We start from the raw sequence: 57,671 nt of genomic DNA, 5'->3' as shown, positions 1-57,671 counted from the left end.
CACAGTATTTTAATTGAAGAGATGTCAGAAGAGTTTGAAGTGACAGCTCGTTCGACAGATGACCAAGCCATTATGGGGATTCAACACAAAACCTTGCCGATTTATGGCTTGCAGTATCATCCAGAAAGTATTGGAACGCCAGATGGCCTATCTTCTATTCAGAATTTTATCGAGAAAGTTGTAAAGTGAGGGAAAAAAGATGAAAGAAATTATTGAGAAATTAGCAAACTTTGAAGATTTATCAAGTGTTGAAATAACAGACGTGATTGAACGCATCGTAACAGGGCGAGTGACAGAAGCGCAAATCGCTTCTCTACTGTTAGCCCTTAAGATGAAGGGAGAAACACCTGAAGAAAGAACAGCCCTCGCTCAAGTTATGAGAGGACATGCTCAACACATTCCAACCAACATTCAAGATGCTATGGATAACTGCGGTACAGGTGGAGATAAGTCATTTAGCTTCAACATTTCTACAACTGCAGCCTTTGTCTTGGCAGGTGGTGGCATCCACATGGCTAAACATGGTAATCGTTCAATTTCCTCTAAATCTGGTTCAGCAGATGTCTTGCAAGCTTTGGGGATCAATATTGACCTCAAGCCAGCACAATTGGGTAAGGTATTTGATCAAACAGGAATCGTCTTTCTCTTTGCAAAAAACATGCACCCAGCCATGAAATACATTATGCCAGCTCGTTTGGAGTTGGGAATTCCAACTATCATGAATTTGACAGGTCCACTCATTCACCCAATGGTCTTGGAAACACAGCTTCTAGGAATCAGTCGTCCTGAACTTCTGGAAAGTACTGCTCAGGTTTTGAAAAACATGGGTCGCAAACGTGCTATCGTAGTAGCTGGTCCAGAAGGATTGGATGAAGCTGGTTTGAATGGAACTACCAGCATTGCCCTTCTTGAAAATGGAGAAATCACTTTGTCAACCTTTACTCCTGAAGATTTGGGAATGGAACGCATTGCTATTGAGGACATTCGTGGTGGTAACGCTCATGAGAATGCAGCCATCCTTGTCAGCGTTCTTAATAACGAACCAAGTCCATTCTTGGAAACAACAGTCTTAAATGCTGGCCTTGGTTTTTATGCCAATGGTAAAGCAGACAGTATCAAGGACGGAGTTGAATTGGCACGTCAAGTGATTGCCAGTGGTAAGGCACTTGAAAAACTCAGACTATTACAGGAGTACCAAAGATGAGTCAGGAATTTTTGTCACGTATCTTAGAGCAGAAGGCACGTGAAGTTGAAAAGATGGAACGAGAGGAACTTCAGCCCTTGCGTGAAAGCTATAGCTTAGCTGAATATTTGAAAAACCATCAGGACCGCTTGCAAATCATTGCAGAGGTCAAGAAGGCGAGTCCAAGTATGGGTGATATCAATCTGGATGTGGATATTGTGCAACAGGCCCAGACTTATGAAGCGAATGGCGCGGTTATGATTTCTGTTCTAACAGACGAAGTTTTCTTCAAGGGTCATTTGGATTATCTTCGTGAGATTTCCAGTCAGGTACAGATTCCAACTTTAAACAAGGATTTTATTATTGATGAAAAGCAAATCATCCGTGCTCGCAATGCAGGTGCGACAGTTATCTTGCTCATCGTAGCGGCCTTATCAGAAGAATGCCTCAAGGAACTGTATGACTATGCGACAGAGCTTGGACTAGAAGTGTTAGTGGAAACTCATAATCTAGCTGAACTAGAAGTTGCCCACCGTCTTGGCGCTCAAATTATTGGTGTGAATAATCGTAATTTGACTACCTTTGAAGTTGACTTGCAGACTAGTGTAGACTTGGCCCAATACTTTAAGGACGATTGCTTGTACATTTCTGAATCTGCTATTTTTACAGAAGCAGATGCGAAGCGAGTTGCACCCTACTTTAACGGAATTTTGGTAGGAACAGCTCTGATGCAAGCGGAAGATGTCGCCCAGGGAATCAAGGAGTTGCAGATTGACAAAGGTTAAGATTTGTGGACTATCGACTAAAGGAGCGGTAGAAACAGCTGTGTCGGCTGGAGCAGACTATATTGGTTTTGTATTTGCTCCTAGCAAAAGACAAGTGACCTTGGAACAAGCAGCAGAGCTAGCTGAGATTATTCCTACAAATGTAAAAAAGGTTGGCGTATTTGTTTCACCAAGTCGGGAAGAATTACTAGAAGCGATTGAAAAGGTTGGTTTGGACTTGGTTCAAATTCATGGTCAGGTGACAGATGATTTATTTGTGAAATTACCTTGTGCCAACATTCAGGCTGTGCAGGTGGATGGAGACGGTCACGTGCCAAGTTCTCAGGCAGATTATCTCCTCTTTGATGCACCTGTGGCAGGAAGTGGTCAAACCTTTGATTGGGGGCAACTGGATACGACAGAACTATCTCAGCCTTTCTTCATCGCAGGTGGGCTCAATGAGGATAATGTAGAAGAAGCTATTCAACACTTTACCCCCTTTGCAGTAGATGTATCAAGTGGTGTAGAGACAGACGGACAAAAAGATCATGAAAAGATTAGAAGATTTATAGAGAGGGTAAAACATGGCATATCAAGAACCAAATAAAGAAGGATTTTACGGAAAATTCGGTGGACGTTTTGTCCCAGAAACATTGATGACAGCAGTATTGGAGTTGGAAGAAGCTTGTCGTGAAAGTCAGTCAGATCCAAGTTTCCAAGAAGAGTTAAACCAACTTTTGCGCCAGTATGTAGGACGTGAAACACCTCTTTACTACGCAAAAAACTTGACCCAGCATATCGGCGGAGCCAAGATTTACCTTAAACGTGAAGACCTCAACCATACAGGTGCACACAAGATTAACAATGCCTTGGGACAAGTTCTTCTCGCTAAACGCATGGGCAAAAAGAAAATTATCGCTGAAACTGGTGCCGGTCAGCACGGTGTAGCAACTGCAACTGCTGCAGCCCTTTTCAACATGGAATGTACTATCTATATGGGTGAGGAAGATGTTAAACGCCAAGCCCTCAATGTCTTTCGTATGGAACTTTTGGGTGCCAAGGTAGAAGCTGTGACAGATGGTTCTCGAGTGCTCAAGGATGCAGTCAATGCAGCCCTTCGTTCATGGGTGGCAAATATCGACGATACCCACTATATCCTTGGTTCTGCCTTGGGACCTCATCCTTTCCCAGAAATCGTTCGTGACTTCCAAAGTGTCATTGGTCGAGAAGCTAAACAACAGTACCGTGATTTGACAGGCGAAAATCTACCAGATGCGCTAGTTGCCTGTGTTGGTGGTGGTTCCAATGCTATTGGGCTTTTCCATCCATTTGTGGAAGATGAGTCAGTGGCTATGTATGGAGCTGAAGCAGCAGGACTAGGTGTGGATACAGAGCATCATGCAGCAACCTTGACCAAGGGTAGACCAGGTGTTCTCCACGGTTCGCTCATGGATGTGCTCCAAGATGCTCATGGACAAATCTTAGAAGCCTTTTCTATCTCGGCAGGTTTAGACTACCCAGGTATCGGTCCAGAACATTCTCATTACCACGATATCAAGCGTGCGACCTATGTTCCTGTGACAGATGAGGAAGCCTTGGAAGGATTCCAACTCTTGTCTCGTGTGGAAGGGATTATCCCAGCTTTGGAGTCTAGTCACGCTATCGCCTTTGCGGTGAAATTAGCCAAAGAACTTGGTCCAGACAAGTCTATGATTGTCTGTCTATCAGGTCGCGGGGACAAGGATGTAGTTCAAGTCAAAGACCGTTTGGAAGCAGACGCAGCAAAGAAGGGAGAAGCTCATGCCTAAGACACTAACAGAAAAACTGAACGCTATCAAAGCAACTGGAAAGGGAATTTTTGTCCCCTATATTATGGCTGGAGATCACGAAAAAGGATTAGATGGTCTCGGTGAAACAATTCACTTTTTAGAAGATTTGGGTGTGTCTGCCATTGAGGTAGGAGTTCCTTTCTCGGATCCGGTTGCAGATGGTCCTGTTATCGAAGAAGCAGGCTTGCGCAGTCTAGCTCTCGGAACCTCTACCCATGCCTTGGTTGAAACCTTGAAAACCATTGAAACAGAAATTCCACTTGTCATCATGACATACTTTAATCCCCTCTTTCAGTACGGTGTTGAGAAATTGGTTAAAGATCTTGCTGATACAGCAGTCAAGGGCTTGATTATTCCAGATCTCCCTCATGAACATGCTAATTTTGTAGAGCCGTATTTGGCAGATACAGACATTGCCTTGATTCCACTTGTCAGCTTGACGACAGGAATTGACCGTCAAAAGGAACTCATTGAAGGGGCAGAAGGATTTGTCTATGCTGTTGCTATCAATGGGGTAACAGGAAAATCAGGGAATTACCGAGACGATTTGGACAAGCACTTGGCTCAACTTCATCAAGTGGCTGACATTCCAGTTTTGACAGGATTTGGTGTATCCACTCAGGCTGATGTGGAACGCTTCAATGCTGTATCAGACGGTGTTATCGTCGGTTCCAAGATTGTTAAGGCTCTGCATGAAGGACAAGTAGCAGAAATCGCTGACTTTATCCGAGAAGCAGTAGCTTACCCAAAATAATCACACAAGTAGCTAGCAAGAGGAAAGGCACAAAAGGAAGTCTTTCCTTTTTCTTTAGCAGGAGAAAGGCTAGAATGCCGGTTGTAGAAGCAAATTGAATTAAAATCAGCATTTCAGTTAGGCTAAAAATAAGGGCACAAGAAGTCAGAAAGAGAAAATCACCTGCCCCAATGCGAATATCAATAACATGGGCAATGATTCCAAGAATCAAGAAGAAAGCCATGATTAGATTCCAACCACAGCATACCATGAGGACTAGGTGGAAAGTCAGCCAGACTAGCAAGGGATATTCTTGATGACGAAGGTCATAGATGCTCAAAGTCAAGCCAGCAGTGACTAGGATGACTTGACTTAGAGTTAGAAATCCCAAAGACCCAGCTAGAAAGAGCAGTCCTAAGCACAACTCAAAGAGGGCATACCAAACAGGATAGCGAGCCTTGCAATAGCGACAGAGAAAGCGATTGAATATCTGGGACACAATCGGAATCAAATCTAGTGGTCTCAAGCGAGTCTGACAAGAATCACAGTGACTTGCAGGAAAGACGATGGATTGTTCAGGGAAGCGATCGATGACTAAGCCTAGAAAGGAAGCAAGAATTGTTCCAACAAGAAAAAAATAAAGATGAATCATACTTATTTATTCGGAAAAAATAAGAGAAAGAGTATAATAGTTGGATATAGGAGAAGTTTTAGGAACAAATATGAAAATTCACTTTGAAAAAGGACTTCAGTTAGAAAATGCCCAACTCATTTGTCAGTGGTCTAATGCTTTGGGAGAAAGTTTTCAGAAGCAATGGATGGGACCAAAGATTTCTTATCCCTTGATTGCCCAATCCTTGCAAAAGATGGAAGGGATTTTTTCCATTTTTGCTGGAGAAGAGTTTGTAGGCATCATCCAGAAAATCAAACTAGAAGATAAAAATCTTCATATCGGAAGATTTCTCATAGCTCCACAGAAGCAGGGAAAAGGAATAGGTAGAAAAGCTTTTCAATACTTTCTTCAAGAAATGTTTGAAAATGAAGAAATAGAGAGTATTTCCCTAACGGTTTTTGAGTCAAATCAAATAGCTAGAGACCTCTACCAAAAAGAGGGATTTGAAATCGTTCAAACCATTGAAGTTCCAGAACGTAAATACAGAATGAGAAGATCTAGGTAAGAACTAAATTACACTAGAAATTGTCCCCTTACAATTTTTAATTCTCAAACTTGTTGCAGAGAAATTTTCTTGATAAAATAGATACATGACTAGATATAAAGCTGTAATTTCCTATGATGGCTACGCTTTTGCTGGTTTTCAGCGACAACCTCACGCGCGTAGTGTTCAAGAGGAAATTGAAAAAACTTTAACCAAATTAAATAAGGGACAAGCCATTACCATTCATGGCGCTGGTCGAACGGACAGTGGCGTTCATGCTTTAGGACAGGTTATCCACTTTGATCTTCCCTATCAGATGGATGAGGAAAAACTTCGCTTTGCTCTTGATACCCAAAGTCCTGAAGATATCGATGTGATTTCGATTGAGATAGTGGCTGACGATTTTCATTGCCGTTATGCCAAGCATAGCAAGACCTACGAGTTTATCGTGGATAGAGGACGTCCTAAAAATCCTATGCGCCGCCATTATGCGACGCATTATCCCTATCCGCTAGATGTGGAGCGGATACAGCTTGCTGTAAAAAAACTAGAGGGAACACATGACTTTACTGGTTTTACAGCCTCAGGAACTAGTGTGGAAGACAAGGTAAGAACGATCACGGAAGCTAGTCTTAGGGTTGATGAAACAGGGCAGTTTTTGACCTTTACCTTCTCAGGCAATGGTTTCCTCTATAAGCAGATTCGAAATATGGTTGGAACCCTGTTGAAAATTGGCAACAACCGTATGCCGATTGAACAGATTGACCTCATCTTGGAGAAAAAAGATAGACAGTTGGCAGGTCCAACTGCAGCGCCTAATGGTTTGTATTTGAAGGAGATTCGTTATGAAGAATAATCGTATTTTAGCACTTTCAGGAAATGATATTTTTAGTGGTGGTGGATTGGCAGCTGACCTTGCCACCTATACTTTGAATGGCTTGCATGGATTTGTAGCCATGACCTGCTTGACTGCTTTGACAGAAAATGGTTTTGAAGTCTTCCCAACAGATGAGACTATTTTCCAACAACAGTTGGATAGCCTCAAGAGCGTAGACTTTGGAGGGATTAAGATTGGTCTATTACCAACGGTTGGTGTTGCTGAAAAAGCTTTGAATTTCATTAAGGAAAGATCAGGAGTTCCTGTCGTCTTGGACCCTGTATTGGTTTGTAAGGAAACGCACGATGTTGCAGTTAGTGAGCTCTGTCAAGAGTTGATTCGCTTTTTCCCTTATGTATCAGTGATTACTCCGAATCTTCCTGAGGCAGAGTTGCTTGCAGACCAAAAGATTGAAAGTCTGAAAGATATGAAGGCTGCAGCGCAGAAATTACATGACTTGGGTGCACCAGCAGTGATTATCAAGGGTGGGAATCGCCTCAGTCAGGATAAGGCTGTGGATGTCTTTTATGATGGGGAGAATTTCACTATTCTTGGAAATCCAGTCATCCAAGGGCAAAATGCTGGTGCAGGATGTACCTTTGCATCTAGTATTGCCAGTCAGTTAGTCAAGGGAGAGGAACTATTACCAGCAATTGAAACTTCCAAAGCCTTTGTTTACCGTGCTATTGCACAAGCAGATCAATATGGAGTGAGACAGTATGAAGCAAACCAAAACAACTAAAATTGCCCTAGTATCTATCTTGGCAGCTAGTTCTGTCGTATTGGGGTATTTTATAAAAATCCCAACACCAACTGGATTTCTAACACTTTTGGACGTTGGAGTCTTCTTCACAGCCTTTTACTTTGGCAGTCGTGAAGGGGCAGTTGTTGGAGGTTTAGCAGGATTTCTTATTGACCTCATTTCAGGCTACCCTCAGTGGATGATTTTTAGCTTAATTAACCATGGTTTCCAAGGTTATTTCGCAGGCTTTAAAGGGAAATGGCAATGGCTAGGCTTAGTCTTAGCGACTTTATTCATGGTATCTGGTTATGCCTTGGCATCAGCTTGGATGAATGGTTGGGGTGCAGCTATTCCAGAAATCATTCCAAATCTCATGCAAAATATCGTTGGAATGACTTTAGGATTTCTTCTTTGTCATAGTGTAAAGAAATTCAGATAATCGTGAAAAAAGGAAACCTACCCCGAATTATTAGGGAACTATTGAAAAAACTCTGATTATTTGCTAAAATGAAAGCTATGAAAACACTCTATGATGTGCAACAATTTCTCAAACAGTTTGGTATCATTGTCTATATGGGAAAACGTCTCTATGACATTGAACTGATGAAGATCGAGCTATCTCGAATCTATGATGCAGGCTTGATGGACAAGCTAGATTATTTAGAAGCGGAAGCTGTTCTGCGCAGAGAGCACAAACTAGAATTAGACTATTTAGAAAAAAATGGAGATTAGGTAATATGGTAACTTGGGTATTATGGGGACTTATTATAGCGATGTTGGCTTGGATGGGATACAACTATCTTCGTATTCGCCGTGCAGCGAAAATTGTAGACAATGCAGAGTTTGAGTCTTTGATTCGTACAGGTCAGTTGATTGATTTGCGTGATCCAGCTGATTTTCATAGAAAACATATCCTCGGAGCTCGTAATATTCCTTCAAGTCAATTGAAGACAAGTCTGGCAGCTCTTCGCAAGGATAAACCTGTCCTTCTCTATGAAAACCAACGTGCGCAACGTGTCACAAATGCAGCACTTTTCTTGAAAAAACAAGGTTTCTCAGAAATCTATATCCTCTCTTACGGATTGGATTCTTGGACAGGGAAGGTGAAATCTAATTAACAATGTGAAAAAACTTGTCACATATGTTTAATATAAAGTTCCAGCTTTTTATGGTATAATTGTTAGTATAAAATTTAAGGAGTTTTTTGAAGATGAAAGAAAAGAAAAAACCATCACTTGTTTTAGGTGTCCTATCTATCGTCCTTGGTTTGCTATCTCCAATCGTAGGTCTCGTTTTGGGGATCATTGGTCTAGTCTTGGCTAATTCACATCAAAAAGAATCTGAGCTTGATTACAAAACAGAACGAATTCTTAATATCGTAGGGATTGTAATTTCTGTAGTTAACTGGGTTGCAGGGCTCATCTTAATGATGCACTAATCAGGATTCTAACAAAAAAAGCTTTATCTTTAAAAGCTTTTTTTGTTTTATCCAATTGATAAAGCTAATTTTTATAGTATTATTCATTTGTATGAGTTTAAGGAGTTTTTAGAATATGCAAGAAAAGAAAAAAGCATCACTTGTTTTAGGGAGCTTGTCTATCATTCTTGGTTTGCTTTCGCCAGTGGTAAGTTTGATTTTGGGTATTATTGGTCTAGTCTTAGCTAACTCACATCAAAAAGAATCTGGGCTTGACTATAAGATAGAAAAAAATCTGTCCATCCTAGGGATTGTAATTTCTGCACTTCACTTTATTTTAGGTGTCATGGTATTTATACGCTAAAGAAGATTTTAAAAAAGCTTTATTTGTTTAAAGCTTTTTTTGTTTTATCCACTGTTTTCTAAGTAATTTTTAATAACCTGTAATTCTTCTTTATTTAGAAGTCGGAAATCACCTTCTGCTAGGTCAGAGTCTAACATAAAATCTCCAAATTGAGCTCGTTTGAGAGCAGTGACCTTGACACCGACTGAGAGGAACATTTTTTTGACCTGATGAAATTTCCCCTCAGAGATGGTGATAGTGGCTTGGCTGAGACTAGGACTTGAGGATAAAATCTCAAGTTGAGCAGGTTTACAGATAGTTCCATCGAGAAAGACAATCCCATCTTTAAACTCTTGAATATGGTCGGGAGTTAGTGGCCCATTGACCTCTACTTGGTAAGTTTTATCGACATGATATTGAGGATGGAGGAGCTGAAAGCCTAGGGGACCATTATCCGTTAAGAGGAGGAGTCCAGTCGTATCCCGATCCAGACGGCCGATGGCGTAGAGTTGGTCAGACTGGAGATGCTGAGGAAGGAGGTCCATGACCGTTGGGAGTTTCTTATCCTTGCTTGCAGTCACGACTCCATTTGGCTTATGGAGCATGAGGTAGGTGTGTTCATATCCTTGGATTTTTCTATCTTTGAAAATCAGCTCTTGCAACCCTGTATCAACATTCTGTGCAAGGGAACTTGCAAGGAGTCCATCTACAAAGATTTCTTTTTTCAAAAGAGCTTGTTTCATGGCCTTACGGCTGATTTTTTCCTGGGCTAATAATTTATCTAAACGCATACCAGCCTATCTTATCACAAGTCGGGATTTTTGAAAAGAAAAGAGAAGGAATGAATTTTCTTTTGAAAACATTTACACTTACTTGAATTAAGTCATTTGCTTAAAATTGTGGTATAATCGTTCAGTTAGAAAATAAATTTTTGAATACAATAGAGGAAATCATGACAAAATTAAGAGAAGATATCCGTAATATCGCGATTATCGCCCACGTCGACCACGGTAAAACGACCCTCGTTGACGAATTATTGAAACAATCTGAAACTCTTGACGCGCGTACAGAATTAGCTGAGCGTGCAATGGACTCAAACGATATCGAAAAAGAGCGTGGAATCACTATCCTTGCGAAAAATACAGCCGTTGCCTACAACGGGACTCGTATCAACATCATGGACACACCAGGACACGCGGACTTCGGTGGAGAAGTTGAGCGTATCATGAAAATGGTTGACGGTGTTGTTTTGGTCGTAGATGCCTACGAAGGAACTATGCCACAGACTCGTTTCGTATTGAAAAAAGCCTTGGAACAAGACCTTGTGCCGATTGTTGTAGTTAACAAAATCGATAAGCCTTCAGCTCGTCCAGCAGAAGTAGTGGATGAAGTCTTGGAACTTTTCATCGAGCTTGGTGCGGATGATGACCAGCTTGACTTCCCAGTCGTTTATGCGTCAGCGATCAACGGAACATCTTCATTGTCAGATGATCCAGCAGATCAAGAAAAGACTATGGCGCCAATCTTTGATACGATTATCGATCACATTCCAGCTCCGGTTGATAACTCTGATGAGCCTCTTCAATTCCAAGTGTCACTTCTTGACTACAATGACTTCGTAGGACGTATCGGTATCGGACGTATCTTCCGTGGTAGTGTGAAAGTTGGGGACCAAGTTACCCTTTCTAAATTGGATGGTACAACTAAGAACTTCCGTGTCACAAAACTCTTTGGTTTCTTTGGTTTGGAACGTCGTGAAATCCAAGAAGCCAAAGCTGGTGACTTGATTGCGGTTTCTGGTATGGAAGATATCTTCGTCGGAGAAACCATTACTCCAACAGATGCAGTTGAAGCTCTTCCAGTTCTTCACATCGATGAGCCAACACTTCAAATGACCTTCTTGGTCAACAACTCACCATTTGCTGGTAAGGAAGGTAAATGGGTCACTTCTCGTAAGGTAGAAGAGCGCCTTCAAGCAGAATTGCAAACAGACGTTTCCCTTCGTGTTGACCCAACTGATTCACCAGATAAATGGACGGTTTCAGGACGTGGGGAATTGCACTTGTCAATCCTTATCGAAACAATGCGTCGTGAGGGTTATGAGCTTCAAGTATCTCGTCCAGAAGTTATCGTAAAAGAAATCGATGGTGTTAAATGTGAGCCATTTGAACGTGTTCAAATCGACACTCCAGAAGAGTACCAAGGATCTGTTATCCAAAGTCTTTCTGAACGTAAAGGTGAAATGTTGGATATGATTTCAACTGGTAATGGTCAAACTCGTTTGGTCTTCCTTGTTCCTGCGCGTGGTTTGATTGGATACTCAACTGAGTTCTTGTCAATGACTCGTGGTTACGGTATCATGAACCATACCTTCGACCAATACTTGCCATTGATTCCAGGTGAAATCGGTGGACGTCACCGTGGTGCCCTTGTTTCTATCGATACTGGTAAGGCAACAACATACTCTATCATGTCTATCGAAGAACGTGGAACAATCTTTGTTAACCCAGGTACTGAGGTTTACGAAGGCATGATTATCGGTGAAAACTCTCGTGAAAATGACTTGACTGTTAATATTACGAAAGCGAAACAAATGACCAACGTTCGTTCAGCAACTAAGGACCAAACAGCGGTTATTAAGACTCCTCGTATCTTGACTCTTGAAGAATCACTTGAGTTCTTGAACGACGATGAATACATGGAAGTAACGCCTGAATCTATTCGTTTGCGTAAACAAATCCTTAACAAGGCAGAGCGTGAGAAAGCAAACAAAAAGAAAAAATCAGCTGAATAAGAGCTAGAAAGAGCAGAAAATGGTCTATTTAATCATAGGGATTTTATTACTCTTACTTTATATATTTGCGACACCTCAAAGTATCAAGGGAACGGTTAATATTGTAATTCTTGTTTTTGGTCTCGTTTCCCTCGTGATTTTGCTTATGTTGTCCATCCTGCAAATCTTTCAGCTACCAACAGAATTTTTTATCACAGTAGCCATGCTGGTTCTCACGTACTTTAGTTTACGAGATATCTCCCTAATGTCGGTGAAAAAGAGATAGGTATGTGGCTTTGGAGTTCTATTAGGATTCGGTAAATATTTTGATAAAACATAACTACCACAAGTGAAGTCAGTAAAACTGAGTTTACTTGTGGTTTTTGCTTTGTATAATCTAGAAATTTAGGCTCTTTAAGCTTCATCGGCCTCCTACTTTCATTCACTAGATTTTTATTAAGTAGCAGATAATAGAAGAACTTCTGGGAGGAAATTACGTTCTTACTGTGAATGTTTACAAAGAATAAGGATGCTTTTCTTTCAAAAATGGATAAAGAAGCTAGATATGGCAATTTTATTATTCAAATCTTTTGTAGGCGTTTACTATTTTTGATATACTGGGAGAAGGAATAGATACGAAATTGGAGTTTATCATGAAACAACATCATTTTAAAGCAAAACAACGCTTTTCTTTGAGAAAGTATGCAGTAGGAACTTGTTCCGTCTTATTGGGAACGAGTTTGTTTTTTGTAGGTACAAGTGGAAATGCTGTGCTTGCAGAGGAAAGGATTCCTCAGCTAGTGTCACACTATGTGGAGGATAAAGACTTGCCTGAATCTTTGAAGGCTGAACTACGTTGGTTTGAAGAAAATGCTATCCAAGTGGAGGAAGGTAAGGATTATTACTTCGTCTACCGTAAGTCTACTACTAAGTTACCTGATACTGGCTTGTTTTCAAATGCTATCCTACCTGTCTTAGGTACAGGTATCTTGTTAGTTTCGCTCACTCTCATTAAAAAGAGAAAAGGCGCCTCTCTCTTTTTAGTGACAGTTTTGGCTGTGGGTGGTACTGCACTATCAGTTTCTGCCTTGGAGAACTTAGTAGAGCTTCGTCCAGCTCTTGTCAAAACAGTTGCAGGAGAATTTTTGCCTAGTCCAGAAAAGATTGAGGGTTATGAATTTACAGGCTATTATTTTGTAAGGGGAAATGGAGAATTTTCTAGAAATGAAAATACAAAACCTAATTCTCCACAAGCAGATAAGGTAGAATTCACCCCAATTCCAAGCGAAGGTACTCCAAGCTTGGTAGAGGTGAAGCCAGAACTTGAGGTTACAACAGAGGCTCTTGCTTATGATACTATTTATCAGGACGATCCAGACTTGCTTAAGGGTCAAACCCGTGTCATTCGAGCAGGCGTAGCAGGTGAGCGCACTATTTTAACCGAGGTGAGGACTGTAGATGGCAAGGAAGACCGCCAAGTTAAATCCAATACTGTAACCTTGGAGCCAATTTCCGAAATCATAGCAGTAGGCACTAAGGTAGAATCTACTTCAATTCCAAGTGAAGGTGCTCCAAGCTTGGTCGAGATGAAACCAGAGCTAGAGGTCACGACAGAAGCGGTTGCTTACGATACTATTCATCAGGACGATCCAGACTTGCTTAAGGGTGAAACTCGCCTTATTCGAGCAGGCGTAGCAGGTGAGCGCACTATCTTAACGGAAGTGACGACTGTAGATGGTAAGGAAGACCGCCAGGTCAAATCCAATACTGTAACTTTAGAGCCAGTTTCCGAAATCATAGCAGTAGGCACTAAGGTAGAATCCACCTCAATTCCAAGCGAAGGTACTCCAAGCTTGGTAGAGGTGAAGCCAGAACTTGAAGTAACGACAGAAGCCGTTGCTTATGATACTATTCATCAGGACGATCCAGACTTGCTTAAGGGTGAAACTCGTGTCATTCAAGCAGGCGTAGCAGGTGAGCGTACTATTTTAACGGAAGTGACGACTGTAGATGGCAAGGAAGTCCGCCAAGTCAAATCCAACACTGTAACTGTGGATCCAATTTCCGAAATTATCGCAGTAGGTACTAAGGTAGAATCCACTTCAATTCCAAGCGAAGGTACACCAAGCTTGGTCGAGGTGAAACCAGAGCTTGAAGTAACGACAGAAGCCGTTGCTTATGACACAATTCATCAGGACGATCCGGACTTGCTTAAGGGTCAAACTCGTGTCATCAGAGCAGGCGTAGCAGGTGAGCGTACTATTTTAACGGAAGTGACGACAGTCGATGGCAAGGAAGACCGCCAAGTCAAATCCAATACTGTAACTGTGGAGCCAGTTACCGAAATCATCGCAGTAGGCACTAAGGTAGAGTCCACCTCAACTCCAAGTGAAGGCACTCCAAGCTTGGTAGAGGTGAAGCCAGAACTTGAGGTTACGACAGAAGTCGTTGCCTATGATACTGTTTATCAGGACGATCCAGACCTACTTAAGGGTCAAACTCGCATTATCCGAGCAGGTGTTGCAGGTGAGCGCACTATCTTAACAGAAGTGACGACTGTAGATGGCAAGGAAGTCCGCCAAGTCAAATCCAACACTGTAACCTTGGCGCCAGTTACCGAAATCATCGTAGTAGGCACCAAGGTAGGGTCCACTTCTATTCCAAGCGAAGGCACTCCAAGCTTGGTCGAGGTGAAACCAGAACTTGAAGTGACGACAGAAGCTATTGCTTATGACACAATTCATCAGGAAAATCCAGACTTGCTTAAGGGTGAAACCCGCCTTGTCCGAGCAGGGGTTGTAGGCGAGCGCACTATTTTAACGGAAGTCACGACTGTAGATGGTAAGGAAGATCGTCAGGTCAAATCCAATACTGTAACCTTAGAACCAGTTACCGAAATTATCGCAGTAGGTACTAAGGTAGAATCCACCTCAATTCCAAGTGAAGGTGCTCCGAGCTTGGTCGAGGAGAAACCAGAGCTTGAAGTGACGACAGAAGCCGTTGCTTATGATACTATTCATCAGGACGATCCGGACTTGCTTAAGGGTGAAACCCGCCTTATCCGAGCAGGTGTTGCAGGTGAGCGCACTATTTTAACCGAGGTGAGGACTGTAGATGGCAAGGAAGACCGCCAAGTTAAATCCAATACTGTAACCTTGGAGTCAATTTCCGAAATCATAGCAGTAGGCACTAAGGTAGAGTCGGCCCCAGTTCCAGAACCTAAGATTGAAACCCAAACAATCCCATATAAAACAATCTATCAAGCAGATGACAGCCAAGAAGTCGGTTCTAGAAAAACGAAAACACATGGGGTCAATGGACAAGTAGAAACCACTACCCGATATACAAGAGATCAAACCAGTGGTCAGATTACAGAGTCTAGTACATCAAAAACTCTGGTGGAAAAGGTAGATGAAGTTGTTCTAGTTGGGACCAAACCAAGTGTAGAAACAAAGGTCATCGCAAATAATACGATATATGAAGCGGGCCCTTCACTTCCTTATCAAACAGAAAAAGTTGCTGTTCCAGGTAAGGAAGGAAGCGAAAAAACGACGACTACCTACCAAGTAGATACTCAGACAGGTCAGGTTACAGAAAGAGATCACCAAAAGGAAGTAACAGCTCCAATTGATAAGGTAGTGAAGGTCGGAAATGTCCAAACCATCGTGACACCAATTCCAATCAAGGAGGAACGTCGTCAGGAACCAACACTTGAGAAGGATCTTGAAAAAGTAGAAAGTCAGGGCGAGCCTGGCGAGACAACCACTACCAGAGTTTATGAAGTAAATTCTCAAACAGGTGAAATGCTATCACACACGGAAACAAGTGCTGTGACAAAAGCAATGAAGCCAAAGGTCATCTTGGTGGGAACCAAAGAAAACAAACCTCATCTTCTTCCAGTGAATACGGAGTTAGAAAATGCTATCGATGTACGACCTGCTAGCCAAGGAATGAAGGTTGTGGATTTACTTTCCAATGCTTACGTGACAAATGCCCTCAGGCCAAATATTCTGGGGCGAGATGTGATTAGTAAGAAGATTGAACTTAAAAAGACAAATCCTGCTATTACAGATGAAGAGGTTAAAGAAGTCCTTCGCAAAGAATATCTAGAAAGATTATCTATTAAAGACACACTTGAAGAAACGAAAAAGACTCTAGATACAGACCTTAAAAAAGTTGTAGCCCATACCTTGAGTGTGCTTGGGAACACAGCGGAAAGCAGAGCTAAGGTTCAAGCAGATTTAGAAGCTAATAAGGAAAAGATTCTCCTAGGTTTAACCTATATCAATCGTTTCTATAACATTGATTTTGGTAAGACCAACATCCGTGATATTCTTGCCTACAATCCAAGCTCTTTTGGCAAGAAGGTTACGTCATTAGAATGGCTAACATCTCTAGGTTCAATGAGCTATGATGAGATGAAGCTGGTCAATAGCCCACGAACATTTGAAACATACTTTGGAAAAGTAACCGATAAGTCAACCCTATTAGACTTCCTTGACTATAACCGAACTACCTTTACAAACATGGATGGTGATACTTGGTTGAAGGATGCTACAAAAGCCATCGTTGTTGAGAAAAAATCTAAAGAAAAAACAGATGAAAATGTCAGTCTCTACACGAAGTTGACCTCTGATCCTGCCAAGTACGGGGCAGAACCTCAACAGATTGATAATCGCAAACAATATAACATGGCTACCCTTCTAGGCCTAGTAAACATCAAGGAACCGAGCATCTATGCTATTACTAATATGGCAACTGTTTCCTACGGAAATATAGGAACTTATATGGATACCTCACTGGCTCAAAGCAATCCTGCTCAATATAAGGCTGAATTGGAAAAAGTGAAGGCTCTGGTTGAATTAACGGCTGAGCGTCAGGCTGCTTATGTTGATACGCTTTATAGAATCACTAAAAAAGACAATCAATCAAAATTAGTAACCAACCGTTTGATTGTGGATACTATGAAAAAGTATACTAGCAAGCAAAATGCAGGCATCAAGGAAACCTGGTCTAAGGAGTTTGGTTCAGAGGCGGATAAGGGAGTCAAGGACTTCATGTCTCCGCTAGGCATGTATTCTCCGCCTCAATCAGTAGGTGCTGAGGCTAATGGGGCTGGTGTGCGCTACTTTATTGATAGAGTTTTGGACGATCGAGGGTCAGCAACCTATTCTCATGAAATGACTCACTTGTTGGATCGTACAGTTCTCTTTAACAATTATGGTCGACGGGATGGTACAGGAGCAGAATTCTATGCACGTGGAATCTTTGAAAACTCCTACACTCCGGAAACGGATAGCTACTTTAACTTGAACTTTGTCTATGTCGAGAGTGACAAAGACAGTTTCTACAACAAGACACCTGAGCGCTTTAAATCAGCTACAGATTTGAAAGAATATATGCACGGTAGTTTCGATGTTCTCTATACTTTAGATTATCTAGAAGCTGAGGCAAGTCGAGGATTGTCAGCTGCGGATAAGGCAGTCTACTTCAAGCAACTCTTACCAAGTGCGACAAGTGGTTCAAGAACACCTGTTCCTTATCCAAATCCATCGGTCAAACCAAGCCACCAGAGTGAGGAAATCAAGGCCTTGACCGAGGCAGATGCTAGCAAGCTAGGAGATGTTCATAGTTTGATTGACAATCATATCGTGGTAAATCGTTATATCATTAAAGGATTCACGGCTACAGGGAAAGTAGATGCCAATGGTTATTATACCGTTGATATGTTTGATACGATTTATGGTGTCAACGAAAATGATAAGGGAATGAGTGGGGATATCAGCTTTAGAAAACAAGCCTTTGAACTCATGGCAGGTCTTGGCTATTACGAAGGTTTCGTTCCTTATGTCTCTAATCAGTACAAGCAAGATGCTGAAAAAGAGAATCGTCCCTTGTCAGACCAATACATCTTTGAAAAGATCTTAGCTGGTAAGACCTATGCTCAATTCAAGAAGGAACAGATGGATGAACGGATCGCGAATATCAGTAAATTAAAACCGATTACCATTGACTATAAAGGTAAGCAAGAAGTGATTTCAAGTCCTGAACGAATGAAGCAATTGATGGAAGAAGCGGTAAAAGAAGAACTTGCTCAGATTAAAGCAGGAAATATCAGCCAAAAACAATACCGTTTCATTGAAACTCCTGTTCAGAAGTTGAAAAAAGCTATATATAAAGCCTACCTCAAAGAATCAAATGAGTTTAGAAATTCTATTTATTCTGATTAAGAGCAAGATCAGTCTATCAATGTGAGTTTCATAGGAGTTTATGCTGATTTTCTTACTCAGTAAGATTTACTAGTTAGCTAGGTTCGAGACAGAAAAAGACCTTTTGAATTGCAAGTTTTCGCAGTTCAAAAGGTATTTTGTTTATGATGATAGATTGCTTTTTTGGCTCTATAATATTTGTAGTGGGTAGATCCCCTATAGATATTATGGAGCCTATTTTGTGTAGAAAAAAAGTCCCATAAGATCTATAATGAAAAGCGACCAAACCATCATTAGAAAGAATCATATGGAACAATTACATTTTATCACAAAACTCCTTGATATCAAAGACCCAAACATAAAAATTGTAGATGTCATCAATAGGGATACACACAAGGAAATCCTAGCTAAACTAGACTACGATGCCCCATCTTGTCCTGAGTGCAGAAATCAAATGAAGAAATATGACTTTCAAAAACCGTCTAAGATTCCTTACCTTGAGACGACTGGTATGCCTACTAGAATCCTCCTTAGAAAGCGTCGATTTAAGTGCTATCATTGCTCGAAAATGATGGTCGCTGAGACTTCTATCGTCAAGAAAAATCATCAAATCCCTCGTATTATCAACCAAAAGATTGCGCAAAAGTTGATTGAGAAGACTTCTATGACCGATATTGCTCATCAGCTGGCCATTTCAACTTCAACTGTCATTCGCAAGTTAAATGACTTTCACTTTAAGCATGACTTTAGCCGACTTCCTGAGATTATGTCTTGGGACAAGTATTCTTTTACCAAGGGAAAGATGAGTTTCATTGCACAAGATTTTGACAATCTCAACATTATCACCGTGCTTGAAGGTAGAATCCAGACTATCATCCGAAATCACTTTCTGCGCTACGATAGAGCCGTTCGCTGTCAGGTGAAAATCATTACTATGGATATGTTTAGTCCTTACTATAACTTGGCTAAACAGCTTTTTCCTTATGCTAAAATCGTTCTAGATCGTTTTCACATTGTGCAACATCTTAGCCGTGCCATGAGTCGTGTCCGTGTTCAAATCATGAATCAATTTGATAGAAAATCCCATGAATACAAGGCCATCAAGCGCTATTGGAAACTAATCCAACAAGATAGTCGTAAACTCAGCGATAAACGATTTTATCGCCCTACTTTTCGCATGCACTTGACGAATAAAGAGATTCTAGACAAGCTTTTAAGCTATTCCGAAGATTTGAAACACCACTATGATCTCTATCACCTATTGCTTTTTCACTTTCAGAATAAAGAGCCCGAGAAATTTTTCGGACTTATTGAAGACAATCTAAAAAAGGTTCATCCTCTTTTTCAGACTGTCATTAAGACATTTCTCAAGGACAAAGAGAAAATTGTCAACGCCCTTCAATTACCTTATTCCAACTCCAAATTGGAAGCAACCAATAATCTCATTAAACTCATCAAACGAAATGCCTTTGGTTTTAGGAACTTTGACAACTTTAAGAAAAGAATTTTCAGCGCTCTGAATATAAAACTGGAGAGGACAATCGTTGTCCTCTCCAGATGTTAGCTTTTTATTCAACCCACTACAGTTGACAAAGAGCCGCTTTTTTCTTCAGAATAGCGTTGATAGAAGTCAACTTTCAGTTGAATAAAGTTTTCCAATTCGCGCAGGAGTTGAAGTAAGGTTGCGCGCGTTTCAAATTCTTCCCTTGTTTTAGGGAGATTGCGATTGCGAAATACTTGCAGGTAGCTTTCAATATCATTTAATAAATCGTTGGCAGGATTGGTCTGACTGAGTTGATCCGCAATTTTAGCAAATAGCTGGGCAAGGATTAGGCTTTCGCTTGCGGCTAGATTACAGGTGTTGATTTGCTGGGCCATATTACGAAGAATGCGACTCTGTCTCTGTCTCATTTCGAAATAGTGGATATGATAGTCGGTCTGATGAAAGAGGTGGTCAGAGTGATCAAGATAGACCAGTTTGAGAGCTTCTTCAAGAAGCTGATCCAATTCTTCAACGAGTTGAGCACGGTTACGACCATCGCCCTTTCCAAGATAATATTCAAAACGTTGTAAAATGTGTTTGAGTTTTTCTTCTACCTTGAGATGATAGAGATGGATTTCTTCTTGCCGAGAAGGCATGTAAAGATTGACAGTCAAGGCGAATCCCGTACCGATCAGAAATAGGAGGAGTTCATTCACTAGCAGATCAGGTGATGTAGACTTCTGAACCAAGAGATGACTGACTAGGACACTACTCGGGGTAATGCCAATCTCCCAGCCCAGTTTGTAGGCAAGGGGAACATAGAGGGCCAAATAGAGACCAAAACTCCAGATGTGATAGCCAGTCAGGTGAAAGGAAAGGACACCAATGAAAAGAGCAAGAAGGGTTGAAAATAAACGATTGCGAGCTAGCTTAATGGTGCTTCTACGGGTATCCGATAAGCTCAATAGGGCAATGATACCAGCGGACACTGCTGAAGATAAATCTAGAAAGTAGGCTAGAACACAGGCCAAACAGGTCGCCAGAACGAGTTTAAAAGTACGTTGGGTGATAGACATGAGACATTTCCTATAATGAATGATAGAAGCCAGACAAAACAAGCCCTAAAAAGGCTTGTCTAGATTATTTTTTGTGAGCAGAGGAAAATTCTGCTACTGCTGTAAAGAGGACATCTGTTGAAGAGTTGAGGGCTGTTTCGCAAGAGTCTTGAATAACACCAATAACGAAACCAACACCCACAACCTGCATAGCAATATCGTTGGTAATCCCAAAGAGACTGCAGGCAACTGGGATAAGTAGGAGTGAACCTCCGGCGATTCCTGAAGCACCGCAGGCAGAGATGGCTGCAACGATACTGAGTACAAAGGCTGTTGCAAAATCAACTGAGATTCCTAGAGTATTGACAGCTGCTAGGGTTAAGATGTTGATGGTAACAGCAGCTCCAGCCATATTGATGGTTGATCCCAAGGGGATTGAGACAGAATAGGTATCTGGATTAAGACCTAGATCCTCACAGAGTTTCATATTAACAGGGATATTAGCAGCGGAACTTCGGGTGAAAAAGGCTGTAACGCCACTGATACGCAAGCATTTCCACACCAAGGGATATGGATTTTTCTTGATAAAGAGAAAAGCAATCAGAGGATTGATCACTAGGGCAACGAAAACCATAGTGGCAATCAAAAGTCCGAGTAGGATTCCGTAATTTGCTAAACTAGCGATACCTTGGTCTGAGATGGTTTTGAAGACCAAGCCCAGGATACCAAAGGGCGCAAGGTTGATGATCCATTCGACGATTTTTGAAGTCACACTGGCCATTGTTTTGAGTAGTTCCTTGCTATTTTTGCTAGCTTCTCGCATGGCAACTCCAAAGACGATAGCCCAAGACAAAATTCCGATATAGTTAGCTTCGATGATGGCGTTGACAGGATTATCTACTATTTTTAGTAGGAGATTACTGAGTACTTGTCCGATGCCGTCTGGCGGAGTAACTTCTGTGCTAGCGCTACTCAAGACCATCTGAACAGGGAAAAGAAAGCTAGCCAAAACTGCTACAAGAGCCGCAGCAAAAGTCCCCAGCAAATAGAGGAAAATGACTTTTTTCATATTGCTATCTTGGCCTTTCTGGTGTTGGGAAAGGGCATTAGCGACTAAAGCAAAAACCAGGATAGGAGCGATGGCCTTTAGTCCTCCTACAAATAAATCTCCCAATAAACCGATGCCAGTTAAATTAGGAACGAGTAGACCTAGAATTGCTCCCAGGGTCATTCCGATCCCAATACGTTTGATAAGATTTGTTTTGTTCCAAGCACGAATAATTCTTTTCATAGAGGTCTCCTTTTTGTGTATTGTTTATGATTATAGTATAAATATACTCGAAAAGCAAGTGAGTTATAAGTTTCGTTGGAATTAATGAATATTTATGAAAAGGATGGCGAGGAAGGATTTATGGTATAATGAATAGAAAAGGAGTTTTATATGCAAGAATTTTTTCAACGTTACCTAGATAAATTAGATGTAACAACTGTTTTAGAGAATCTATTAACCAAGGTGATTTCCCTTTTGCTACTGATTCTTATCTTTTATATTGCCAAAAAGTTTCTCCATGCTGCTGTAAGAAAGATTGTTAAACCTTCACTTAAGTTTTCAAATCGAGATGCTGGTAGACAAAAGACCATTTCTCGTTTGCTTGAGAATATTTTTAACTATATCCTTTATTTCTTCTTGATTTACTGTATCTTGTCTATCTTAGGTTTGCCTGTTTCTAGCTTGCTTGCAGGTGCGGGGATTGCTGGGGTGGCTATCGGTATGGGAGCACAAGGTTTTCTATCAGATGTCATCAATGGCTTCTTTATTCTCTTTGAGCGCCAGTTGGACGTTGGAGATGAGGTTGTCTTGACTAACGGCCCAATTACTGTATCGGGGAAAGTCGTTAGTGTAGGAATTCGGACAACTCAACTGCGAAGTGATGACCAAGCTCTTCATTTTGTTCCTAATCGGAATATCACCGTCGTTAGCAATTTTTCAAGAAAAGAAGAGAACTGAAATTTTACTTGATTTATGGTACAATAGAAAGAGTTTGGTAAAGGAGAAACGATGTTTTTAGATAAGCAGTTAGGAAATGGTTGTACCTGGATTAATCTAGATGTGGAAATCATTAAAAATCTCGAAGACCTATCAGAAATCTATGGATTGGATAAAGAAACCATCGAGTATGCGCTGGATAGAAACGAACGAGCCCACATGGATTATAACCGTGAAAACGGGACAGTCACCTTTATCTATAACGTTCTTGACTTAGAAAGGGACAAGGAATACTATGAAGCCATTCCTATGACCTTTATCGTGGAAAAGCAACGAATGATTACCATCAGTAACCATAAGAATGCTTATGTCATTGATCAGATGCTAGGCTATCTTGAAAATCATGAAATCATTTCAATCTACAAGTTTCTATTTGCCGGTTTAGAGCTTATCAGCAATGCTTATTATCCTGTCATTGAACAGATGGATAAAAGTAAGGATGAAATCAGTGCCTTGTTGCGTCAAACAACCACTAAAAAAAATCTCTTTGCCCTCTCTGACTTGGAAACTGGTATGGTTTACTTGACAGCTGCGGCTAAACAAAATCGCCTCCTCTTGGAGCATATCCAGGGACATGCGCTTTATCGGAACTTTAACGAAGTGGAAAGAGAGCAGTTTGATGATGCTATGATTGAAGCTCATCAGTTGGTGTCCATGACAGATTTGATTTCCCAGGTTTTACAACAACTCTCAGGATCTTACAATAATATCCTAAACAACAATCTGAATGATAATTTGACAACCTTGACCATTATCTCAGTTTTGCTAGCCATTCTTGCAGTCATTACAGGATTTTTCGGAATGAATGTCCCTCTGCCATTTACAGAAGAGCCTAATGCCTGGATATATATTTTGATTGCTAGTTTAATTTTATGGGCAATCTTGGCTCAGTATCTAAAGAAAATTGCTAGAAACTAAAAAATAGAAAGAAAAGGAGCCAGAATGGCGATTGAAAATTACATGCCAGATTTTGCTGTGGAAGCAGTTTATGATCTGACAGTCCAAAGCCTGGAGGAGCAGGGGATCAAGGCTGTTTTGGTTGATTTGGATAATACCCTGATTGCTTGGAATAATCCAGATGGAACAGCAGAGATGAAGCAATGGTTACATGATCTGCGCGATGCTGGGATACGTATCATTGTGGTATCTAACAATACTCCCAAACGTGTCAAACGAGCAGTTGAAAAATTTGATATTGACTATGTTTATTGGGCGCTGAAGCCCTTTACTTTAGGAATTAACCGTGCCATGAAACATTTCCACTATGAAAAAGACCAAGTGGTCATGGTTGGCGACCAGCTTATGACGGATATTCGAGCAGCCCATCGAGCAGGTATTCGTTCGATTTTGGTTAAACCCTTGGTTCAACACGACTCTATTAAGACTCAGATTAACCGAGCGCGTGAGCGTCGTGTGATGAGAAAAATCGCTGAAAAGTACGGACCGATTACATATAAAAAAGGAATCTAATTATGGAAGAAATTCTCTGTATTGGTTGTGGAGCAATCATTCAGACGGAAGATAAGACTGGGCTTGGTTTTACGCCTCAGTCAGCACTTGAAAAAGGTTTGGAAACTGGAGAAGTTTATTGCCAGCGTTGTTTCCGTCTTCGTCACTACAATGAAATCACTGATGTTCAGTTAACGGATGATGATTTCCTCAAACTCTTGCACGAGGTTGGAGATAGCGATGCCTTGGTAGTAAATGTCATTGATATCTTTGACTTCAATGGTTCTGTCATCCCAGGTTTGCCACGTTTTGTGTCAGGTAATGACGTGCTCTTGGTTGGAAATAAAAAAGACATCCTTCCTAAGTCTGTTAAGCCTGGTAAAATTAGCCAATGGCTCATGGAACGTGCCCATGAGGAGGGGCTTCGTCCAGTCGATGTCGTCCTAACTTCTGCACAAAATAAGCATGCCATTAAGGAAGTCATTGACAAGATTGAGCACTACCGTAAGGGACGTGATGTTTACGTAGTTGGTGTGACAAATGTCGGGAAATCAACCCTTATCAATGCCATCATCCAGGAAATCACGGGTGACCAGAATGTCATCACAACTTCACGCTTCCCAGGAACAACCTTGGATAAGATTGAAATTCCGCTCGATGATGGTTCTTATATCTACGATACGCCTGGAATTATCCATCGTCATCAAATGGCCCACTACTTGACGGCTAAAAATCTCAAGTATGTCAGTCCTAAAAAGGAAATCAAGCCTAAAACCTACCAGCTCAATCCAGAGCAAACTCTATTTTTAGGTGGCTTGGGACGCTTTGATTTCATTGCAGGAGAAAAGCAAGGATTTACAGCTTTCTTTGACAATGAACTCAAACTTCATCGTACCAAGCTAGAAGGGGCTAGCGCTTTTTACGATAAGCACCTTGGAACTCTTCTGACGCCACCAAATACCAAGGAAAAAGAAGACTTTCCAAAACTAGTCCAACATGTATTTACCATCAAGGATAAGACAGACCTAGTCATCTCAGGATTAGGCTGGATCCGCGTAACAGGAATCGCCAAAGTCGCAGTCTGGGCACCAGAAGGCGTCGCCGTCGTCACACGAAAAGCAATTATTTAAACTAAAATCACTGAGCGAACAAAGTGAGCTCATAAAAAGATAGTTATTGCCGTGGTGTGATTGCCAATCTATAGATTGGCAAGGGGCACAATTGAGACCTAGGCTCAATTGTGAGGTCAGGAAATCCGTTTTTCAAAGATGAAATCTTTGGGAAATTAGTTCCGACCGTCCCCCACCACCTAAAATAACTATCAAAAAAGGAAGAAAGAATATGTCATTAACATCAAAACAACGTGCCTTCCTCAACAGCCAGGCACACACCCTCAAACCCATCATCCAAATCGGAAAAAACGGACTCAACGACCAAATCAAAACCAGCGTCCGTCAGGCACTGGATGCCCGCGAATTGATCAAGGTTACACTCTTGCAAAATACAGATGAAAACATCCACGAAGTAGCTGAAATCTTGGAAGAAGAAATTGGTGTGGATACAGTCCAAAAAATCGGACGTATCTTGATTTTGTATAAGCAATCAAGCAAGAAAGAAAATCGTAAGATTTCAAAAAAAGTCAAAGAAATCTAAGCACGATACTCCCAAAACTGTTTTTACAGAAGACTAAAGGAGATTAGCCTATGGCAATCGAACTATTAACTCCCTTTACAAAAGTGGAGTTAGAGCCAGAAATAAAGGATAAAAAACGCAAACAAGTCGGTATCTTGGGTGGAAATTTTAATCCTGTTCACAATGCCCACCTGATCGTGGCAGACCAAGTGCGCCAGCAGTTGGGATTGGATCAAGTTCTGCTCATGCCTGAATATCAACCACCTCACGTAGATAAAAAGGAAACCATTCCTGAACACCATCGCCTCAAGATGCTTGAATTGGCTATCGAAGGAATCGAAGGTCTAGCTATTGAAACCATCGAGCTAGAGCGTAAGGGTATTTCTTACACCTACGACACCATGAAGCTTCTAACAGAGAAGAATCCAGATACAGATTATTATTTCATTATCGGAGCCGACATGGTGGACTATCTGCCTAAGTGGTACCGAATTGATGAGCTGGTTGACATGGTTCAGTTTGTGGGGGTTCAGCGCCCACGTTACAAGGCTGGGACTTCTTATCCAGTCATCTGGGTGGATGTGCCCCTCATGGATATTTCATCCAGTATGGTACGTGATTTCATCGCCCAAGGTCGCACACCTAACTTTCTCCTACCAAAACCAGTGCTAGACTATATCGAGAAAGAAGGGTTTTACTGATGGCATACCAAGACTATATCAACTGTTCCCGTGAAGAATTGTTGGAAAAAATGGCAGAGCTTCTACCTGAGAAACGCTTAACCCATTGTCTAGGTGTGGAGCGTGCAGCTATTGAATTGGCTCAGCGCTTTGGTGTAGATGTTGAGAAGGCTGGTCTAGCAGGTCTCCTTCATGACTATGCTAAAAAACTGTCCGATCAAGAGTTTCTAGACTTGATTGATCGATATCAACTAGATCCAGACCTCAAAAATTGGGGCAATAATGTCTGGCATGGCATGGTTGGCATCTACAAGATTCAGGAAGATTTAGATTTGAAAGATCCTGAAATTTTGCGTGCAATAGAAATTCATACAGTCGGAGCTGGCCAAATGACCGACCTAGACAAGGTCATTTATGTCGCAGACTATATCGAGCACAATCGTGCCTTTCCAGGTGTGGATGAGGCTCGTGAGATTGCAAGTTTGTCACTCAATAAGGCAGTAGCCTTTGAAACAGCTCGTACTGTAGAGCATTTGGCTCATCAGGGATTCCCTATCTATCCCCAAACCCTTGAAACCTATAACACCTATGTGCACTATTTGAAAGAGGATTAAATGAAGACGGTTTTTATCATTATTGATGTACAAAATATTTTAGTGGAAACAGGTTTTAAGACAGAAAGTCTATTGGAAAAAATTTCTTATTTACAAGATCAGGCTAGAAGTAAGAATATCGAAATTATCTATGTTCAACATATTGAGAGTCCAGAAGCTCAAACATCGAAAGATTGGCAACTATCTGCGCTTTTAAATCGAAAACCTGATGAAAAGGTCTTTCAGAAGAAGTATAATAGTATTTTCAAAGAAACTGGCTTAAAAGAATACTTGGATAAACAGGGGATTAAAAAATTAGTTTTATGTGGTATGCAGACAGAATATTGTGTGGATACCTCTGTCAAGGTTGCTTTTGAATATGGCTATAAGCTTATTATTCCAGAAGGAACTTGCACAACGTTTGATGGGGATGACATTCCAGCTGAAACGATAAATGAATTTTATGAGGACATTTGGGAGGAGCGCTTTGCAGATGTCCTAGATTACAAACATATTTTCTAGAAAGAGGATTAAATGAACGAAAAAGAATTACTAGAACTAGTCGTGAAAGCGGCTGATGAGAAACGTGCAGAGGATATCCTCGCACTTGATGTACAAGATTTGACTAGTGTGACTGACTATTTTGTCATCACTAGTTCTATGAATAGTCGTCAGTTGGATGCTATCGCTGATAATATCCGTGAAAAAGTAGCTGAAGCTGGCTTTAAAGGTAGCCATGTTGAAGGCGATGCAGCTGGAGGCTGGGTCCTATTAGACCTCGGTGGTGTCGTAGTGCATATCTTCTCAGAAGAAATGCGTGCCCACTATAACCTCGAAAAACTATGGCATGAGGCAAATTCTGTAGACATTTCAGAAGCCTTAGCATAGAAGATGAACTCAGTTGTAATCAACTGGGTTTTATTTGCTTATGTTAGAAGAAAATTGTTAGAAAGGTAAGGGCTAGTGGTGTTTACCATGGGGCTCTTGGTATCATGATTATGGCAACTTATGAAACTTTTGCGGCGGTCTATGATGCGGTTATGGATGATAGTTTATACGACAAATGGACGGATTTTTCGCTACGTCATTTGCCAAAGACTAAGGAGAGAAAGAAACTCTTGGAGCTGGCTTGTGGTACAGGAATCCAGTCCGTTCGCTTTTCTCAAGCTGGATTTAATGTGACTGGGCTTGATTTAAGCGCGGATATGTTGAAAATTGCCGAAAAGAGAGCTACTTCAGCCAAGCAAAAGATTGATTTTATGGAAGGCAATATGCTGGATTTGTCCAAGGCTGGTAAATACGACTTTGTGACCTGCTATTCCGATTCTATCTGCTACATGCAGGATGAGGTGGAAGTCGGGGATGTCTTTAAAGAAGTCTATAATGCTCTCAATGAGGACGGGGTCTTTATCTTTGATGTGCATTCGACATACCAGACAGATGAGGTCTTCCCAGGCTATTCCTACCATGAAAACGCCGAAGACTTTGCCATGCTTTGGGATACCTATGAGGACGATGCTCCTCATTCCGTCGTGCATGAACTGACCTTCTTTATCAAGGAGGCAGATGGTTCCTTTAGCCGTCATGATGAGGTACATGAGGAACGGACTTACGAGGTCTTGACCTATGATATCTTGCTGGAACAGGCTGGTTTCAAATCCTTCAAACTCTTTGCGGACTTTGAAGACAAGGAGCCAACAGAAACCAGTACCCGTTGGTTTTTCGTCGCTCAGAAGTAGGAGATTTCCATGACCATTACAGGTATTATCGCGGAGTTCAATCCCTTTCATAATGGCCACAAATATCTACTGGAACAGGTAGAGGGACTGAAAATCGTTGCCATGTCTGGGAATTTCATGCAGCGTGGGGAGCCTGCTATCGTGGATAAGTGGACACGGGCTCAGATGGCGCTGGAAAATGGGGCGGACCTGGTAGTGGAATTGCCCTTTTTAGTCAGTGTTCAGGCAGCGGATTTCTTTGGGCAAGGAGCAGTAGATATCTTGGCACGGTTGGGGATTGATAGCCTAGCTTTTGGGACAGAGGAAGTTCTGGATTATCGGAAAATTGCAGACCTATATTCAGAACGTGGTCAAGAGATGGAGCAATTTGTGGGCAATCTACCTGATTCTCTTTCTTATCCCCAGAAAACCCAAGCTATGTGGAAGGAATTTGCAGGTCTTGATTTTTCTGGTGATACGCCCAATCATGTCCTTGCTCTTGCCTATGCCAAGGCAGTCGCGGGGCGCAACATCAAACTTCATCCAATTCAACGTCAGGGAGCGGGTTACCATTCGGTGGATAAGGATGTTGACTTTGCCTCAGCGACAGCTCTTCGTCAGCATCAAAATGACCAAGATTTCTTAGAACGTTTTATGCCTTCGGTTGCTCTTTTTGAAAATGCTAGCAAGGTAAACTGGGAAGATTATTATCCTTTGCTTCGCTATCAAATCTTGTCAAACCTAGACCTAACCACTATCTATCAGGTCAATCAAGAAATGGCAGTGCGCATCAAGGAGGCTATTAAGACGTCACAGACTTTGGAAGAATTGGTAGAGTCAGTTGCCACTAAACGCTATACCAAAGCACGTGTCAGACGCCTCTTGACCTATATCTTGGTCCAGGCTAGAGAAAGTGACTTGCCTGAAGCCATTCACGTCCTTGGTTTTACCGAAAAAGGCAGACAACACCTTAAAACTCTTAAGGAGCAGGTTAATCTAGTTAGCCGAATCGGCAAAGACCCCTGGGATGCTATGACTCAAAAGGCAGACCAGATTTACCAACTAGCTCACCCAGGTATAACAGAACAAAATTTTGGTCGAGTGCCAATTAAAATCGAATCAAACTGAGTCTACTGTGAGGTAGGCTTTTTTAGTTTTTTTCGAATAAATAGATAGAAAAGGAAAGGTCTTGTACAAGTTCCTGATAACTTTTTTCTTTTCGTGTATAATAGTGGAAAAGAGGTAAAACGAGGTATGGTTATGGAAGCAGTTCTTTACTCAACATTCCGAAATCATTTAAAGGACTATATGAAGAAGGTAAACGATGAGTTTGAACCTTTGACTGTGGTCAACAAAAATCCTGACGAAGACATTGTCGTCCTTTCAAAGAGTGAGTGGGATAGTATTCAAGAAACCTTGAGAATTGCTCAGAATAAGGAGCTTTCTGACAAGGTCTTGCGAGGAATGTCCCAAGTTCGTGCAGGACATACTCAGGTGCATGTGATTGAGGAGTGATGAATGCTACTCAAATTCACAGAAGATGCCTGGGCGAATTATTGCTACTGGCAAAACCAAGATAAGAAAACACTAAAAAGAATTAACAAATTAATTAAGGATATTCAACATGATCCTTTCACAGGCATAGGTAAACCAGAACCGCTCAAATATGATTACCAAGGAGCTTGGTCGCGTCGTATTGACGCAGAAAATCGCTTAATCTATATGATTGATGGAGACAGCGCGGCTTTCTTGTCTTTCAAAGAATATTATTAAGTCTACTTTGAGGTAGGCTTTTTAACTTATTTTTTTCTAAAAAAATCTTTAAAAATTTACTTAGGGAGAATAGCTTATTTTATTAGGGAAAATAAGGTTTTTTAGACTTGAAATGACCAAAATAACTTCAATTTAAGGTTTGTTAAAAATGATTTTTTATGGTAGAATGTATAAGAATGCATATCATTCGGATAAACAAATAAATTGAGGTAAAAACATGGAAATTATGACAATTGTTATAGTTGTTTTTGCCGTCATCATTGGTTTAGTCATTGGATATGTCAGCATCTCAGTCAAGATGAAATCATCACAAGAGGCTGCAGAGCTGATGCTTTTAAATGCTGAACAAGAAGCAACTAATTTACGAGGACAAGCTGAGCGCGAAGCGGATTTATTACTCAATGAAGCTAAGAGCGAAAGCAAGTCTCTTAAAAAAGAAGCACTATTGGAGGCCAAAGAAGAAGCCAGAAAATACCGTGAAGAAGTGGACGCTGAATTTAAATCAGAACGTCAAGAACTCAAGCAAATCGAAAGTCGTTTGACCGAACGTGCTAGCAGTCTTGATCGTAAAGATGACAATTTGACGAACAAAGAAAAAACACTTGAACAAAAAGAACAAAGTATTTCTGATAGAGCAAAAAACCTTGATGTACGTGAAGAGCAACTAGAAGAAATTGAGAAACAAAAGCAAGCTGAACTAGAGCGTATTGGAACTCTGACTCAGTCGGAAGCAAAAGACATTATCTTGGCCCAGACAGAGGAAAACTTGACTAAGGAAATTGCTAGTCGCATTCGTGAGGCTGAGCAAGAAGTTAAGGAACGTTCAGACAAATTGGCTAAGGATATCTTGTCCCAAGCTATGCAGAGAATTGCTGGTGAGTATGTGGCTGAGTCTACCAACTCTACGGTTCATCTGCCTGATGATACCATGAAAGGTCGTATCATTGGTCGTGAAGGACGTAATATCCGTACTTTTGAAAGTTTGACAGGGGTTGATGTTATCATTGATGATACGCCAGAAGTGGTAACCTTGTCAGGTTTTGATCCTATCCGTCGCGAGATTGCCCGTATGACGATGGAAACCTTGCTTAAGGATGGACGTATCCACCCAGCTCGTATCGAAGAGTTGGTTGAGAAAAATCGTCAAGAGATTGATAACAAGATTCGTGAATATGGTGAAGCCGCAGCCTATGAAATTGGTGCACCAAACCTTCACCCAGACTTGATGAAGATCATGGGACGCTTGCAGTTCCGTACTTCATACGGACAAAATGTCTTGCGTCATTCGATTGAAGTTGCTAAGTTGGCTGGTATCATGGCCAGCGAACTTGGTGAAAATGCTACCCTTGCTCGTCGCGCGGGATTCCTTCACGATATTGGTAAAGCCATTGACCGTGAGGTAGAAGGTAGCCACGTTGAGATTGGTACTGAGTTGGCTCGCAAGTACAAAGAGCATCCAGTCGTGATTAACACCATTGCCAGTCACCACGGAGATGTAGAACCTGAAAGTGTGATCGCAGTCATCGTTGCTGCAGCGGATGCCTTAAGCGCAGCCCGTCCAGGAGCTCGTAGCGAATCGCTTGAAAGCTACATCAAACGTCTCCATGATTTAGAGGAAATCGCGAATAGCTTTGAAGGTGTTCAAAATAGCTTTGCCCTTCAAGCGGGTCGTGAAATCCGTATCATGGTGAACCCAGGTCAAATCAAGGACGACAAGGTTACAATCTTGGCTCATAAAGTTCGTGAGAAAATTGAAAGTAATCTCGATTACCCAGGAAATATCAAGGTAACCGTGATTCGTGAACTTCGTGCAGTTGATTATGCAAAATAAATAAGAAAGAGCAGTTGAAAAATTACTGCTTTTTTGTTACACTAGATAGAAAGACTGTAGCGAGCAGAAATGGCTTTAGATATATAATCTTACAGAAATTTTCAAGTCATTTCACAAACTATCCAAAGGAGATATAATGGCAGACCGAGGCTTACTAATCGTTTTTTCAGGTCCTTCAGGAGTTGGAAAAGGAACGGTTAGACGAGAAATTTTTGAGAGTTCTGAAAATCAATTTCAATATTCTGTATCTATGACGACACGGGCACAACGTCCAGGTGAAGTAGATGGTGTTGATTATTTTTTCCGTACAAGGGAGGAATTTGAAGAATTGATCCGTCAAGGGCAAATGTTAGAGTATGCAGAGTATGTAGGCAACTACTACGGAACTCCTCTGACCTATGTCAATGAAACGCTTGATAAAGGAATTGACGTCTTCCTAGAAATTGAAGTACAGGGAGCTCTTCAGGTCAAGAAAAAAGTTCCAGATGCTGTCTTTATCTTTTTGACACCACCAGATTTGGAAGAATTGCAAGACCGTCTCGTAGGCCGTGGTACAGATAGCGCAGAAGTAATTGCTCAGCGTATCGAAAAAGCCAAGGAAGAAATTGCTTTGATGCGTGAGTATGACTACGCTATTGTAAATGACCATGTTCCTCTTGCCGCAGAACGTGTAAAACGTGTGATTGAAGCTGAACATTTCCGTGTAGACCGCGTGATAGGTCACTATCAGGATATGCTACCAAAGTCTCCGACTATTCGATAAACTATAGAAAACAGGTACAAACAAATGATGCTTAAACCCTCTATCGATACCTTGCTTGATAAGGTACCATCAAAATATTCACTCGTAATCTTGGAAGCAAAACGTGCTCACGAATTAGAAGCTGGAGCACCTCCAACTCAAGAATTTAAATCTGAGAAATCTACTCTTCGTGCCTTGGAAGAAATTGAATCAGGGAATGTAACCATCCACCCAGATCCAGAAGGAAAACGCGAAGCTGTTCGCCGTCGTATCGAAGAAGAAAGACGATTGAAAGAAGAAGAAGAAAAGAAAATCAAAGAGCAAATCGCGAAAGAAAAAGAAGAAGGTGAAAAAATTTAAGGTTGGGGGGACTCAATCTTATTTTTTCTATTGCAAGAATACTCAATTAATTAAAAGGGTTTAAAAAGAGAAGGAGGTGAGGATATGGCTATTGCAAAAATCATTGTGGATGTTCCCTTGATGCAGACAGACCAGCCCTATAGCTACAAAATTCCTGAGGAATTTGAGGGGATGCTGGAAGTCGGCATGCGGGTTCATGTACCCTTTGGGAAGGCCAATCGCTTGATTCAGGGAATTGTTCTTGGAATGGAGTCTCAATCTGATGCAGATGTGGCAGACGAGGACTTGAAAGAGATTGCTGAGGTGCTGGACTTTTCTCCTGTTTTAACGGAGGAACAACTCTGGCTAGCTGAAGAACTACGTAAGTCAGTTTTTTCATACAAGATTTCCATTCTAAAAGCTATGCTCCCTGGATTTTTGAACTCTAGCTATGATAAGATCCTCTATCCTCTGGAAGGCTTAAGTCAAGAAGATAGAGAACGCTTATTCGGTTCGCAGGAGTCTCTAGCATTTTCATCTCTAGATTTAGAAAAGCAAGCTGAGATGATGCGATTGACTCGAAAAGGTCTTTTAAAACTAGAGTACCAGGCTGTGGATCAGAAGAAAGTTAAGACGCAGTCTTGGGTTGAAGTGAATCTTGATAAATTAGAAAAGCTAGAAATCTCAAATCGTGCCAAGAAGAAATTGGAACTGCGAGAATATTTATTAGTACATTCTGAAACAGTTCCTTTGGCTGATTTGTTAGAACATTACTCACGCGAACAAGTTAACTTCTTTGTGGAACATGGTGCTATCACCATCGTGCAAAAGGAAGTCCAACGTTCAGCTGCCTACTTTGAAGGAATTGAATCCAGCCAATCTTTAGAATTAAATCCAGAACAAAAAAAAGCCTGTGAGGCGGTTGTTGGAGCGATTGGGAAAGAACATCCTCCATTTCTTCTACAAGGAATCACAGGAAGTGGGAAAACAGAGGTTTACTTGCAGATTATCCAAGGAGCCTTGGATATGGGGAAAACAGCTATCGTTCTAGTTCCAGAAATCTCTCTGACACCTCAAATGACCGAGCGTTTTATTGGTCGTTTTGGTGAGAAAGTTGCCATTCTCCACTCTGGCTTGTCCAATGGTGAGAAGTACGATGAATGGCGCAAGGTGGAGCGAGGAGAAGCCCAGGTAGTTGTTGGTGCTAGGTCTGCCATTTTTGCACCTTTGAAAAATCTAGGGGTAATCATTATCGATGAGGAGCACGAGGCCAGCTACAAGCAAGACAGTAATCCTCGTTATCATGCTAGAGATGTGGCCATTTTACGAGCTCAGTACAATCAAGCTGCCTTAGTTCTTGGTTCTGCAACACCGAGTCTAGAAAGTCGTGCGCGTGCTGGCAAGGGTGTTTATCAGCATCTGCGCCTGACTCAACGTGCCAATCCTTTAGCAAGTATTCCTGAAGTTCAACTCATTGACTTCCGTGATTATATCGGGCAAAATGAAACGTCAAACTTTACACCACCACTGATTGAGGCCATTCAAGATCGTCTGGATAAAAAAGAGCAGGTTGTTCTCATGCTCAATCGCCGTGGTTATTCAAGTTTTGTCATGTGTCGAGAATGTGGGACCGTGGACACCTGTCCAAATTGCGATATTTCCTTGACGCTCCACATGGATACCAAGACGATGAACTGTCATTATTGTGGTTTTTCTAAGGAAATTCCCTATGTCTGTCCAAACTGTCAGAGTCGTAGCATTCGCTATTACGGGACAGGGACTCAGAAGGCCTACGATGAGCTAGCAGAACTCTTTCCAGAAGCACGCATTCTACGCATGGATGTAGATACAACTCGCAAAAAGGGCAGTCACCAAGCTCTACTTGAACAATTTGGCAATGGTGAAGCGGATATTTTACTTGGAACCCAAATGATTGCCAAGGGCTTGGATTTTCCCAATGTGACCTTGGTTGGTGTTCTCAATGCGGATACAGCCTTGAATCTGCCTGATTTCCGTTCTTCTGAGAGAACCTTTCAACTCTTGACCCAGGTTGCAGGACGAGCAGGAAGGGCTGAAAAAGCTGGGCAGGTCTTGATCCAGTCATACAATCCTCAGCATTATGCCATTCGCTTCGCCAAGGATCAGGACTATGAAGGCTTCTATGCCTATGAAATGGGCATCAGACGTCAGTTGGGTTATCCACCTTATTATTTCACAATTGGAATTACCTTGTCTCATAAAAAAGAAGAAGAGGTTCTGAGACGTGCTTATCAAGTAATGGAGATTTTGCGGTCAGGTTTGTCGGATGCTAGTATCATCCTTGGTCCAACGCCTAAACCTATCGCTCGCACTCATAACCTCTATCATTATCAGATTTTAATTAAATACCGTTTAGAAGATGAGCTTGGTCCAACCCTTAACCAGGTCTTGGCCTTGACTCAAGAACGGGAAAATAGCGAACTTCGTCTCAGTATTGACCACGAACCGCAACAGTTTTTATAAGAAGGAGAAGATATGACAAAATTAATCTTTATGGGGACTCCCGATTTTTCAGCAACCGTTTTGAAGGGACTTTTGTCAGATGATCACTATGAGATTCTAGCAGTTGTAACTCAGCCAGACCGTGCTGTCGGACGTAAAAAAGTTATCCAAGAAACCCCAGTTAAACAAGCAGCCAAAGAGGCAGGACTTCCTATCTATCAACCCGAAAAATTATCAGGTAGTCCAGAAATAGAAGCTATCATGAACTTGGGCGCTGATGGGATTGTAACAGCCGCCTTTGGGCAATTTCTCCCAAGTAAACTCCTTGATAGCATGGATTTTGCAGTCAATGTTCATGCTTCCCTCCTTCCTAAACACCGTGGTGGTGCTCCTATCCATTATGCCTTGATTCAGGGTGATAAGGAAGCAGGAGTGACCATTATGGAAATGGTCAAGGAAATGGATGCTGGTGATATGATTTCCCGTCGTAGCATTCCGATTACAGATGAGGACAATGTCGGAACCTTGTTTGAAAAATTGGCTATAGTGGGTCGTGATTTGCTTTTGGATACTTTGCCTGCATACATTGCTGGCGAGATTCAGCCTCAACCACAGGACCCAAGTCAGGTTACATTTTCGCCTAATATCAAACCTGAAGAAGAAAAGTTGGACTGGAACAAGACCAACCGTCAACTCTTTAACCAAATTCGTGGTATGAATCCTTGGCCAGTTGCTCATACTTTTCTAAAGGGCGAACGCTTCAAAATCTATGAAGCACTCCCTGTAGAAGGTCATGGAACTCCAGGTGAGATTCTTTCCATCGGTAAGAAGGAATTGATTGTCGCAACAGCAGAAGGAGCCCTGTCTTTCAAACAGATTCAACCAGCAGGAAAACCTAAAATGGACATTGCTTCCTTCCTCAACGGTGTGGGACGAACTTTGGCAGTAGGAGAACGATTTGGTGACTAAAGTAGAAACGGCTAGAAACTTAGCCTTAAAGGTGCTAGAGGATGTCTTTGTCAATCAAGCCTACTCCAATATAGCCTTAAATAAACACCTCAAGGGAAGTCAACTGTCAGCTACTGACAAAGGCTTGGTGACAGAGCTTGTTTACGGAACCGTAGCTCGAAAACTAACCTTAGAGTGGTACTTATCTCACTTTATTGAGGATAGAGACAAGCTAGACAGCTGGCTCTATGTTTTACTTCTCATGAGTGTCTATCAACTCCAATACTTGGATAAGCTACCTGACCATGCAGTGGTCAATGAAGCAGTTGAAATTGCTAAATTTCGAAAAAAAGGTAGCGAAAAACTAGTCAATGCTGTTCTGCGCCGTATCTTGCGTGAGGGCTTGCCAGATATTGCCAGTATCAAACGTAAAAATAAGCGTGACTCTATTGCCTACTCTTTACCAGTTTGGTTGATTTCTAAGCTAAAGGAAGAGTATGGTGAAGAGAGAGCGCAAGCGATTTTTGAAAGTCTTTTGCAACGTAATAAAGCCAGTATTCGCGTAACAGATTTGAGCCGAAAAGAGGAAATTAAAGTTTTGCTTGGTACAAGTGATTCTCATTTATCTCCTGCTGGTCTGGTTAAGGAGCAGGGGCATTTTGCTAGTCATGAATTGTTTTCAGAAGGACTTATTACTATCCAAGATGAGTCAAGTCAACTGGTTGCACCGACACTAGAGCTACAAGGCGACGAGCAGGTTTTAGATGCTTGTGCAGCTCCTGGCGGAAAGACCGCCCATATGGCATCCTATCTGACGACAGGTCAGGTAACGGCTCTAGATCTCTATGATCACAAACTCAATTTGATTCAAGAAAATGCAGAGCGTTTAGGTGTAGCGGACCGTGTCCAAACGCAAAAACTGGACGCTCGAAAAGTGCATGAATTTTTTGGCAATGATCAATTTGATAAGATTCTTGTTGATGCTCCTTGTTCAGGGATTGGTCTATTGCGTCGGAAACCAGATATCAAATACAACAAAGACACTGCTGATTTCACGTCATTACAGGAAATTCAGCTGGAAATATTAGGTAGTGTTTGTCAAACGCTACGAAAAGGTGGTATAATAACTTATAGTACCTGTACTATTGTCTCGGAAGAGAACTTTCAAGTGGTTCAAGCATTCTTAGAAAGTCATCCCGAGTTTGAGCAGGTTAAACTAGAACACGAATGCAAGGATATCGTGAAAAATGGTTGTATCCTCATTACTCCGGAATTATACGGAAGTGATGGATTCTTTATCAGCCAATTTCGTAAGATATCCAATTAGGAAGGAACTGACACAATGGAGATTTCATTATTAACAGATGTGGGTCAGAAACGTACAAATAATCAAGACTATGTCAATCTTTTTGTCAACCGTGCCGGTCGTACAATGATCATCTTGGCTGATGGGATGGGAGGACACCGTGCAGGTAATATTGCCAGCGAGATGGCAGTAACTGATTTAGGTGTTGCCTGGGTTGATACGCAGATTGACACCGTTAATGAAGTTCGCGAATGGTTTGCCCACTATCTAGAAGTTGAAAATCAAAAGATTTATCAAATGGGGCGTGATGAAGCCTACAAGGGAATGGGGACAACTCTAGAAGCCCTTGCAATCATTGATCATCAAGCTATTTATGCTCATATTGGAGATTCTAGAATCGGTCTTATTCGAGGAGAAGAGTACCGTCAACTAACAAGTGATCATTCCTTGGTTAATGAATTGCTCAAGGCGGGTCAATTGACACCTGAAGAAGCTGAAGCACATCCACAAAAGAATATCATCACACAGTCTATTGGACAAAAAGATGAAATTCAACCTGACTTAGGAATTGTCAGCTTGGAAGCAGGTGACTATCTTGTCATGAATAGTGACGGTCTAACCAATATGATTTCAGGCAGTGAGATCTATGATATTGTGACTAGCGATATCTCTCTTGATGATAAGGCAGCCACCTTGGTACGCTTTGCCAACAATGCCGGAGGGCTTGATAATATTACAGTTGCCCTTGTTTCAATTAAGGAGGAGGCGGCAGAATGATCCAAATCGGCAAGATTTTTGCCGGGCGGTATCGGATTATCAAACAAATTGGTCGTGGAGGTATGGCTGATGTCTACCTGGCCAAGGATTTGATTTTAGATGGGGAAGAGGTAGCTGTAAAGGTCTTGAGGACTAACTACCAGACTGACCCGATTGCTGTTGCTCGTTTTCAGCGTGAAGCGCGTGCAATGGCTGACTTAGATCATCCCCATATCGTTCGGATAACGGATATCGGCGAAGAGGACGGTCAACAGTACCTGGCTATGGAATATGTAGCTGGTCTTGATCTCAAGCGCTATATCAAAGAACACTATCCCCTCTCAAATGAAGAAGCTGTCCGTATCATGGGTCAGATTCTCTTGGCGATGCGCTTAGCGCACACTAAAGGTATTGTCCATCGTGACTTAAAACCTCAAAATATTCTCTTAACTCCTGATGGAACGGCTAAGGTGACGGACTTTGGGATTGCTGTAGCCTTTGCAGAGACAAGTCTGACTCAGACCAACTCTATGTTGGGTTCTGTGCACTACTTGTCACCTGAGCAGGCTCGTGGTTCAAAAGCAACGTTCCAAAGTGACATCTATGCCATGGGGATTATCTTCTACGAGATGCTGACAGGGCATATCCCTTATGATGGCGATAGTGCAGTAACCATCGCTCTCCAGCATTTTCAAAAACCTCTTCCTTCGGTCATAGCTGAAAATCCATCTGTTCCCCAAGCTTTGGAGAATGTGGTCATCAAAGCAACTGCTAAAAAGCTAACAGATCGATACCAGTCGGTTTCAGAGATGTATGTTGATTTATCTAGCAGTCTATCTTATAACCGCAGAAATGAACCTAAACTTGTTTTTGATGATGCTACTAAGGCGGACACAAAGACATTGCCAAAGGTTTCTCAGACAACCTTGACCTCTATTCCTAAGGTTCAACCACAGACAGATAGCCATCAGGCAACTAAAACTAGCCCAGAAGTAAGTGCTAAAAAATCTGTGGAAAAACCTGTAAAAAAACGTCGTTTTAAAGCACGTTATCTAGTTCTACTAGCAAGTTTCGTACTGGTTGCTGCTTCTCTGGTGTGGATTTTGTCTAGAACACCAGCTACTGTTGAGATTCCAAAAGTTGCAGGTCAAACAGTTGCTGAAGCTAAGGAAACCTTGAAAAAAGCCAACTTTGAAGTTGGTGATGAGAAAACGGAAGCTAGTGAAACAGTCGAGGAAGGACGAGTGATTCGGACAGATCCAGATGCTGGTTCAGCTCGCAAGGAAGGATCTAAAGTTAATCTAATCATATCTTCAGGTAAACAATCATTTAAGATTGGAAACTATATTGGACGCAAATCTACTGATGTTATTGCAGAGTTGAAAGAGAAAAAAGTTCCTGAAAATCTGATTAAGATTGAGGAAGAAGAGTCCAGTGAATCGGAACCAGGTGTGATTTTGAAACAGAGTTTATCTGAAGGTACGACCTATGATCTTAGCAAGGCCACTTCTATTGTATTGACCGTTGCTAAAAAGAAAAAGGTAACGACGATAAATATGCCAAACTACATTGGCTCGAGTCTTGAATTTGCTAGAAATAATCTTAAAAGTATAGGTATTAGTGAAGATAGAATTGAAATTAAAGAAGTGGAGATAGCACAAGAAGGAATTAAAGAAGGCGAGATTGCGAAACAAAGTCCTGCACCGGATGAAAAACTAGATTTAAGCAATCCGATAGTTAAACTATACATTTATAAACCTAAAAAAACTTCACCTTCAAGTAGTCAATCTTCGTCAGAACATAATTCTGGTCAAACTGACACAACAAACCCTACAAATCCTACGCAGGGTAACCATCCAACAACTCCTACACAAGATGGAACTGGAAGTCAACGAAATCAATAGACTCTCTATATAAACCAATCTTTGTCACAGTTTTTGTGACAAAGATTTTTTTTCCTCCGAAATTATGATAAAATAAAATGGAGTTTGAAAAAGGAGGGAAATATGGAAGAATCAAAAAAACTGAATGCAGTTATTGATGTCATCATGCTAGCTGGAACAATTCTGCTTCGCAATGGTTCTGAGATTTATCGTGTTGAAGATACCATGATTCGGATTGCTCATTCACAGGGCATTATGGATTGTAATGTTTTGGCCATGCCTGCCGCCATTTTTTTCTCCATTGAAAATACAAATATCTCTCGTATGAAGCGAGTGACATCCTCCTCTTATAATATTGAGAAGGTATGTGATGTTAACCAGATTTCACGACAACTTGTATCAGGACAGCTTGATTTGGAGACAGCCTTTATCCAATTAAAGGAATTAAATGCTAAGGCGTCTCCCTATACCAATGTTCAACTAACTGCAGCAGCGACTCTCAGTGCTCCTTTCTTTTCAATCATGTTTGGAGGGAATGTCTACGATGCAATCGGAGCAGGAGTGGCGACCTTATTTGCCTTTACTTGCTCTCTCTATGTAGAGAAGTTTATTCGTATTCCTTTTATGACAGCTTTTGCAGGTGCTCTTGTCTTTGGTTTGATTGCACAATTTTGGGCGCGCTATTCCGGTTTACCATCGACAGCTGATTTGGTCATTGCTGGTGCGGTTATGCCTTTTGTACCTGGAATTGCCCTGACCAATGCTGTTCGAGATATTATGACCAATCACATTAACTCTGGTATGAGCAAGATGTTTGAATCCTTGCTGATTACCCTTGCCTTAGGGGCTGGAACATCAGTCGCCCTCGTACTCATGAACTAATATGACACTAACAACATTTTTATTGCAAGCTCTAGCTAGTCTGCTTGCCATTATCACCTTTTTAATCGTTTTAAATGTCCAGCGTTCCATGCTCATCCCCGGTGGAGTTTTAGGGATGTCTATCTGGCTACTCTATCTGATACTCAAGGAACCAACCAATGTTATTTTGGCAACCTTTATTGCTGCGGTGATTGGTTCTTGTGTCAGCCAAATTATGAGTATCCTCTATAAGACACCAGCGGTTGTTTTTGCTCTGGCAATATTGGCGCCACTAGTGCCAGGTTATCTGTCCTATCGAACCACTTCCTTCTTCGTTACAGGTGACTACAGTCATGCCATTTCTAGTGCCATGTTAGTCATGATGTTGGCTCTCGTTATCTCCATTGGAATGGCCAGTGGAACAGTTTTGTTGAAATTGTATCATTATCTCAAAAAGAATCGAGCTAGCTAAGACTCGATTTTTTGTAGCCCTAAAGTTCTGTTTGTTGGACTATCCTAAAAATGAGATAAGGTTTTGAAAATGAACTTGATTTGGTGAATCAAGTCTTTTTTAGCTCATTTGACCTCAATTGTGATAAAATAGAGGTGAACGATTTTTTACAATGAATGATAAAAATAGAGGTAAATATGACAATCGGTATTGATAAGATTGGTTTTGCGACCAGTCAATACGTTTTGAAATTACAAGATTTAGCAGAAACCCGAGGAATTGATCCTGAAAAATTGAGTAAAGGACTCCTTTTAAAAGAATTGAGTATTGCTCCTTTAACAGAGGATATTGTTACTTTGGCTGCTAGTGCAGGAAATTCTATCCTGACTGAAGAAGAGAAGCAAGAGATTGATATGGTTATCGTTGCGACAGAGTCTGGGATTGACCAGAGTAAAGCTGCAGCTGTCTTTGTACACGGTTTGCTTGGAATTCAACCTTTTGCTCGTAGTTTTGAAATCAAGGAAGCCTGCTATGGTGCAACTGCGGCCCTTCACTATGCTAAGTTACACGTAGAAAATTCTCCAAAATCAAAAGTTTTGGTACTAGCTAGTGATATTGCAAGGTATGGTGTTGAAACTCCTGGAGAACCAACTCAAGGTGCAGGCTGTGTTGCCATGTTGATTAGCCAAAATCCACGCGTTATGGTCTTCAACAATGATAACGTTGCGCAGACTCGTGATATTATGGACTTTTGGCGTCCAAATTATTCAACGACACCATTTGTAAATGGGGTTTACTCAACACAGCAGTATCTTGATAGCTTAAAAACGACTTGGGAAGAGTATCAAAAGCGTTATGACTGTAACTTGGACGATTTTGAAGCTGTATGTTTCCACTTGCCATATCCAAAGCTAGCTCTCAAGGGATTGAAAAAAATCCTCGATAAATCTCTACCTCAAGAGAAAAAGGATTTACTTCAAAAGCACTTTGATGAATCCATTATTTATAGTCAAAAAGTTGGAAATATCTATACGGGTTCACTCTTTTTAGGACTCTTGTCTCTTCTTGAAAATTCTGATAGTCTGAAAGCTGGGGATAAGATTGCCCTCTACAGCTATGGTAGTGGTGCTGTATCTGAGTTCTTTAGTGTAGAATTGGTTGAAGGCTATGAAAAACAATTGCAGAATAATCGCTTAGAATTGCTAGACCAACGTCAAGCTTTGACTGTTGCGGACTATGAACGAATCTTTTTTGAGGAAGGAAACTTGGATGAGTCTGGATCTGCAATTATGTCAGGTTATGAAGGGCAAGACTATGCCCTTGTTGAGATTGTAGACCACCAACGTCGCTACAGCAAGGTTGAAAAATAATGAAAAAAAATTGGAATGGATTTGCTAAAAAATCAATTCAAGAGCGCCTAGAGCTAGTTAAGTCTCAGGCGCTTACTTCTATTGAAGTCCAAGAAAGTCTTGAGCAAAATGAAAATCTCAGTCTAACAGTTGCGGACCAATTGAGTGAAAATGTGGTTGGGACCTTTTCTCTCCCATACTCAGTAGTTCCAGAAGTACTGGTAAACGGTCAAGAGTACACCGTTCCTTATGTGACCGAAGAGCCATCTGTTGTTGCTGCAGCTAGTTTTGCTAGTAAGATTATCAAGCGTGCGGGTGGTTTTACTGCTCAGGTTCATCAGCGCCAAATGATTGGTCAGGTAGCTCTTTATCAGGTTCCAGATAGGGATAAAGCTTGTCAGGCTATTTTGAGTCAGAAAGCAGAGCTGCTCGAACAAGCAAACCAAGCCTATCCCTCTATTGTCAAACGTGGTGGTGGAGCTAGAGAGCTAACAGTTGAGAAAATTTCTGGTGAGGCTGACTTTTTAGTGGTTTATCTCCATGTAGATACTCAGGAAGCCATGGGCGCCAATATGCTCAATACCATGCTTGAAGCTTTAAAACCTAGTCTAGAGGCTCTCAGTCAAGGACAAAGCTTAATGGGGATCCTATCCAACTATGCCACAGATTCGTTAGTAACTGCAACTTGTCGTATTGCCTTTCGTTATTTGAGTCGTCAGAAGGATGAAGCGCGTGAACTAGCAGAAAAAATAGTTTTAGCTAGCCAGTTTGCTCAGGCAGATCCTTATCGAGCAGCGACTCACAACAAGGGAATCTTTAACGGAATCGATGCTCTCTTGATTGCTACTGGAAACGATTGGCGTGCTATAGAAGCAGGAGCGCATGCCTATGCGAGTCACGATGGCGCCTATCGAGGACTTAGTCGTTGGAGGATAGATTTGGGAAACGAAGAGCTTATTGGAGAGATGACCATGCCGATGCCAGTTGCCACCAAGGGTGGATCTATTGGTCTCAATCCTCGAGTCGTACTCAGTCATGAGTTGCTAGGTCATCCATCTGCCAAAGAATTGGCCCAAATTATCGTTTCGATTGGTCTCGCTCAAAACTTTGCAGCTCTTAAGGCTCTTGTTAGTACAGGGATTCAGCATGGACACATGAAGCTTCAAGCAAAATCTCTAGCGCTTTTAGCAGGTGCGACTGAGGCAGAAGTACCTAAACTAGTGGAAAGCTTGATTGCTGCAAAAACTTTTAATCTAGAAAAAGCCCAAACGTTATTGAAACATTTAAGATCATAAGAAAAACGACTCAGACTGATTCAGTCTGAGTCGTTTTGTTTAAATACTTTTTCCTGGTAAGAGACTAACTGGCAAGAAATAACCAGTAGTAGCAACCTCTTTGCCTTCGATTTTTTGAAGTAGTAACTCAACTGTCAGGCGAGCAATTTCTTCCAAGGGTTGTTTAATGGTAGTGAGGTGAGGGTAGAAATTCTCGATAAAATAAGTTCCATCATAGCCAATAACCTTGAGTTCTTCTGGAACAGAGATACCAAGCTCCTGGGCAATCTTCATAACCAAGATGGCTGTTAAATCGTCTGATGCGAAAATAGCATCTGGTTTTTGCTTAGTCAAGATATTTTTGATTTCCATTTCTTTTCGAAGGGGTGAAAAATCACTGGAAACATTGATAATGGGAGCCTTGGGTAAGATTGAAGCAAAACCAGCATGACGAAGTCCAGTTGGAGAATTGGAGTTGTCATTACCCGTAATCATGATGATAGCCTTGGCTCCAGTTTTAGCCAAGGTCTGAGCGGCAAGGACTCCGCCAGCATAGTTATCAGAAGAAACGACAGGAATATCTGGTGACAGGTTTCGGTCAAAGGAGATGATAGGAGCCGTCACGCGATTGTAGTCTTCAATCCCTAAGTTATGGCTACCAGAGATAATACCGTCCACTTGGTTGGCTTCTAGCATTTCAAGATATTCACGTTCTTTTTCCGAATCGTGCTCACTGTTACAGATGATTGTCTTGTAGCCTTTTTTGAATAGTTCGTGCTCTAATTTATCAATTAACTCTGCGTAGAAAACATGGCTAATTTTTGGGAAAATTAGCCCAATTAACTTGGCAGATTTTCCTTGAAGACTGCGAGCCAGATTGTTAGGTTTATAGCCTAGCTCACGCATAGCATCTTTAACCTTTTGAATAGTTTTTTCTGACAGGTAGCCTTTTTTATTGATAACACGTGAGACAGTAGTTGGGCTGACGCCTGCTAGTTCTGCGACATCAGTTAGTTTTGCGACCATATTCTAATTCGTAGTAAGTTCCAGTTGGGTTTCCAGATTTAATGAGGATTCCATTTTGATCTTCGTGAGGGAAGGCACGACCAGAAAATACTTTTTCTCCTTTATTGATGAAAATTTCAAAAACTGAGTTGTCAATGAAGATATTGACAGTAGTAGCTTGGTTATCAATTGGACATGAGCGAGTAGTTCCAAATTCTTGAGCATATTGCTCACCTGCTTGACTGCGGTCAACAGTAACTTGACCATTGACAAGGTCAAAAATGATAGAGAGTCCCTTACCATCTTTATCAGCAAGAAGGACGATTTCACTTTGGCTATTAGCTTCTAAGTTAAGCTCAAGTTCGTAGGTATTTTTGGTTTCAGAACGATTTGAAAATTCCTCTTCCGAAGCACGAAGGTTTTTGATAGCTGCGACAGGGTACTGATAGAGTTTACCATCTTTGATGGTAAGTTCCTTGACTAGTGAGAAGGTTCCTTGGTGATCAAAACGATCAGATGGATAAGACACATCTGGTAAACCAAGCCAACTAACAGCAAGGGCACGTCCATCAGGGGTATTGAAGGCTTGAGTAGCATAGGCTTCAAAACCATAATCGAGGTTGTGTAGTTCAGACACATCTACCATACGAGCATTTTCTGGATCAAAGGAAGTGCCGATTTTATACATGTTTGGATAGATATTGTCGTATTCAAGGACCTTTTTATCCAAACCTTGTGGGCAGTAAAGAAGGACAGGCTGTTCTCCGACAAAGACTAGGTTTGGGCACTCCATCATATAAGCAGTGCGGTCATTGTTGAAGTCAAGGTCTCCGACTTCTTGCCAGTTTGTATAATCATTTTCGATAGCCTTATAGAGACGGACAAATCCTTTTTTGTCCAAATCTTGACCACCGACGATAGCGTAGTATTGCCCTTTAAAGTTAAAAATCTGTGGATCTCGGAAGTGGTCAGTAGCATCAGCAGGCTGATCAATCAAGATTTTATCAATCTTTTTAATATTTCCATCCTTATCCATCAAGGCACCGATCTGATAAGGGTGGCGTACCCAATTCTCATCACGGACATTTCCAGTATAAAAGAGGAACAATTGATCACCAAACTGCATAGCAGATCCAGAGTAAGCACCGTGGCTATCAAGTGGAGTATCAGGTAAGATTTTTACACCTGTTTCAGTAAAGTGCACCAAATCGTCGCTTTCAAGTTGAACCCAAGATTTTAAGCCATGAGCTGCACCAAAGGGGAAGTTTTGGTAAAAGATAACCCACTTGCCATCAAAATAAGAAAAGCCGTTTGGGTCGTTGAGGAGACCTTTCTTTGGCTCAATGTGATAGCTGACATGCCATGGGGATTGTGCCATCTTTTCTTGGATTTCTTTTCTTTCTTCTTGTGTCCAATCTTCATAACGTCTGTAACGACGTTCAGTAGTCCATTCCATTTCTATTTCCTCCATAAATTCTACTATCTTAATAGTAAACGTTTCCTTATAAAAAAGCAAGTCTTTCACACTAAATTTAAGAAAAAAATGTCAAACGATTGACAGGGTTCGGAAATAAAATTTTATGAAAATCAATGAAAATATGAAAGTTTTTGAAAATTTTAAAGTAAAAACCTTGAATTCATAGGATATTTACTGCTGTGTTAATAAAAAAATAGCAAAAACAATCAAAATTGGACAAATGACAAAATTTTTTCTGCAAAACGCTTGACATATTTTTTAAACGTGATAGAATAATATTCGTAGGGCGGATAAAATCGCTTTCAAACAAGAAAAATTTTATAAGGAGATTTTTGCAAATGACGAATACAGAAATTGCAAAAAAAGTCATCGAAGCCTTGGGCGGACGTGAGAATGTTAACAGTGTAGCCCACTGTGCGACTCGCCTTCGTGTTATGGTTAAAGATGAAGCGAAGATTAACAAAGATGCTATTGAGAACTTGGAAAAAGTTCAAGGTGCTTTCTTTAACTCAGGTCAATACCAAATTATCTTTGGTACTGGTACAGTAAATAAGATGTACGATGAAGTCGTAGCTCTTGGTTTGCCAACATCATCTAAGGATGAAATGAAGGCAGAAGCTGCAAAACAAGGAAATTGGTTCCAACGTGCTATCCGTACTTTCGGTGACGTCTTTGTTCCAATCATTCCAGTTATCGTAGCAACTGGTCTCTTCATGGGTGTGCGTGGTCTTTTCAATGCTCTTGAAATGCCACTTCCAGGTGACTTTGCAACTTACACACAAATCTTGACAGATACAGCCTTCATCATCTTACCAGGTTTGGTTGTGTGGTCAACTTTCCGTGTATTCGGTGGAAATCCTGCCGTTGGTATCGTTCTTGGTATGATGCTTGTTTCTGGTTCACTTCCAAATGCTTGGGCTGTTGCTTCTGGTGGTGAAGTAACTGCTATGAACTTCTTCGGATTTATCCCAGTTGTTGGTTTGCAAGGATCAGTTCTTCCAGCCTTCATCATCGGGGTTGTCGGAGCTAAGTTTGAAAAAGCTGTTCGTAAGGTTGTTCCAGATGTTCTTGACCTCTTGGTAACACCATTCGTAACACTCCTCGTAATGTCAATTCTTGGTTTGTTTGTTATCGGACCAGTCTTCCACGTTGTTGAAAACTATATCCTTCTTGGAACAAAAGCTATCCTTAACTTGCCATTTGGTCTTGGTGGTTTCTTGATTGGTGGAGTTCACCAAGTTATCGTCGTATCAGGTGTTCACCACATCTTCAACTTGCTTGAAGTTCAATTGCTTGCTGCTGACCATGTTAACCCATTCAACGCTATCATCACAGCTGCCATGACTGCTCAAGGTGCTGCAACAGTAGCCGTTGGTGTGAAAACTAAAAATCCTAAACTTAAAACACTTGCTTTCCCAGCTGCTCTTTCTGCCTTCCTAGGTATTACTGAGCCTGCTATCTTCGGGGTTAACTTGCGTTTCCGTAAACCATTCTTCCTTTCATTGATTGCTGGTGCAGTCGGTGGTGGACTTGCTTCAATCCTTGGTCTTGCCGGTACTGGTAATGGTATCACAATCATCCCTGGTACAATGCTTTACATTGGTAACGGACAACTTCCACAATACCTTCTTATGGTAGCTGTATCATTCGCTCTTGGTTTTGCTCTTACTTACATGTTTGGTTATGAAGATGAAGCAGAAGTGGCTTCAGAAGCTACAACTGAACGTTTAGCTGACGAAGCAGTAACTGGTACTGTTGTTGCACCTAGCGAAGGTGTCATCCAAACACCAATCGTTGGTGACGTAGTTGCTCTTTCAGATGTTAATGACCCAGTCTTCTCAAGTGGAGCTATGGGACAAGGTATCGCTGTAAAACCTAGTGAAGATGTCGTTTACGCACCAGCTGATGCTGAAGTGACAATTGTCTTCCCAACAGGACATGCTTATGGCCTAAGAACAGCTAACGGAGCTGAAATCTTGATCCACGTTGGTATCGACACTGTTTCAATGAACGGTGAAGGATTCAACCATAAAGTTGCTCAAGGTGACAAGGTTAAAGCTGGAGATGTTCTTGGAACATTTGACTCAGCTAAGATTGCTGCTGCAGGCCTTGACAACACAACTATGGTTATCGTAACAAACACTGCAGACTTTGCTTCAGTAAATCCAGTTGCTTCTGGATCAGTTGCTAAGGGAGATGCAATCATCGAAGTTAAAGCTTAATACTCTTCGAAAATCAAATTTAAACTGCGTCATACTCGCTTTGCCGTATGTATGTGTTACTGACTTCGTCAGTTCTATCTACAACCTCAAAGCTGTACTTTGAGCAATCCGCAGCTCGATTCCTAGTTTGTTCTTTGATTTTCATTAAGTACACTACTTTCGATTTAATAGATCAAAAAACGAACAAATGTCATGTTTGTTCGTTTTTGATTGAATAGTAAAATTTACAGAGGAAAAACTAAAATATAGAGCAACTTTCCTTCTGGAATTATGCTATAATAGAGAAAATAAAAACTAGAGGTTTATCATGACAAAACTATATGGAAGCTTGGAAGCGGGCGGTACAAAATTTGTCTGTGCTGTCGGTGATGAAAACTTTAATATTGTAGAAAAAACACAATTCCCAACAACAACTCCTATCGAGACAATCGATAAAACTATCGAGTTCTTTTCAAAATTTGATAATCTTGCAGGACTTGCGATTGGATCATTTGGTCCAATTGATATCGACAAAAACTCAAAAACTTATGGTTTTATTACAACTACACCGAAACCTCACTGGGCCAATGTTGATTTGCTTGGTGCTCTTCGTCGCGCTCTAAACGTGCCAATGTACTTCACAACAGACGTAAACAGTTCTGCCTACGGTGAGGTAGTTGCTCGTAATAATGCTGGTGGCCGTATCGAAAACTTAGTTTACTATACAATCGGTACAGGTATCGGAGCTGGTGTTATCCAACGTGGTGAGTTTATCGGTGGTGTGGGACACCCTGAAATGGGTCATTATTATGTGGCTAGACACCCAATGGATATTGAAAAAGAATTCAACGGTGTTTGTCCTTTCCATAAGGGATGTCTGGAAGGCTATGCAGCTGGACCAAGTCTTGAAGCTCGTACAGGTGTTCGTGGGGAAAACATTGAACTCAACAACCCTGTTTGGGATGTTCAAGCCTACTATATCGCTCAAGCCGCGGTTAATGCTACTGTAACTTTCCGACCAGACGTTATCGTATTTGGTGGTGGGGTTATGGCCCAACAACACATGCTTGACCGTGTACGTGAGAAATTTACATCTCTTCTCAATGGTTACCTACCAGTTCCAGATGTACGTGACTATATCGTAACACCAGCTGTAGCAGGTAATGGTTCGGCTACACTTGGAAACTTCGTTCTTGCTAAGAGCGTTGCAAAATAAACATGAAAAATGAGGTCGGAAATTATCCCGGCCTCATTTTTTAGTCTTTTTCTATCTTTGTTTCCTGATGGAAAATATTTTGCCAAGTTTCGTGGCGGCGCCAGATGCTTGTGTGGATGGTATCACCAATCTGATAGCGGATCAGTTTTGTCTTCTGACTAATGGAAGTTAGGTGAAGCTCTTTAATGGCAGATGTCAGTTCTTTTTCGGACTTATAGGCATCCTTGTCCAGTTCTTGTCCGTCCTGGCGGATATAAATGAAGTCTTCTGCAAGTAACTCTTCTAGTTGATTTCCTTGGTCAATCAATTGCTCTCTCATGAGCAATTTTTTATAGACATTATCTAGGATTTCATCCTCAGGGATTGGTGCTGGTTCGATATGAATGTCTGTATCAAAGACACCAAAGCGTTCGGATAACATGGATTCAACCTGATCCGCAATTTCGTGGCTTTCGAAAACGGAGAGATCTGGATTCATCTCGAGAGTGATGTCCAGATAGATATTACTTCCGTAAGTACGACCGCGTTGAGATTTGACCTTGCTAATCTTAGGAATTTCCATGATAGCTTTTTGGTAATCTTCGAGCAAGTGTTCATCAAAACCATCAGAAAGGCTGAAGGATGACTCGATAAAGATATCATAGGCAGTCTTGAGGATAAAGAAGGTAATGACGATGGCAACCAATTTATCCACGAGAGGGAAGTTAAAACTGCTGGCTAGGATAGCGATAGTGGTTCCGAGTGAAGTGACTGCATCTGATAGATTGTCCTTGGCAGCCGCTTTAAGCGCCTTAGATTTGGACTGCTTGCTGAGGTGGGTGTTGTAGAGATAAACAGCAAACATAATCACAGCAGAGATCACTCCTAGAATCGCTCCCAGTGGGTCAATCACTGTTTCTTCGCGACTAATAATCTTTTGAATCGTATCTCGCAAGACATCAAAACCAACATAGAACATGATGATTGAAGTGATGAGGCTTGCCAAGTCCTCGATTTTCCAGTGACCGAAACGATGGTCTCTATCTGCTGGTTGGCGGGCCAAACGAATCCCAATGAGGAGGGCAACATTTCCGATGATATCAGAAACGTTGTTGAAACCATCCGCCACCAAACTGGATGAATGGAGCAAGTGTCCGGTTGCTAGCTTAGCTGCAGATAAGAATAGATAGGTCAAAATGCTGATAATGGCACCACGCTCAGCTAATTTTAAGTTTGAAACCGATTGATTCATCTAACTCCCTTTCTAGAACTATCGTATGTTTTCATTATACTGGTTTTCCAAGGAAAATTCAAATGGAGGGGGATGGGACATTTATACTGATTCAACAGATTTTTTGAATGAAATATGATAGAATATTAGGTAATCAAAATTTTAGAAAGAGATTTTCATGAATCATAAACAAATCATAGATAGAGTGATTCGAATTGGTTTGCTGTTGCTACCATTTCTTATTTTTTATGGATATAGATTGATTAAGGGATTCGATTATCCAGTGATTGATGATGTCATGGTCAATCAAACCATATTATCGGGTGATAATATGTTGCTTCCCTATATTGGAATTTTGTTATCATCTGCTTTAGTATTTCTTCAGCAATTTTTTACAACTTGGAATATTTATTTTATTTTCTTAGCTCTCAGTTTTTGCTTGAGTTTTAGCATCTATTTGGAGTTCTTTTTTAGAAAGAAATATTATTTCTTACTTCCCTTAGTGATTTTACTTCAAATGGTTTTAATGAAGTATTTCTCGTTTTCAGTAATTGCTTACTTGTTATCGACAGCAGCTATACTATTATTATTTGATAGAAAATACGTGACGGGAATGCTTTTGTCTGTAATAGGTTTATCGATTAGGCCGCAAATTATTGCCAGTTTATTATTGCTTTTACTCCCCTTCCTAGCTTTTGAAGTAATCAAAGGAAAAAAGAAAAAAGAATTATTCTTGTTATCTGCTGTTATTTTGTTTATCTTTACTTCCAACAAAGTTTATACACTAACGAATCCAGATGTTCAAGAATACCTAACTTGGAATACTCTGAGTACCAACTTGAGAGATTTTCCTGCGATTGATTATGAGAAACATGCCAAGGAATTTCAGGAACTGGGAGTCAGTGAAAATGATTTATCTACTTCAACTTATTGGCTCTTTGCTGAAAAAGGTGCTTTGAACAATGAGCTGTTAACAAAAATTCAATCAGTACGTTCTTTCTCTGAAAAGTACTCCTTTAATGTGCTTCAGATGGTATCAGATTATTTTCAAAATATCATTTTGACAAGCTTTCTTTTTGTTATGATTGGCTGGTTTTTGTTCTTCAAGCCCAAGAAGTTTTATGGATGGCTACTCCCTCTTGTTCCGTTTGCGCTGATAGGTGCTCTATTTGTTAGGCAGAGAGTAGTAGAACGGGTCTATATCCCAATTATCATTAGCTTTTTAATCTTTTTTATCTACTATGCTCCTTTATTTTACACTAAGCGCAAACTGTTGAAGAAAAGAGGAATTTTTTATAGTCTACAACTTGTAGGAATGCTTGCGAGTATGGCCTGGGTAAATAGTGTGGGACAAGAACTTTACTGGTTCCCAATCATTCAATCATCCATGGTATCAGAGTATCATGACGTAGTGGAAAAACATTCTGATAAATTGCTTGTTTTTGGTGGTTATGGAACACTTGTCAATTCTCAACCGAGATTGGCTACGATTAGAAGGAAGCCTGATCAGTTGATTGAAAATACAACAACCTTAGGTAACTGGCAAACTTTTTCGCCACATTATTATCAACTAATGAAAAAGTATAATGTTGAGGAGCCTAGTAATCTTCTTTCTTCTGCTATTGATAAGGAGAATATCCTATTCTTTTGGTCACCTTCTTCAGGAAAGATGGATCAAGTCAAGAAAATAATGAAAGAACATTACCAGAAAGATGTTTATTTTGAAGAAGTTGAGGTGGTCACTTCTGATATGAATCTTTATCGACTAAGAACAGGAGAAGGGAGATAGGATGAAAAAGCGCATAGGTTACCTAGATATGGCTAAGGGGCTAGCGATTATACTTGTTATTATAGGGCACAGCAGTTTTGTGCCTCTTCGTGCAAAAATACTCCTCTATGTTTTTCATATCCCCTTATTTTTCTTCTTGTCAGGTTTTACTTTAAATGTCACTAAATACAAATCATTTAAGGAATATTTTATTAGCAAGGTGAAAAGTTTGGTCGTTCCCTTTTTTTGCCTGAATATTTTTGTTTTTCTCTTTCAACTCTTTGTCATGTATCCTGAACAAGTGTTTAGTTTTAATCTTATTCATTTTACTAAACAATTGTTGTTGTCAGATCGCTTGCATGTTTATTTTCAGTTATGGTTTCTGAATGTCATGTTTTTAGCACATGTTGTTAGTTACTTTATTCTCAGAAGAAAATGGTCGATTGGTCAATGGCTATTGATTCTTGTATCACTCTTGCTTCTAGTCGTTTTAGGACAAAAAATCTATACTTGGAATTTTTATCTTATCTGGAATCTTGATTTGGTCCCTGTAGCCGTTGTCTTCACTTTTCTAGGTGTTGGAGTGAGAAAATATTTACCTCAGCTGGAGAAGTTTTTTGCAATATACAATCTGCCAGTTGCCTTATCTCTAACTATATTTGTAGGCAGATTGAACTATCATTGGAGTGGAAGACAAATTGTCGATCTCTACTATCAGCAGATAGGGAACCATCTCTTGTTTTACATTGCTGCAATTTCAGGTATATGGTCCACCCTCATATTCTTTAAGTCAATTCCTGAAATGACTCTCTTGAAATCAATCGGCCAAAGAACCTTGATTTACTATGGTGTCCATGCCCCAATTGTTTTAGTATTGGTAGAAAAATTAGTTTTACAACTGTCTACAAGATATACTGGTATTTTTGTGAATGGCTACGTTACAACAAGTGTTGTGACAATATTGACTTTGGTAGGGTGTGAATTGATTGTCAGAGTATTTAGAGGGACCAATTTTCCCTTTGGATTTAAAAGGTTAGGAGACAAAGATGAGTAGAAATAATCCGATTTTATATATCGTGATTCCATGTTATAACGAAGAGCAAGTGTTACCTCACACAAATCCGATGTTTGTCGGGAAGATTGAGGAATTGGTAAAAAATCAAGAGGTTCATCCAAATAGCAAGGTCATGTATGTGAATGATGGCAGTAAGGATAAAACTTGGGAACTTATCCAAGAATATGCTTCATCGAATCCATTTGTTGTAGGTATTTTTCAAAGTCGAAACCGTGGTCATCAAAGTAGTGTTCTTGCTGGGATGTACGAAGCTGCAGAATTTGCGGATATCGTGATTACCATTGATGCAGATGGTCAAGATGATATTGATTGTATGAATCAGATGATTGCTGAATATAAGACTGGTTCAGAGTTAGTCTACGGTGTTCGTGATAATCGAGATACAGACTCAGCTTTTAAACGTATAACAGCAGAAGGTTTTTACAAAGTGATGCAACTATTTGGAGCGGATGTCGTTTTTAATCATGCTGACTATCGTTTAGTCTCAAAACGATTTCTACAGGAATTATCCAAGTTTAAAGAAGTTAATCTGTTCCTTCGTGGCATTATGCCTCTGGTAGGATTTAAGTATTCCTATGTGACTTATAAACGTCATGAACGAATTGCTGGAGAAAGTCACTATCCACTTTCTAAAATGCTTGGCCTAGCAATGGACGGAATTACGAGCCTATCTATTAAACCCATTCGCTTGATTACCGCAATGGGAGTTGTGACTTCCTTTTTTAGTTTTTTGTTGATCATCTGGGTTTTGTGGAGCAAATTTGCTGGTACAGTTGTGGCCGGTTGGGCTAGTACCTACGCTATTGTAAGTTTACTTGGCGGAGTTCAACTCATTAGCCTTGGTGTAATCGGTGAATATATTGGAAAAATCTATTTAGAAACCAAACATCGTCCAAGATACATTATTAGCGATCGTACTTATGATGGGAATGTTGACTAACTCCACCCCAGCACTTGAAAACTTTAGAATTTCTGATATAATAGAACTACTCAAGGGAGTAGCTGGCGGTTAACCGCGATAGTGTCGTCATTACGAATTATTTCCGGCACTATATTAAACAGCGAGACTTGTTTTTTTAAAAAACAGGTCTCTTTTTTTGTAAAAAGAGGCCAAAAAGGAGGAGACTGTTTTGTCAAAAGAACAAAATAAAGACTTGTTTTACACACAATCTTCTGAGGAAGTCCTAAAGAATCTGGACTCATCTGTTGAAGGTTTGTCAACTGCTCAAGCTCAAGAACGCATAGCGACTTATGGTCGAAATGAGTTAGAAGAGGGCGAAAAACGTAGCCTACTAGCTAAATTCCTTGATCAATTTAAGGATTTGATGATCATCATCTTGCTAGCGGCAGCGGCACTTTCTGTCATTACAGAAGGAATGGACGGTTTAACAGATGCCATTATCATCTTGGCCGTAGTTGTCCTGAATGCAGCCTTTGGTGTTTACCAAGAAGGTCAAGCAGAAGCAGCGATTGAGGCTCTGAAAAATATGTCTAGCCCAATGGCCCGTGTTCGTCGTGATGGTCATGTCATTGAGATCGACTCAAAAGAATTGGTGCCTGGGGACATCGTCTTGCTTGAAGCTGGAGATGTAGTTCCTGCTGATATGCGCTTGTTTGAAGCGGCGTCTCTTAAAATCGAAGAAGCTGCTCTTACTGGTGAATCTGTACCAGTTGAAAAAGATATTACTCAAGTAGTAGAAGCAGATGCTGGTATTGGGGACCGCGTTAATATGGGTTACCAAAACTCAAACGTAACTTACGGTCGTGGTATTGGTGTCGTGACTAACACTGGTATGTATACTGAAGTTGGTAAGATTGCGGATATGTTGGCCAATGCCGATGAGACAGAAACACCATTGAAGCAAAGCTTGGAACAATTATCTAAAGCCTTGACTTACTTAATCGTTGTGATTGCGATTATCACTTTCTTGGTTGGTGTCTTCGTTCGTGGTGAACATCCGTTGGAAGGCTTGATGGTTGCAGTAGCCCTTGCGGTTGCTGCGATTCCAGAAGGACTCCCTGCCATTGTAACCATCGTTCTCTCTTTGGGAACTACAACTCTTGCTAAACGTAATTCGATTGTTCGTAAATTACCAGCCGTTGAAACACTTGGTTCAACAGAAATCATCGCATCTGATAAAACAGGTACCTTGACTATGAACCAAATGACGGTTGAAAAAGTCTATACTAACGGTCAATTGCAAAGCTCAGCAGCTGAGATTGCTGCTAGTAACAATACCCTTCGTATCATGAACTTTGCCAATGATACAAAGGTGGACCCATCTGGTAAATTGATTGGTGACCCAACGGAGACAGCTCTTGTACAGTTTGGTTTGGACCACAACTTTGACGTTCGTGAAGTTTTGAAGAATGAGCCACGTGTGGCAGAATTGCCATTTGACTCAGAACGTAAACTTATGTCTACGATCCATAAGGAAGCAGACGGTTCATACTTTATCGCTGTCAAGGGTGCCCCTGACCAATTGCTCAAACGTGTGACTCGTATTGAAGTAAATAGGAAAGTTCGTCCAATCACAGAAGAAGACAAACAAGCTATCCTTGCTACCAACAAAGACTTGGCTAAACAAGCCCTTCGTGTCTTGATGATGGCTTATAAGACAAGCAACGAAATCCCAACCTTGGAATCTGAAATTGTTGAGTCTGACCTCATCTTCTCAGGTTTGGTCGGCATGATTGACCCTGAGCGTCCAGAAGCTGCAGAAGCTGTCCGTGTCGCTAAGGAAGCAGGTATCCGTCCAATCATGATCACTGGTGACCACCAAGATACAGCAGAAGCCATTGCCAAACGTCTTGGAATCATCGATCCAAATGATACAGAAGACCATGTCTTCACGGGTGCTGAGTTGAATGAACTCACTGATGAAGAATTCCAAAAAGTCTTCAAGCAATACTCTGTATACGCACGTGTATCACCTGAGCACAAGGTTCGTATCGTGAAAGCATGGCAAAAAGAAGGTAAAGTTGTTGCCATGACAGGTGATGGAGTCAACGATGCGCCATCACTTAAGACAGCTGACATC

At 41.0% G+C, this 57,671-nt stretch carries 56 protein-coding genes (2 of these 56 running past the window's edge); 49 read left to right on the top strand and 7 right to left on the bottom strand.

Annotation, left to right across the window (positions count from 1 at the left end; translation table 11 throughout):
- The 6 genes in view from AAFQ93_RS09460 to trpA are tightly spaced (at most 10 nt apart) and all read left to right on the top strand, a layout consistent with a single transcriptional unit that may run on beyond the window.
- Nucleotides 1-189, top strand: the end of a protein-coding gene (locus AAFQ93_RS09460) for an aminodeoxychorismate/anthranilate synthase component II (protein ID WP_223140092.1). It extends 378 nt beyond the left edge of the window; only the last 189 of its 567 coding nucleotides appear in the window; its start codon lies off the left edge, out of view; its stop codon occupies nucleotides 187-189.
- Between the two features lie 10 nt (nucleotides 190-199).
- Nucleotides 200-1,204: an anthranilate phosphoribosyltransferase gene (gene trpD, locus AAFQ93_RS09455; protein ID WP_223140091.1), complete on the top strand. Its 1,005-nt coding sequence runs from the start codon at nucleotides 200-202 to the stop codon at nucleotides 1,202-1,204.
- On the top strand, nucleotides 1,201-1,968 hold the full coding sequence (trpC, locus tag AAFQ93_RS09450) for an indole-3-glycerol phosphate synthase TrpC (RefSeq protein WP_223140090.1): 768 nt from the start codon (nucleotides 1,201-1,203) through the stop codon (nucleotides 1,966-1,968). Before trpD ends, trpC begins: the two co-directional genes overlap by 4 nt.
- Nucleotides 1,955-2,554, top strand: a complete 600-nt coding sequence (locus tag AAFQ93_RS09445) for a phosphoribosylanthranilate isomerase (RefSeq protein WP_223140089.1) — start codon at nucleotides 1,955-1,957, stop codon at nucleotides 2,552-2,554. Before trpC ends, AAFQ93_RS09445 begins: the two co-directional genes overlap by 14 nt.
- Complete coding sequence (gene trpB, locus AAFQ93_RS09440) at nucleotides 2,532-3,755, top strand: tryptophan synthase subunit beta (RefSeq protein WP_375555284.1); 1,224 nt, start codon at nucleotides 2,532-2,534, stop codon at nucleotides 3,753-3,755. The genes AAFQ93_RS09445 and trpB overlap by 23 nt, the downstream gene beginning before the upstream one ends.
- Nucleotides 3,748-4,530 (top strand): tryptophan synthase subunit alpha, encoded by a 783-nt coding sequence (gene trpA / locus AAFQ93_RS09435; protein WP_223140087.1) that lies wholly within the window; start codon nucleotides 3,748-3,750, stop codon nucleotides 4,528-4,530. Before trpB ends, trpA begins: the two co-directional genes overlap by 8 nt.
- On the opposite strand, the gene AAFQ93_RS09430 is transcribed toward trpA, so the two are convergent.
- Nucleotides 4,499-5,161: an A24 family peptidase gene (locus tag AAFQ93_RS09430; RefSeq protein ID WP_223140086.1), complete on the bottom strand. Its 663-nt coding sequence runs from the start codon at nucleotides 5,159-5,161 to the stop codon at nucleotides 4,499-4,501. The genes trpA and AAFQ93_RS09430 overlap by 32 nt on opposite strands.
- A 70-nt stretch (nucleotides 5,162-5,231) precedes the next feature.
- Here AAFQ93_RS09430 and AAFQ93_RS09425 point away from each other — a divergent pair, with 70 nt between their 5' ends.
- The 8 genes from AAFQ93_RS09425 (at nucleotide 5,232) to AAFQ93_RS09390 (ending at nucleotide 9,066) form a co-directional block, all read left to right on the top strand.
- Entirely contained in the window at nucleotides 5,232-5,687 is a 456-nt protein-coding gene (locus tag AAFQ93_RS09425) for a GNAT family N-acetyltransferase (protein ID WP_375555283.1), read from the top strand.
- An 85-nt stretch (nucleotides 5,688-5,772) separates the two neighbouring features.
- Nucleotides 5,773-6,522: a tRNA pseudouridine(38-40) synthase TruA gene (gene truA / locus AAFQ93_RS09420; RefSeq protein WP_375555282.1), complete on the top strand. Its 750-nt coding sequence runs from the start codon at nucleotides 5,773-5,775 to the stop codon at nucleotides 6,520-6,522.
- A complete protein-coding gene (locus AAFQ93_RS09415) occupies nucleotides 6,512-7,285 on the top strand; it encodes a bifunctional hydroxymethylpyrimidine kinase/phosphomethylpyrimidine kinase (RefSeq protein WP_375555281.1) in 774 nt (257 codons plus the stop codon). Before truA ends, AAFQ93_RS09415 begins: the two co-directional genes overlap by 11 nt.
- Entirely contained in the window at nucleotides 7,263-7,724 is a 462-nt protein-coding gene (locus tag AAFQ93_RS09410; protein WP_375555280.1) for an ECF transporter S component, read from the top strand. Before AAFQ93_RS09415 ends, AAFQ93_RS09410 begins: the two co-directional genes overlap by 23 nt.
- A 68-nt stretch (nucleotides 7,725-7,792) precedes the next feature.
- Nucleotides 7,793-8,017 carry a YqgQ family protein gene (locus AAFQ93_RS09405; RefSeq protein ID WP_000646475.1) on the top strand — a complete coding sequence of 75 codons (225 nt, stop codon included), beginning with the start codon at nucleotides 7,793-7,795 and terminating at the stop codon, nucleotides 8,015-8,017.
- Nucleotides 8,018-8,022: 5 nt separating this feature from the next.
- Nucleotides 8,023-8,403, top strand: a complete 381-nt coding sequence (locus AAFQ93_RS09400; protein ID WP_045763154.1) for a rhodanese-like domain-containing protein — start codon at nucleotides 8,023-8,025, stop codon at nucleotides 8,401-8,403.
- A 92-nt stretch (nucleotides 8,404-8,495) separates the two neighbouring features.
- Nucleotides 8,496-8,723, top strand: a complete 228-nt coding sequence (locus tag AAFQ93_RS09395) for a hypothetical protein (protein ID WP_000660082.1) — start codon at nucleotides 8,496-8,498, stop codon at nucleotides 8,721-8,723.
- Between the two features lie 115 nt (nucleotides 8,724-8,838).
- The gene (locus AAFQ93_RS09390; RefSeq protein ID WP_375555279.1) at nucleotides 8,839-9,066 is read left to right on the top strand and encodes a DUF4190 domain-containing protein; all 228 of its coding nucleotides are present in this window, start codon (nucleotides 8,839-8,841) and stop codon (nucleotides 9,064-9,066) included.
- A gap of 44 nt (nucleotides 9,067-9,110) precedes the next feature.
- Here the strand turns inward: AAFQ93_RS09390 and AAFQ93_RS09385 are convergent, their stop codons facing one another.
- The gene (locus tag AAFQ93_RS09385) at nucleotides 9,111-9,836 is read right to left on the bottom strand and encodes a 16S rRNA pseudouridine(516) synthase (RefSeq protein WP_375555278.1); all 726 of its coding nucleotides are present in this window, start codon (nucleotides 9,834-9,836) and stop codon (nucleotides 9,111-9,113) included.
- Between the two features lie 161 nt (nucleotides 9,837-9,997).
- Between AAFQ93_RS09385 and typA the strand changes: the two genes are divergently transcribed.
- The 4 genes from typA (at nucleotide 9,998) to AAFQ93_RS09365 (ending at nucleotide 19,591) form a co-directional block, all read left to right on the top strand.
- Nucleotides 9,998-11,839 (top strand): translational GTPase TypA, encoded by a 1,842-nt coding sequence (gene typA / locus AAFQ93_RS09380; protein WP_375555277.1) that lies wholly within the window; start codon nucleotides 9,998-10,000, stop codon nucleotides 11,837-11,839.
- A gap of 19 nt (nucleotides 11,840-11,858) precedes the next feature.
- Nucleotides 11,859-12,104: a DUF3165 family protein gene (locus AAFQ93_RS09375; RefSeq protein WP_045763157.1), complete on the top strand. Its 246-nt coding sequence runs from the start codon at nucleotides 11,859-11,861 to the stop codon at nucleotides 12,102-12,104.
- Nucleotides 12,105-12,471: 367 nt separating this feature from the next.
- A complete protein-coding gene (locus AAFQ93_RS09370; RefSeq protein WP_375555276.1) occupies nucleotides 12,472-18,048 on the top strand; it encodes a G5 domain-containing protein in 5,577 nt (1,858 codons plus the stop codon).
- A 286-nt stretch (nucleotides 18,049-18,334) separates the two neighbouring features.
- Nucleotides 18,335-19,591 carry an ISL3 family transposase gene (locus AAFQ93_RS09365; RefSeq protein WP_375555275.1) on the top strand — a complete coding sequence of 419 codons (1,257 nt, stop codon included), beginning with the start codon at nucleotides 18,335-18,337 and terminating at the stop codon, nucleotides 19,589-19,591.
- Nucleotides 19,592-19,599: 8 nt separating this feature from the next.
- Here AAFQ93_RS09365 and AAFQ93_RS09360 read toward each other — a convergent pair whose 3' ends face one another.
- Together AAFQ93_RS09360 and sstT are read right to left on the bottom strand one after the other, a co-directional pair.
- Nucleotides 19,600-20,586 (bottom strand): aromatic acid exporter family protein, encoded by a 987-nt coding sequence (locus AAFQ93_RS09360; RefSeq protein ID WP_223140078.1) that lies wholly within the window; start codon nucleotides 20,584-20,586, stop codon nucleotides 19,600-19,602.
- Between the two features lie 64 nt (nucleotides 20,587-20,650).
- Nucleotides 20,651-21,856 carry a serine/threonine transporter SstT gene (sstT, locus tag AAFQ93_RS09355; RefSeq protein ID WP_375555274.1) on the bottom strand — a complete coding sequence of 402 codons (1,206 nt, stop codon included), beginning with the start codon at nucleotides 21,854-21,856 and terminating at the stop codon, nucleotides 20,651-20,653.
- A gap of 150 nt (nucleotides 21,857-22,006) precedes the next feature.
- On the opposite strand from sstT, the gene AAFQ93_RS09350 reads away from it, so the two are divergent.
- From AAFQ93_RS09350 to AAFQ93_RS09230, 25 genes are all read left to right on the top strand, one after another.
- The gene (locus AAFQ93_RS09350) at nucleotides 22,007-22,573 is read left to right on the top strand and encodes a mechanosensitive ion channel family protein (RefSeq protein WP_375555273.1); all 567 of its coding nucleotides are present in this window, start codon (nucleotides 22,007-22,009) and stop codon (nucleotides 22,571-22,573) included.
- Nucleotides 22,574-22,624: 51 nt separating this feature from the next.
- Nucleotides 22,625-23,530, top strand: a complete 906-nt coding sequence (locus tag AAFQ93_RS09345; protein WP_049508908.1) for a magnesium transporter CorA family protein — start codon at nucleotides 22,625-22,627, stop codon at nucleotides 23,528-23,530.
- Nucleotides 23,531-23,554: 24 nt separating this feature from the next.
- Nucleotides 23,555-24,082, top strand: coding sequence for a YqeG family HAD IIIA-type phosphatase (locus AAFQ93_RS09340; protein WP_375555272.1), 528 nt, complete (start codon nucleotides 23,555-23,557; stop codon nucleotides 24,080-24,082).
- A 2-nt stretch (nucleotides 24,083-24,084) separates the two neighbouring features.
- Nucleotides 24,085-25,191, top strand: coding sequence for a ribosome biogenesis GTPase YqeH (gene yqeH / locus AAFQ93_RS09335; RefSeq protein ID WP_375555271.1), 1,107 nt, complete (start codon nucleotides 24,085-24,087; stop codon nucleotides 25,189-25,191).
- A 211-nt stretch (nucleotides 25,192-25,402) separates the two neighbouring features.
- Nucleotides 25,403-25,714: a ribosome assembly RNA-binding protein YhbY gene (gene yhbY, locus AAFQ93_RS09330; protein ID WP_000060171.1), complete on the top strand. Its 312-nt coding sequence runs from the start codon at nucleotides 25,403-25,405 to the stop codon at nucleotides 25,712-25,714.
- Nucleotides 25,715-25,764: 50 nt separating this feature from the next.
- Nucleotides 25,765-26,394, top strand: a complete 630-nt coding sequence (locus tag AAFQ93_RS09325) for a nicotinate-nucleotide adenylyltransferase (RefSeq protein WP_375555270.1) — start codon at nucleotides 25,765-25,767, stop codon at nucleotides 26,392-26,394.
- Complete coding sequence (gene yqeK, locus AAFQ93_RS09320) at nucleotides 26,394-26,987, top strand: bis(5'-nucleosyl)-tetraphosphatase (symmetrical) YqeK (RefSeq protein ID WP_375555269.1); 594 nt, start codon at nucleotides 26,394-26,396, stop codon at nucleotides 26,985-26,987. The genes AAFQ93_RS09325 and yqeK overlap by 1 nt, the downstream gene beginning before the upstream one ends.
- Entirely contained in the window at nucleotides 26,988-27,488 is a 501-nt protein-coding gene (locus tag AAFQ93_RS09315; protein ID WP_375555268.1) for a cysteine hydrolase family protein, read from the top strand.
- A gap of 12 nt (nucleotides 27,489-27,500) precedes the next feature.
- Nucleotides 27,501-27,854, top strand: coding sequence for a ribosome silencing factor (rsfS, locus tag AAFQ93_RS09310; RefSeq protein ID WP_049503418.1), 354 nt, complete (start codon nucleotides 27,501-27,503; stop codon nucleotides 27,852-27,854).
- Nucleotides 27,855-27,964: 110 nt separating this feature from the next.
- Nucleotides 27,965-28,705, top strand: a complete 741-nt coding sequence (locus AAFQ93_RS09305; protein WP_375555267.1) for a class I SAM-dependent DNA methyltransferase — start codon at nucleotides 27,965-27,967, stop codon at nucleotides 28,703-28,705.
- Between the two features lie 9 nt (nucleotides 28,706-28,714).
- Complete coding sequence (locus AAFQ93_RS09300) at nucleotides 28,715-29,812, top strand: nucleotidyltransferase (protein WP_375555266.1); 1,098 nt, start codon at nucleotides 28,715-28,717, stop codon at nucleotides 29,810-29,812.
- Nucleotides 29,813-29,944: 132 nt separating this feature from the next.
- Nucleotides 29,945-30,199 carry a type II toxin-antitoxin system Phd/YefM family antitoxin gene (locus tag AAFQ93_RS09295; protein ID WP_186822552.1) on the top strand — a complete coding sequence of 85 codons (255 nt, stop codon included), beginning with the start codon at nucleotides 29,945-29,947 and terminating at the stop codon, nucleotides 30,197-30,199.
- Between the two features lie 3 nt (nucleotides 30,200-30,202).
- Complete coding sequence (locus tag AAFQ93_RS09290; RefSeq protein WP_223140070.1) at nucleotides 30,203-30,457, top strand: Txe/YoeB family addiction module toxin; 255 nt, start codon at nucleotides 30,203-30,205, stop codon at nucleotides 30,455-30,457.
- A 217-nt stretch (nucleotides 30,458-30,674) separates the two neighbouring features.
- Nucleotides 30,675-32,288: a ribonuclease Y gene (locus tag AAFQ93_RS09285; protein WP_375555265.1), complete on the top strand. Its 1,614-nt coding sequence runs from the start codon at nucleotides 30,675-30,677 to the stop codon at nucleotides 32,286-32,288.
- Between the two features lie 136 nt (nucleotides 32,289-32,424).
- The gene (gene gmk / locus AAFQ93_RS09280; RefSeq protein ID WP_000775049.1) at nucleotides 32,425-33,051 is read left to right on the top strand and encodes a guanylate kinase; all 627 of its coding nucleotides are present in this window, start codon (nucleotides 32,425-32,427) and stop codon (nucleotides 33,049-33,051) included.
- A gap of 24 nt (nucleotides 33,052-33,075) precedes the next feature.
- Nucleotides 33,076-33,390: a DNA-directed RNA polymerase subunit omega gene (gene rpoZ / locus AAFQ93_RS09275; RefSeq protein ID WP_045763172.1), complete on the top strand. Its 315-nt coding sequence runs from the start codon at nucleotides 33,076-33,078 to the stop codon at nucleotides 33,388-33,390.
- A gap of 84 nt (nucleotides 33,391-33,474) precedes the next feature.
- Nucleotides 33,475-35,871, top strand: a complete 2,397-nt coding sequence (locus AAFQ93_RS09270) for a primosomal protein N' (protein WP_375555264.1) — start codon at nucleotides 33,475-33,477, stop codon at nucleotides 35,869-35,871.
- Between the two features lie 12 nt (nucleotides 35,872-35,883).
- Nucleotides 35,884-36,819 carry a methionyl-tRNA formyltransferase gene (gene fmt, locus AAFQ93_RS09265; protein ID WP_375555263.1) on the top strand — a complete coding sequence of 312 codons (936 nt, stop codon included), beginning with the start codon at nucleotides 35,884-35,886 and terminating at the stop codon, nucleotides 36,817-36,819.
- Complete coding sequence (gene rsmB / locus AAFQ93_RS09260) at nucleotides 36,812-38,125, top strand: 16S rRNA (cytosine(967)-C(5))-methyltransferase RsmB (protein WP_375555262.1); 1,314 nt, start codon at nucleotides 36,812-36,814, stop codon at nucleotides 38,123-38,125. Before fmt ends, rsmB begins: the two co-directional genes overlap by 8 nt.
- A 15-nt stretch (nucleotides 38,126-38,140) precedes the next feature.
- Nucleotides 38,141-38,881 (top strand): Stp1/IreP family PP2C-type Ser/Thr phosphatase, encoded by a 741-nt coding sequence (locus AAFQ93_RS09255; protein ID WP_375555261.1) that lies wholly within the window; start codon nucleotides 38,141-38,143, stop codon nucleotides 38,879-38,881.
- Nucleotides 38,878-40,764, top strand: coding sequence for a Stk1 family PASTA domain-containing Ser/Thr kinase (pknB, locus tag AAFQ93_RS09250; RefSeq protein WP_375555260.1), 1,887 nt, complete (start codon nucleotides 38,878-38,880; stop codon nucleotides 40,762-40,764). The genes AAFQ93_RS09255 and pknB overlap by 4 nt, the downstream gene beginning before the upstream one ends.
- Nucleotides 40,765-40,866: 102 nt before the next feature.
- Nucleotides 40,867-41,625 (top strand): threonine/serine exporter family protein, encoded by a 759-nt coding sequence (locus tag AAFQ93_RS09245; protein WP_070461156.1) that lies wholly within the window; start codon nucleotides 40,867-40,869, stop codon nucleotides 41,623-41,625.
- 1 nt (nucleotide 41,626) lies between these two features.
- The gene (locus tag AAFQ93_RS09240) at nucleotides 41,627-42,076 is read left to right on the top strand and encodes a threonine/serine exporter family protein (protein WP_045763178.1); all 450 of its coding nucleotides are present in this window, start codon (nucleotides 41,627-41,629) and stop codon (nucleotides 42,074-42,076) included.
- Between the two features lie 176 nt (nucleotides 42,077-42,252).
- A complete protein-coding gene (locus AAFQ93_RS09235) occupies nucleotides 42,253-43,425 on the top strand; it encodes a hydroxymethylglutaryl-CoA synthase (protein ID WP_375555259.1) in 1,173 nt (390 codons plus the stop codon).
- A complete protein-coding gene (locus tag AAFQ93_RS09230) occupies nucleotides 43,425-44,699 on the top strand; it encodes a hydroxymethylglutaryl-CoA reductase, degradative (protein ID WP_375555258.1) in 1,275 nt (424 codons plus the stop codon). The genes AAFQ93_RS09235 and AAFQ93_RS09230 overlap by 1 nt, the downstream gene beginning before the upstream one ends.
- A 39-nt stretch (nucleotides 44,700-44,738) precedes the next feature.
- Here the strand turns inward: AAFQ93_RS09230 and AAFQ93_RS09225 are convergent, their stop codons facing one another.
- Nucleotides 44,739-45,704: a LacI family DNA-binding transcriptional regulator gene (locus tag AAFQ93_RS09225; RefSeq protein ID WP_061862785.1), complete on the bottom strand. Its 966-nt coding sequence runs from the start codon at nucleotides 45,702-45,704 to the stop codon at nucleotides 44,739-44,741.
- Entirely contained in the window at nucleotides 45,685-47,139 is a 1,455-nt protein-coding gene (locus AAFQ93_RS09220; protein WP_375555257.1) for a sucrose-6-phosphate hydrolase, read from the bottom strand. The genes AAFQ93_RS09225 and AAFQ93_RS09220 overlap by 20 nt, the downstream gene beginning before the upstream one ends.
- 359 nt (nucleotides 47,140-47,498) lie before the next feature.
- Here AAFQ93_RS09220 and AAFQ93_RS09215 point away from each other — a divergent pair, with 359 nt between their 5' ends.
- A complete protein-coding gene (locus tag AAFQ93_RS09215; protein WP_375555256.1) occupies nucleotides 47,499-49,382 on the top strand; it encodes a sucrose-specific PTS transporter subunit IIBC in 1,884 nt (627 codons plus the stop codon).
- A gap of 307 nt (nucleotides 49,383-49,689) precedes the next feature.
- Nucleotides 49,690-50,577, top strand: coding sequence for a fructokinase ScrK (gene scrK / locus AAFQ93_RS09210; RefSeq protein WP_049509581.1), 888 nt, complete (start codon nucleotides 49,690-49,692; stop codon nucleotides 50,575-50,577).
- Between the two features lie 40 nt (nucleotides 50,578-50,617).
- On the opposite strand, the gene AAFQ93_RS09205 is transcribed toward scrK, so the two are convergent.
- The gene (locus AAFQ93_RS09205; protein ID WP_375555255.1) at nucleotides 50,618-51,808 is read right to left on the bottom strand and encodes a cation diffusion facilitator family transporter; all 1,191 of its coding nucleotides are present in this window, start codon (nucleotides 51,806-51,808) and stop codon (nucleotides 50,618-50,620) included.
- Nucleotides 51,809-51,965: 157 nt separating this feature from the next.
- On the opposite strand from AAFQ93_RS09205, the gene AAFQ93_RS09200 reads away from it, so the two are divergent.
- From AAFQ93_RS09200 to AAFQ93_RS09185, 4 genes are all read left to right on the top strand, one after another.
- Complete coding sequence (locus AAFQ93_RS09200; protein WP_301559442.1) at nucleotides 51,966-53,576, top strand: hypothetical protein; 1,611 nt, start codon at nucleotides 51,966-51,968, stop codon at nucleotides 53,574-53,576.
- A gap of 1 nt (nucleotide 53,577) precedes the next feature.
- The gene (locus AAFQ93_RS09195) at nucleotides 53,578-54,609 is read left to right on the top strand and encodes an acyltransferase family protein (RefSeq protein WP_301559441.1); all 1,032 of its coding nucleotides are present in this window, start codon (nucleotides 53,578-53,580) and stop codon (nucleotides 54,607-54,609) included.
- Entirely contained in the window at nucleotides 54,602-55,570 is a 969-nt protein-coding gene (locus tag AAFQ93_RS09190; protein ID WP_375555254.1) for a glycosyltransferase family 2 protein, read from the top strand. Before AAFQ93_RS09195 ends, AAFQ93_RS09190 begins: the two co-directional genes overlap by 8 nt.
- Before the next feature lie 190 nt (nucleotides 55,571-55,760).
- Nucleotides 55,761-57,671, top strand: the 5' portion of a protein-coding gene (locus tag AAFQ93_RS09185) for a cation-translocating P-type ATPase (RefSeq protein WP_375555253.1). Its footprint extends 774 nt past the window's final position; 1,911 of the gene's 2,685 nt are visible here — the first part of the coding sequence; it begins with the start codon at nucleotides 55,761-55,763; its stop codon lies beyond the right edge, outside the window.

Source organism: Streptococcus nidrosiense (assembly GCF_042140045.1).
Lineage (GTDB): Bacteria > Bacillota > Bacilli > Lactobacillales > Streptococcaceae > Streptococcus > Streptococcus nidrosiense.
The sequence above is the reverse complement of the archived record's forward strand: the minus strand, read 5'-3'. Positions and strand labels throughout refer to the sequence as shown.

Coding starts and splice junctions, on each gene's coding strand:
- trpD (WP_223140091.1), top strand. CDS start 200: ATGAAAGAAATTATTGAGAAATTAGCAAACTTTGAAGATTTATCAAGT.
- trpC (WP_223140090.1), top strand. CDS start 1,201: ATGAGTCAGGAATTTTTGTCACGTATCTTAGAGCAGAAGGCACGTGAA.
- trpB (WP_375555284.1), top strand. CDS start 2,532: ATGGCATATCAAGAACCAAATAAAGAAGGATTTTACGGAAAATTCGGT.
- trpA (WP_223140087.1), top strand. CDS start 3,748: ATGCCTAAGACACTAACAGAAAAACTGAACGCTATCAAAGCAACTGGA.
- AAFQ93_RS09430 (WP_223140086.1), bottom strand. CDS start 5,161: ATGATTCATCTTTATTTTTTTCTTGTTGGAACAATTCTTGCTTCCTTT.
- AAFQ93_RS09425 (WP_375555283.1), top strand. CDS start 5,232: ATGAAAATTCACTTTGAAAAAGGACTTCAGTTAGAAAATGCCCAACTC.
- truA (WP_375555282.1), top strand. CDS start 5,773: ATGACTAGATATAAAGCTGTAATTTCCTATGATGGCTACGCTTTTGCT.
- AAFQ93_RS09415 (WP_375555281.1), top strand. CDS start 6,512: ATGAAGAATAATCGTATTTTAGCACTTTCAGGAAATGATATTTTTAGT.
- AAFQ93_RS09410 (WP_375555280.1), top strand. CDS start 7,263: ATGAAGCAAACCAAAACAACTAAAATTGCCCTAGTATCTATCTTGGCA.
- AAFQ93_RS09405 (WP_000646475.1), top strand. CDS start 7,793: ATGAAAGCTATGAAAACACTCTATGATGTGCAACAATTTCTCAAACAG.
- AAFQ93_RS09400 (WP_045763154.1), top strand. CDS start 8,023: ATGGTAACTTGGGTATTATGGGGACTTATTATAGCGATGTTGGCTTGG.
- AAFQ93_RS09395 (WP_000660082.1), top strand. CDS start 8,496: ATGAAAGAAAAGAAAAAACCATCACTTGTTTTAGGTGTCCTATCTATC.
- AAFQ93_RS09390 (WP_375555279.1), top strand. CDS start 8,839: ATGCAAGAAAAGAAAAAAGCATCACTTGTTTTAGGGAGCTTGTCTATC.
- AAFQ93_RS09385 (WP_375555278.1), bottom strand. CDS start 9,836: ATGCGTTTAGATAAATTATTAGCCCAGGAAAAAATCAGCCGTAAGGCC.
- typA (WP_375555277.1), top strand. CDS start 9,998: ATGACAAAATTAAGAGAAGATATCCGTAATATCGCGATTATCGCCCAC.
- AAFQ93_RS09375 (WP_045763157.1), top strand. CDS start 11,859: ATGGTCTATTTAATCATAGGGATTTTATTACTCTTACTTTATATATTT.
- AAFQ93_RS09370 (WP_375555276.1), top strand. CDS start 12,472: ATGAAACAACATCATTTTAAAGCAAAACAACGCTTTTCTTTGAGAAAG.
- AAFQ93_RS09365 (WP_375555275.1), top strand. CDS start 18,335: ATGGAACAATTACATTTTATCACAAAACTCCTTGATATCAAAGACCCA.
- AAFQ93_RS09360 (WP_223140078.1), bottom strand. CDS start 20,586: ATGTCTATCACCCAACGTACTTTTAAACTCGTTCTGGCGACCTGTTTG.
- sstT (WP_375555274.1), bottom strand. CDS start 21,856: ATGAAAAGAATTATTCGTGCTTGGAACAAAACAAATCTTATCAAACGT.
- AAFQ93_RS09350 (WP_375555273.1), top strand. CDS start 22,007: ATGCAAGAATTTTTTCAACGTTACCTAGATAAATTAGATGTAACAACT.
- AAFQ93_RS09345 (WP_049508908.1), top strand. CDS start 22,625: ATGTTTTTAGATAAGCAGTTAGGAAATGGTTGTACCTGGATTAATCTA.
- AAFQ93_RS09340 (WP_375555272.1), top strand. CDS start 23,555: ATGGCGATTGAAAATTACATGCCAGATTTTGCTGTGGAAGCAGTTTAT.
- yqeH (WP_375555271.1), top strand. CDS start 24,085: ATGGAAGAAATTCTCTGTATTGGTTGTGGAGCAATCATTCAGACGGAA.
- yhbY (WP_000060171.1), top strand. CDS start 25,403: ATGTCATTAACATCAAAACAACGTGCCTTCCTCAACAGCCAGGCACAC.
- AAFQ93_RS09325 (WP_375555270.1), top strand. CDS start 25,765: ATGGCAATCGAACTATTAACTCCCTTTACAAAAGTGGAGTTAGAGCCA.
- yqeK (WP_375555269.1), top strand. CDS start 26,394: ATGGCATACCAAGACTATATCAACTGTTCCCGTGAAGAATTGTTGGAA.
- AAFQ93_RS09315 (WP_375555268.1), top strand. CDS start 26,988: ATGAAGACGGTTTTTATCATTATTGATGTACAAAATATTTTAGTGGAA.
- rsfS (WP_049503418.1), top strand. CDS start 27,501: ATGAACGAAAAAGAATTACTAGAACTAGTCGTGAAAGCGGCTGATGAG.
- AAFQ93_RS09305 (WP_375555267.1), top strand. CDS start 27,965: ATGGCAACTTATGAAACTTTTGCGGCGGTCTATGATGCGGTTATGGAT.
- AAFQ93_RS09300 (WP_375555266.1), top strand. CDS start 28,715: ATGACCATTACAGGTATTATCGCGGAGTTCAATCCCTTTCATAATGGC.
- AAFQ93_RS09295 (WP_186822552.1), top strand. CDS start 29,945: ATGGAAGCAGTTCTTTACTCAACATTCCGAAATCATTTAAAGGACTAT.
- AAFQ93_RS09290 (WP_223140070.1), top strand. CDS start 30,203: ATGCTACTCAAATTCACAGAAGATGCCTGGGCGAATTATTGCTACTGG.
- AAFQ93_RS09285 (WP_375555265.1), top strand. CDS start 30,675: ATGGAAATTATGACAATTGTTATAGTTGTTTTTGCCGTCATCATTGGT.
- gmk (WP_000775049.1), top strand. CDS start 32,425: ATGGCAGACCGAGGCTTACTAATCGTTTTTTCAGGTCCTTCAGGAGTT.
- rpoZ (WP_045763172.1), top strand. CDS start 33,076: ATGATGCTTAAACCCTCTATCGATACCTTGCTTGATAAGGTACCATCA.
- AAFQ93_RS09270 (WP_375555264.1), top strand. CDS start 33,475: ATGGCTATTGCAAAAATCATTGTGGATGTTCCCTTGATGCAGACAGAC.
- fmt (WP_375555263.1), top strand. CDS start 35,884: ATGACAAAATTAATCTTTATGGGGACTCCCGATTTTTCAGCAACCGTT.
- AAFQ93_RS09255 (WP_375555261.1), top strand. CDS start 38,141: ATGGAGATTTCATTATTAACAGATGTGGGTCAGAAACGTACAAATAAT.
- pknB (WP_375555260.1), top strand. CDS start 38,878: ATGATCCAAATCGGCAAGATTTTTGCCGGGCGGTATCGGATTATCAAA.
- AAFQ93_RS09245 (WP_070461156.1), top strand. CDS start 40,867: ATGGAAGAATCAAAAAAACTGAATGCAGTTATTGATGTCATCATGCTA.
- AAFQ93_RS09240 (WP_045763178.1), top strand. CDS start 41,627: ATGACACTAACAACATTTTTATTGCAAGCTCTAGCTAGTCTGCTTGCC.
- AAFQ93_RS09235 (WP_375555259.1), top strand. CDS start 42,253: ATGACAATCGGTATTGATAAGATTGGTTTTGCGACCAGTCAATACGTT.
- AAFQ93_RS09230 (WP_375555258.1), top strand. CDS start 43,425: ATGAAAAAAAATTGGAATGGATTTGCTAAAAAATCAATTCAAGAGCGC.
- AAFQ93_RS09225 (WP_061862785.1), bottom strand. CDS start 45,704: ATGGTCGCAAAACTAACTGATGTCGCAGAACTAGCAGGCGTCAGCCCA.
- AAFQ93_RS09220 (WP_375555257.1), bottom strand. CDS start 47,139: ATGGAATGGACTACTGAACGTCGTTACAGACGTTATGAAGATTGGACA.
- AAFQ93_RS09215 (WP_375555256.1), top strand. CDS start 47,499: ATGACGAATACAGAAATTGCAAAAAAAGTCATCGAAGCCTTGGGCGGA.
- scrK (WP_049509581.1), top strand. CDS start 49,690: ATGACAAAACTATATGGAAGCTTGGAAGCGGGCGGTACAAAATTTGTC.
- AAFQ93_RS09205 (WP_375555255.1), bottom strand. CDS start 51,808: ATGAATCAATCGGTTTCAAACTTAAAATTAGCTGAGCGTGGTGCCATT.
- AAFQ93_RS09200 (WP_301559442.1), top strand. CDS start 51,966: ATGAATCATAAACAAATCATAGATAGAGTGATTCGAATTGGTTTGCTG.
- AAFQ93_RS09195 (WP_301559441.1), top strand. CDS start 53,578: ATGAAAAAGCGCATAGGTTACCTAGATATGGCTAAGGGGCTAGCGATT.
- AAFQ93_RS09190 (WP_375555254.1), top strand. CDS start 54,602: ATGAGTAGAAATAATCCGATTTTATATATCGTGATTCCATGTTATAAC.